Origin of the sequence: Kribbella voronezhensis (genome assembly GCF_004365175.1) — a bacterium.
Taxonomy (GTDB): Bacteria; Actinomycetota; Actinomycetes; order Propionibacteriales; family Kribbellaceae; genus Kribbella; species Kribbella voronezhensis.
Map to the genome: position 1 here is coordinate 5,427,098 of NZ_SOCE01000001.1, position 55,566 is coordinate 5,482,663.

The following is a 55,566-nucleotide window of genomic DNA, read 5'->3' on the forward strand; positions in this document are numbered from 1 at the left end:
GGGCAGCTGGGTGGTGAGAACGGGCGGGGCGTTGCTGGAGATCAGCAGGTCGGCGAGCTCGGGCAAGGTGTTGCTGGGGACCAGCAGGGCGGTGAGGTCGGGGCGGCGGGTGAGCAGGCTCCCAGGGGGCGGCACAGTGCGGCTCCTGATGCGAACGCTTATCAGCGACCGAGCTGATGACTGACGGCGGGCCGTGTCACGCGGAAGCTTCGGTGGATCTGCCGCTGGAGCCGCAGGCGGCGTGGGACGTGGTGATGGACTGGGATCGCCAGTCGCGCTGGATGCTGTTCACCCGCGTCTGGGCGACCGGGAACGAGGGCCGCGGCGTCGGCGGCGGAGTCGCGGCGCGAACTTCTGTCGGTGGCCTGGGGTTCACTGACGACATGGTCATCACGCACTGGGATCCGCCGCGCGAATGCACGGTGAAACACCTCGGCACCATCGTCCGGGGCACCGGAACGTTCGAGGTCCGGCCCGCGCCGGGCGGTTCCACGTTCGTCTGGTCCGAAGACGTGATCCCGCCACTGGGCCGGCTGGGGCGACTCGCCTGGCCGCTGGTCCAGCCCGGCTTCGAGCTGATGATGCGGATCTCGTTCAAGCGCCTCACGAAGGACCTCGCCCGATGACGGTGATCGGCCCGGACGGGCAGCCCCGCTGCACCTGGGCGACGTCGGCCCCGGAGTACATCGAATATCACGACACCGAGTGGGGCCAGGAAATCCGCGACGATCGCGGGCTGTTCGAGCGGATGACCCTGGAGGGGTTCCAGTCCGGCTTGTCGTGGATCACGATCCTGCGCAAACGGGAGAACTTCCGCAAGGCGTTCGACCACTTCGACCCGCACCTGATCGCGGCGTACGGCGAAGACGACTTCGAGCGGCTGATGGCCGACACCGGCATCGTCCGCAACCGGTTGAAGATCAACGCGACGATCGCCAACGCCCGCGCCCTGCTGGAGTTGGAAGACGGCGAGCTGACCGAGCTGCTCTGGTCGTTCCAGCCCGAGAACCGCCCGGCCCCGAAGACGAACGACGACGTCCCGGCCACCACGCCTGAGTCGATCGCGATGTCCAAAGCCCTGAAGAAGAAGGGCTTCGTCTTCATCGGCCCCACCACGGCCTACGCGCTGATGCAGGCGACCGGCATAGTCAACGACCACCTCGCCGACTGCATCGCCCGCTGATCCACCCGATCCGCGAGGAATTCCCGGTAAGCACGCCTGCCATCAAGGCGCCCCGACAGTGCGGTGCTCTCTCGCGTCATCGATGGGGTGAGAGCCAGGAGCCGGTGGGATGGGCGAGCCGGTTGGGCAGACGAGCCGGCGGGTGGGCGAGTCAGTGCGGTGGGCGAGCTGATGGGGTCGGCGCGACAGGTCACCCGGTCAGCTTGCGCGACCGGGTGTGCTGCGATGCGTTGTCAGCCGCGACGGAGGAGCGGCGTTTTGGGTGGGTGGGAGCGGGCGACGTAGGAACTCGCGTGGGGGATTACTTGCCGTGGAAGGTTGGTTTTTGTTTGGCTACGAAGGAGGCTACGGCGTTCTTGTGGTCCTCGGTGTCGCCGGTGAGTTGCATCTTCGCCGCCTCGAAGGCGAGGGATTCGGCCAGCGTGTGCGTTGCTGCGTACCCCAGTGATCGGCGGACCGAGCCGTAGGCGACAGTCGGTCCGTTCGCGAGTTTGGCGGCGAGCTCATCGACGGTGGCGGCAAGATCGGCGGCCGGTACGACGGTGGTCGCCAGGCCGAGGTCGAGTGCCTCGGAGGCGGGAATGGTGCGGGGGAAGTAGAGGAGTTCGGTCGCGCGGGCGTGGCCGACGAGCCGGGGGAGCGTCCACGAGATGCCCGTGTCGCAGGACAGGGCGATCCCGGTGAAGGCCAGGTTGAAACCGGCTGTGTCGGCAACGATCCGGAAGTCGCACGCGAACGCCATCGACGCGCCGGCTCCGGCGGCGACACCGTTGAGGGCCGCGATCACCGGCTTCGGCATCTCCGCCAGCGCCAGCGCGATCGGCGCGTAGTGGTCCGGCACGGTGCTCCACAGAGCCTCCGTGTCGTTCGCCTCGAGCAGGCCGATATGCTCCTTCAGATCCTGCCCGACGCAGAAGGCACGCCCGGTCCCGGTCAGCACGACAACCCGTACGGCGCTGTCGTCGGCGGCCAGCTGGATGGTGTCCCGCAGCGCCACCTTGGTGGCCGTGTCGAGCGAGTTCATCGCTTCCGGCCGGTTCAGGGTGATCGTGGCGATGCCCTCGGACACGTCGTACAGGACGGAGTCACTCATCGTGCCTAGCTCCCAACAGTCGGTGAGATTTTCAGTGAACGGTCAGGCAGTTGTCCACGAAACGCCCGGCCGCGTGGCCCAGCCGATTCGCGTGGAAATCGAAGAATTCGGCCGCCCGGGTGCCGGCCCAGTCGGCCGGCAGCAACTCGGCCGGCAGCCCCGGATCGAGGAACAGGAACTTGCGCCATTCGTGCACCAGGTTGGACCGGACCGCGAAGGCCTGCTCGTCGGTCACGTCGGGCCCTGCGCTGTCGGCCAGCGCCTTCGCCTCGTTCAGCCAGCTGTCGTACGACGCGCCGAGTTCGTCCAGCTTCCAGACCCGCCGAGCGAACTCGACCGCGTCGTCCTCGATGGGGGCCCGGAACCGGTCGGCGGCGATGCCCTCGACGCCGAGGATCTGGTCGACCTCGGTGTCGTTGCGCAGCCCGACCCAGGCCGCGTCGGACAGCGGAGCCCAACCCAGGAAGGCGAATTGGCTCGCGAGCTGTTCGCGCCGGCGCGCGTTGGGGACCTCGCGGAGAATGCTCAGATGCCAGGTCCGGTCCCACTCGCCGCTGCCGTCGGAACCGGTCTCGGTGCGGTAGATCCGGGCGGCCGCGTCGTCGAGGCGGCGACGCGCCCGGGCGGTCAGCGCGTACCCCGGCAGGCCGTCGATCCGGATGGGCTCCAGCCAGCCTTGCCGGACCATCCGGGACACCGCGGTCCGGACGGCCGGCGGATGGACTCCCAGCGGCGCGAGCAGCCGGACCAGGGCGGCCACCGGGGCGCGCGCACCACGCGCGCGCAGGTGGTCGCCGTACAGGTCGAAGAGAGCTGAACGGGCGTGCACGAGACCTGAGTCTGCCGTATGGTGCACGGCCTTGGCCTGACATCGGGGATAATGGGTCGCGATACACACTGCGATACGCGCCGACGGCGCATCACCGCACGGCGCCGGCGACGGTCCACCGTGTGGTGTCGTCGCTCAAGACCGAAGAGGGCAAGATCCATGAGGGAAGGGGTGCGCGCATGGCGGCGATGAAGCCGCGGACGGGCGATGGTCCGCTCGAGGTCACCAAGGAGGGCCGCGGGATCGTGATGCGGGTCCCGCTCGAGGGCGGCGGTCGGCTGGTCGTCGAACTGAACGCCGACGAGGCGACCGAGCTCGGGAACGCGCTGAAGGCCGTTGTCGGCTGAGCCGACTCTCCGGGGTGCATCTGCACGAGCGCACCCGCACAACTCCAACGACCCCGGTGGGTGCTTTCCGGCACCGGCCGGGGTCGTTACGGTTGGGGCTTGCGTGAAGTCAGTCCGATTTTTGATCAAACTGTGAGGTCGACGAAGTGGCTCGCCGAAGTGCACGCACCGTGTTCCCCGTCCTGCCGGCCGTGGTCTGGCAGCCGGGGCTTCCTGTTCACGGTTCCCGGAGCTGGGTGATCGTGGTCGGCGAGGCGGGTCTGCCCGCCGCCGCGAAGGAGGCCGGGGAACGCCTCGGGGTCGACCTCGACCGGCTGCTGGAGGTGCAGGAGGCGGCCGGCTTCGGGCGCGCCGCGGGCAGCACGGCGGCGTACCCGTTGCTGACCGGCGAGGTCGCCGAGGTGCTGCTGGCCGGCGCCGGCGCGGGCACCCCGCGGGACCTGCGACACGCCGGTGCCGCGATCGCGCGGTTCGGCCGCGGCAAGGACGAGGTCACCGTGGTGGTTGCCGAGGGCATCGATGATGCCGGGCTGCAGGCGTTCGCCGAGGGCGTCGTGCTCGGCTCGTTCACGTTCCACCGCAAGACCGTCGACACCGGTAAGCCGGTGGTCGGCCGGATCGAGCTGACCGACGGCACCGACGAGGACCGCGACGACGCGATCGACCGCGGCCTGGTGGTCGGCCGGACCGGCTGGCTGGCGCGCGAGTTCGCCACCACGCCGTCGAACGAGAAGGACCCCGCCTGGATGGCCGCCCGCGCGACGGAGCTGGCCGGTGCCACCGGGCTGGACGTGACGGTGTGGGACGAGAAGCAACTGGCCGCCGACGGGTTCGGCGGAATCCTTGCCGTCGGCAAGGGATCCGCCCGGCCGCCGCGATTCATCCGCCTCGACTACACCCCGCCGGGCGCGACCGACGACACGCCGTACGTCGTGCTCGTCGGCAAAGGGATCACCTACGACACCGGCGGTCTGTCACTGAAGCCGCGCGAGGGCATGGTGTCGATGAAGCGGGACATGACCGGCGGCGGCTCGGTGATCGCGACCATGTCGGCGCTGCGCGACCTCGGCGCGAAGGTGAAGGTCACCGGCCTGATCTGCTCGGCCGAGAACATGCCGTCGGGTACGGCGTACCGGCCGGACGACGTCATCCGGCACTACGGCGGCCGCACCACCGAGGTGAAGAACACCGACGCCGAGGGCCGGCTGGTGCTGGCCGACGGACTCGCGTACGCCGTGAAGGAGCTCGAGCCGGACGTCATCGTCGACATCGCCACGCTGACCGGCGCGATCAAGGTGTCGCTCGGATCGATGCTGTACGGCGGGTTGTTCGCCACCGACGACGCGCTCGCGGACAACCTGGCCGATGCGGGCGAGGCCTCCGGCGAGCGGCTCTGGCGGATGCCGTTGCCCGACGAGTACACCGAGCTGATCTCGACGCCGATCGCGGACTCGGTGAACTCGTCGAAGGGGCCGGGGTCGATCACGGCCGCGTTGTTCCTCAAGGCTTTCGCAGGTGATGTGCCGTGGGCGCACCTCGACTTGTCCAGCATCGCCGAGTCGCCGGCCGACGCGCTCGAATACACCACCGGCGCCACCGGAGCCGGCGCCCGCCTCCTCACCACCTGGCTCACCGGCGACACCCCCACCGCCGGCATCGGCTGAGCGGTCCGGGGCTAGCCGGCGAAGGCTCGGACGATTTCGGGGTAGGCGGCGAGCGCAGTACCGGAGTGGTTGACCGGTCCCATCGAGCGGATGGTGACGTGCGCGCCGCGGGAGCGCAGGGCGGCAGCACAGGAGTCGGCGTTGGCCGGGACGACGTCTCGATCGAGAGTGCCGGTGTACATCGTCACCGGCACTCTTGGCGTCCAGTCGGTGCAGATCCGATCGCCCTCGCGCAGTGTCCGGGCGAAGATCCCGGTGGGGTGCTTCAGTTCAGCCAGGAACGCGGGCAGGAACAGCTTGTCGGGGCTGTCCGGCAGCTTCCCGGCAATCTCCTCGAAGGGATGGGTCCCATCGAGCAAACCCTCGACGATCTGCGCGTACTGCGGCTGGAACACCTTCTCCGGGTCGTCGTACAGCCCGATCGTGGACTTCCATGCGGTGACCAGATACGCGAGATACCCCGCCGCGGCGGCACCGTCGACCTGTCCGTTGAAGACGGCCGGGAACTCGGTCCCGAGGATGTCGTACGGCCCAGCCACCGGCGCCAGGGCGCCGAGCCGGAACGACCCGGCCGCACCGCTCTGCAAGGCTCGGCCGAAGGCAAGCGTGGCTCGACCGCCCTGGGAGAAGCCCGTCACCGCGACGTCCTTGCGGAACACCACTCCATGCCGCACAGCGAAGCCACTCGCGGCGCGAAGCAGATCGACCGAGGACGTCTTTTCGCTGGTCAGATCGAGGTACGGCGGACGTCCCGGGCCCAGCCCGAGTCCCAAGTAGTCCGGCGCGATCCCGGCCATGCCCGCGCCGGCGAACATCGCGATGGCGGCGCGGTCGGTGCTGTGCGGGTCGATCGTTGCCGCGTCGGCCTTGGTGGTCGAGGTGCCGTGCAGGTACGCCGCCACGCGCAATGCGCCACGCCTTCCCTCGGGGAGCACGACCAAGCCGCTGGCGGTGGTCGGACGGCCGAAGTGGTCGACGGTTCGGTAGACGAGGCGGTAGAGCGATACGGCGTACCGGGGGTTCGGGGGATCGACGAAGCCGCTGGTGATGGCGAGTTGGTGCAGTTGGGCCGGGGTGAGGCGGGCGACGCGGACCGCCGAGACGATCGAGCCCCGGGTCGATGCGACCCGGGTTGACGGCATCTGTTGGTCGGCGGGTGTCTGGTGGACTGGGGCAGCCACGGCCGCGGTCGGGACCACGACGGCGGTGGCGGCGAGGGAGAAGGCCAGAAGTTTTGTGAGTCGCTGCGTCATGCCCCGACTCAATCGCGCCCGGTCGGTCCGGACGAGGGGGCTACAACCTCAGTGAAGGGTGGAGTTTCATCCACCCAGCAACGACTGGTAGAGCTCGACCGTGCGGTTCGCGACGGCGTCCCAGCCGAAGTCGGAGACGGCTCGGGCGCGGCCGGCCTTGCCCATCGCCTCGGCCTTGGCGGGGTCGGCGACCAGTGCGTTGATGCCCTCGGCCAACTGCCGTTCGAAGGTGGCGATGTCGTTCTCGTCGTACGCGACCAGCGTGCCGGTCACGCCGTCGACGACGACGTCCGGGATGCCGCCGACCGCGCTGGCGACGACGGCTGTCTCGCAGGCCATCGCCTCCAGGTTGACGATGCCGAGTGGCTCGTAGACCGACGGGCAGCAGAACGCGAGCGCGTGCGTGAGCACCTGACGGACCTCTTCGCGCGGCAGCATCTCGGAGACGATGAAGACGCCGTCGCGGCTGGCTTTGAGCTCGTCGACCAGCGCGTCCGTTTCCGCCTTCAGCTCGGGAGTGTCGGCGGCGCCGGCGAGCAGCACGAGTTGCACGGACGGATCCAGTTGCAGCCCGGCGCGCAAGAGATGCGGGACGCCCTTCTGCCGGGTGATGCGGCCGACGAACGTCACGTACGGCCGGTTCAGGTCGACGCCGAGCCGTTCGAGCACGTTCGTCGAGTGGTCGGGGTGGTAGAAGTCCGAGTCGATGCCGTTGGTGATGATGTGGACCTTGGCCGGGTCGATCGCCGGGTAGCTCGCGAGGATGTCGTCGCGGGTGGCATTGCTGACCGCGACGACCGCATCGGCTGCCTCGTACGCCGTACGCTCGGCCCAGCTCGACAAGCGGTACCCACCGCCGAGCTGCTCAGCCTTCCACGGTCGCAGCGGCTCCAGCGAGTGCGCGGTCACCACGTGCGGGATGCCGTAGAGGAGCTTGGCCCAGTGGCCGGCCATGTTCGCGTACCAGGTGTGCGAGTGGACGAGCTCGGCTGAGGAGACACCGGCGGTCATCGTCAGATCGGTCGAGAGGATCCGCAGCGCCGCGTTCGCGTGCGGCATCCGCGGGTCGTCCTCGGAGTGCGCGACCGCGCCCAGCCGTGGTTCACCCATGCAGTGCACCTCGACGTCGAGCAGCCGACGCAACTCGCGCACCAGAAAGTCCACATGCACCCCCGCCCCGCCGTACACGTCCGGTGGGAACTCCCGCGTCAAGATCGCGACCTTCATGCCCCCGACAATAGCCGCGCGACCTTCTTCATGCGGGCGACTCGGGGCGGCCGATCGAGAGCAACCGGTTGCCGGGGTTCAGCTCACGTGGGTTGGTACCCAGAAGCGGAGTTTGCCGTGGCGTTCGTCTTCCAGTTCGCCGCCGGCGGACTCGATGACGCGGCGGGAGGCGATGTTGTCGACGTCGCAGGTGACCAGGGCGGTGTCGATGCCGAGGCGGGCGGCCCAGGGGAGTGACTCGGTCAGCATCCGGGTCGCGTGGCCCTGGCGTTGGGCTGACGGGCGGACGGTGTAGCCGATGTGGCCGCCGAGTTCGTGCAGGAGCGGGGTGAGGGTGTGCCGGATCGAGAGGCGGCCGAGCCATTGGTCACCTTCGACGTACCAGAGCATTGTCTGGTGCACCAGGTCCGGCGGCAGTTCGGTCTCCGGCAGCGCCTCGGCGCGGATCGCCTCGACCAGGGCAGCGAACTCGCTCGCGTCCTCCAGTTCCTCCCGGCTCCACGACTGCCAAGCCCCGTGAGCGCCCATCCACCGCTCCTGCTCCGGCTCCAGCTCGTCCCAGGCTTCGAGGAAGGATCGGTGAACGGCGGTAGTCGGTTCGACGAGTCTGGGCATGCTCACAGTGTCCGACACTCGCGTCCGCCTTATGCAAAGGCCTAACCGAAGCTAAGGTGCGGACATGGCGAAGGCACCGAAGATCCTGGGAATCGTGCTGGCCGGCGGCGAGGGGAAGCGGCTGATGCCGCTCACGGCGGACCGGGCCAAACCGGCTGTGCCGTTCGGCGGGAGTTATCGCCTGATCGACTTCGTGCTGTCCAACCTGGTCAACGCGGGCATCCGCAGCCTGTGCGTGCTGACGCAGTACAAGTCGCACTCGCTCGACCGGCACGTCACGATCACCTGGCGGATGTCGACCTTCCTCGGCAACTACGTCACCTGTGTGCCGGCCCAGCAGCGGCTCGGCCCGCAGTGGTACCAGGGCAGCGCGGATGCGATCTACCAGTCGATGAACCTGATCAACGACGCCAAGCCCGACATCATCGTCGTGTTCGGCGCGGACCACGTGTACCGGATGGACGCATCCCAGATGGTGCAGGCGCACATCGAGCGCGGCAACGGGGTGACCGTGGCCGGGATCCGGGTACCGCGCGCGGAGGCTTCGGAGTTCGGCGTGATCAAGACGGCCGACGACGGGCACGCGATCGCGGAGTTCCTGGAGAAGCCGGCCGACCCACCAGGGTTGCCGGACTCGCCGGACGAGACGTTCGCCTCGATGGGCAACTACGTGTTCAGCGCCGACGTACTGGTCGAGGCGCTCCGCAAGGACGCGGCCAACCCGGCGTCCCGGCACGACATGGGCGGCGACATCGTCCCGATGCTGGTGGCCGAGGGCAAGGCCGGCGTCTACGACTTCAAGGACAACGACGTACCGGGCGCGCTCGACCGGGACCGCTCGTACTGGCGCGACGTCGGTTCGCTGGATTCGTACCACGAGGCGCACATGGACCTGGTCTCGATCCAGCCGGTGTTCAACCTGTACAACTCCGACTGGCCGATCTTCACCTCGCACCCGCAGTTGCCCGGCGCCAAGTTCACCGACAACGCGACCGTCGGCGAGTCGATCGTCTGCGCGGGCTCGATCATCTCCGGGGCGACCGTGGACCACTCGGTGATCGGTGCGAACGTGATCGTGCTGGCGGGGGCGAAGATCGAGCGCGCGGTGATCATGGACAACTGCAAGATCGGCGCGAACGTCGTACTGAAGAACGTCATCCTGGACAAGAACATCGAGATCCCGGACGGTATCGAGATCGGTGTCGATCCGGACCTCGACCGCGAACGCGGCTTCACCGTGTCCAAGGGCGGTGTCACGGTGCTCGGCAAGGGCCAGGTCGTCAAACCGTGACGCAACCATCGCCGGAGGAGCCGGGGTCGGAGGCCGAGTCGTTCGCGCGGGACAAGGCCGACCCCGGACACCGGGAGCTGTTCGACGTACCGCCGTCCGAAGACGGCTACTACCCGGACGTCGCGTACTTCGCAGGCAACTCCCTGGGACTCCGGCCGAAGGCGACCCGCACCGAGCTGCTCGAGGATCTCGACTCCTGGGCCGCCCTGGGCGTCGAGGGACACCTCGAAGCGACCCGCCCCTGGCTCCCGTACCACGAACTGCTCACCGGTCCCGCGGCCCGACTCGTCGGCGCACTTCCCGGTGAGACGGTGGTGATGAACTCCCTGACCGTCAACCTGCACCTGCTGATGGTGTCGTTCTACCGGCCGACCGCGGACCGCTTCCGCATCGTCATCGAGGACTCGGCCTTCCCCTCGGACAGCTACGCGGTGCGCAGCCAGGCCCGCTTCCACGGCCTGGATCCCGACGACGCCGTAGTACGGCTGAAACCTCGCGACGGCGAAGACTGCCTCCGTACGACGGATGTTCTGGCGCGCCTGACTCCCGACGTTGCGCTGGTCCTGCTCGGTGGGGTCAACTACCTGACTGGCCAGCTGATGGACATCCCCACGATCACCGCCGCGGGTCACGAGGCCGGAGCCGTCGTCGGCTGGGACCTCGCCCACGCCGCCGGGAACGTCCCGTTGTCGCTGCACGACTGGGACGTGGACTTCGCGGCCTGGTGTTCGTACAAGTACCTCAACTCCGGCCCGGGCGCGCTCGCGGGCGCGTTCGTGCACGAGCGCCACCTCGGGGATCCTTCGATCCAGCGCTTCGAAGGCTGGTGGAGCACCGAGGCATCGACCAGGTTCCAGATGGCGCCCGAGTCGCGCCCGCCCGCGTCGGCGGATGCCTGGCAGGTGTCGAACCCGCCGATCTTCTCGATGAGCCCGGTCCGGACGTCGCTCGAGCTGTTCGACAAGGTCGGCATCGGCGTACTCCGCGAGCGCAGCATCCGGCTCACGGCGTACCTGGAAGCCCTGCTCGCCGAAGTCACACCCGGCCGGCCTCTGCAGGTGATCACGCCGACCGACCCGCTGCAGCGTGGAGCCCAGCTGTCGCTGCGGATCGGCGGAGACCGTACTGCGGGGGAGCTCGCCAAGGTACTCCGGTCCTCCTACGGCGTCATCGCCGACGCCCGCGAGCCCGACGTACTGCGGCTTGCGCCCGTCCCGCTCTATTCGCTGTACCACGACTGCTGGCGCGCCGCTCGAGCGCTGGCCGAGGTAGTCCCAGTCACCACATGACGGAGTGTGAATGAAAGAGCGTGTCGCCATCGTCGGTGCCGGCCTGACCGGGTCCTTGCTGGCCTGCTTCCTGGCGCGGCGGGGCCTGCCGGTGACGCTGTACGAACGGCGGCCGGACCCGCGGGTCGCGCAGGTCGAACGCGGCCGGTCGATCAACCTGGCGATCTCCGAACGCGGGCTGGACGCGTTGCGCCGGATCGGCCTGGTCGACGAGGTGATGCGCGACGCGCTGCCGATGAAGGGCCGGATGATCCACCCCGTCGAGGGTCCGCTCGACTTCCAGCAGTACAGCGCGACCCAGGACCGGGCGATCAACTCGATCAGCCGCGGCGCGCTCAACAACGCGCTGCTGGACGCGGCCGCTGCCGCGCCGGGAGTGGAGATCCGCTTCGAGCATCGGCTGGTGGAGCTCGACTCCCAGGCCGGGTCGATGATCTTCGAGACGCCCGCGGGCAAGGTGGAGGCGACCGCGGACGTCGTACTGGGCGCCGATGGTGCTGGGTCCGCAGTACGCGGGCAGTTGCTGGCCGAGGGTGCGGTGAGTGAGGACGTCGACTTCCTGGACTACGGCTACAAGGAGTTGAGCATTCCGGCCGTCGACGGGGAGTTCGCGCTCGATCCTGGTGCGCTGCACATCTGGCCGCGCGGTACGTCGATGATGATCGCGTTGCCGAATCCGGATCGATCGTTCACCTGCACGCTGTTCTGGCCGACGGGGTCCTTCGACGCGCTGGCCGATGCCGGCGCGATCGAGGCGCACTTCCGTTCGCAGTACCCGGATTTGTTGCCGTTGGCCCCTTCTCTGGTCGCCGACTACCAGTACAACCCGGTCGGGGTGCTCGGGACCGTGCACACGTCGCCGTGGCAGGCACACGGCCGTACCGCGTTGATCGGTGACGCGGCGCACGCGATCGTGCCGTTCTACGGGCAGGGCGCGAACTGCGCGTTCGAGGACGTGGTCGAGCTGGATCGCTGCCTGGACGACACGGCCGGGACGTGGGCGCGCGCGTTGCCGCTGTTCGAGCACCGGCGCCGGGAGAACACCGAGGCGATCGCGGAGATGGCGCTCGCGAACTTCGTCGAGATGCGCGACAAGGTCGCCTCACCGGTCTTCCGGCTCGGCAAACGCATCGAGCACGCCTTGGAACGAGCGCTGCCGGGCCGGTACGTCTCCCGCTACGAACTGGTCTCCTTCTCCACCACGCCGTACGCCGAAGTCCGCGCCCGGGTCCACCGCCAGCATCAGGCGCTGGCGGCCTCCCTGCTTCTTTCTGCTGGTGTCCTGGGTGCTGCTCTGCGAGTCTTGCGGAGGCGGAGATGACCTCGCTCTGGCGTCCTGAGTTGCTCACCGGGCAACCGGGTGAGCCGGGGCTGTTGCGGAACTTCGTGGGCGGGGAGTTCGTCGCGGGCGGCTCGACCTTCGCCAAGCTGAGTCCGGTGACGGGGGAGAAGATCTTCGACGTCTCCGAGGCTGACGAGGCGACCGTGGACGCGGCCGTTGGTGCTGCCCGGGCAGCCTTGAGCGGTCCGTGGGGCCGGATGAGCGAGCAGGAACGGGCGGTCGTACTCCGGCGGGTGGCCGATGAGCTCGAGCGGCGTTTCGACGACCTGATCGCGGCCGAGGTCGGCGACACCGGCAAGTCGATCAGCCAGGCCCGGACGCTGGACATCCCGCGCGGCGCGGCCAACTTCCGCGCCTTCGCCGACTTCGCCACCACGACGCCGACCGAGTCGTACACGACGGTCCTTGCCGATGGGCGGCGGGCGCTCAACTACGCCGTACGCAAGCCCGCGGGTGTGGTGGCGATCATCGTCCCCTGGAATCTCCCGCTGCTGCTGCTCACCTGGAAGGTGGCGCCGGCCCTTGCCTGTGGCAACGCGGTCGTCGTGAAGCCGTCCGAGGAGACGCCGGCGTCGGCGACCGTTCTCGCCGAGGTGATGGCCGCGGCCGGCGTACCGGAGGGTGTCTTCAACCTGGTGCACGGCTTCGGGCCGTCGTCGGCGGGGGAGTTCCTCACCAAGCATCCGGGGGTCGACGCGATCACCTTCACCGGCGAATCGTCCACCGGCAGCGCGATCGCGAAGGCCGCGGCCGACGGCGTCAAGGCCGTCTCCTTCGAACTCGGCGGCAAGAACGCAGGGCTGATCTTCGCCGACGCCGACCTGGACGCGGCCGTCGAGGGCTCCGTGCGCTCGGTCTTCACCAATGGCGGTCAGGTCTGTCTGTGCACCGAACGGCTCTACGTCGAGCGGCCGATCTTCGAGGAGTTCTGCTCGCGGCTGGCCCAGCGCGCCGACGAGTTGACCTTCGGCTGGCCCGCCGACGAAGCCACCATGAACATGCCGCTGATCTCGAAACAGCACCGCGACAAGGTGCTCGGGTACTACGACCTCGCGCGCTCCGAAGGCGCCACGGTCCTCGCGGGCGGCGGCGTACCGGCGTTCGGCGACGCGCGCGACGGTGGTTGCTATGTGCAACCGACGGTGATCACCGGGTTGCCTGCGGATGCACGCACCAACACCGAGGAGATCTTCGGCCCGATCTGCCACATCGCCCCCTTCGACACCGAGGAGGAGGCGTTCGCCCTGGCCAACAACAGCCGCTACGGCCTGGCCGCCACCGTGTGGACGCGCGACGTCGGCCGCGCTCACCGCGCCGGACCGGCCCTCGACGTCGGCATCGTCTGGGTCAACACCTGGTTCCTCCGCGATCTCCGCACGCCCTTCGGCGGCACGAAACTCTCCGGCCTGGGCCGCGAGGGCGGCACCCATTCCCTGGACTTCTACTCCGAACTCACCAACGTCTGCGTGGAGCTCTCATGAGTGACGGCAAGGTGGTCGCGGGGAAGGCTCAGCCACGGGGGAAGTTCCCGCACGTGAAGGTTGCGAACGGGTTCGCCTATGTGTCGGGGACGTCGAGCCGGCGACCGGACAACTCGATCGCGGGTGCTTCCGTGGACGAGTTCGGGACGGTTGAGCTGGACATCCGGGTGCAGACCCGGGCGGTGATCGAGAACATCCAGGACATCCTGGCGGCGGTCGGAGCCGGCCTGGAGGACGTGGTCAGCCTGACGTCGTACCTGGTCAGCATGAACGACTTCGGCGGCTACAACGAGGTGTATGCGGAGTACTTCGACGAGACCGGGCCGGCCCGTACGACGGTGGCCGTGCACCAGTTGCCGCATCCGCACCTGCTGCTTGAGATCCAGGCGGTCGCAGTACTGCCGCACACTTCAACGGAGAGGTGAGCATCATGGTCAACCTGGAATCGACGAACTTTCCCGAGTGGATCGAGCAGAACAAGCACCTGCTGAAGCCGCCGGTCGGCAACAAGCAGATGTTCCCGACCGGGGACGACTTCATCACGATGGTGGTCGGCGGCCCGAACTCGCGCACCGACTTCCACGTCGACCCGTACGAGGAATTCTTCTACCAGATCAAGGGGACGATGCACGTCGACGTGATGACCGACGACGGGCCGGCCCGGGTGGACATCAACGAGGGCGAGATGTGGGTGCTGCCGCGCAACATGCCGCACTCGCCGCAGCGCGACGCGGACTCGATCGGTCTGGTGATCGAGCGGGTCCGCGAACAGGGCACGCTGGAGAAGTTCCGCTGGTACTGCACGAACTGCAACGGCATCGTGCACGAGGTCGAACTGCAGGTGAACGACATCGTCGAGGACCTGCCGCCGGTCTTCAAGGCGTTCTACGACAGCGAGGACGCCCGCACCTGCCCGAACTGCGGCACTGTGCATCCAGGCAAGGCCTGATGAGCTGGTACTGCGGGAGTCGCGCGTGACGAACCCCGTCGTCGACGTCCACACCCACCTGGTTCCGAAAGGCTGGCCGGACCTCGCGGCAGCCTGTGGTGGGGACGGCTGGCCCTGGCTGCGGATCGACTCCGAGCGGGCCGCGATGATCATGGTCGGCGAGACCGAGTTCCGCCCGATCGGCCCGCAGACATGGGATCCGGCGGTCCGACGTACCGATATGGATGCCGACGGCATCGATCTCCAGGTGGTCTCGCCGACGCCGGTCTTCTTCGCCTACGACCGGCCGGCGGACCAGGCCGTCAAGGTGGCGCGGATCTTCAACGACCTGACGTTGGAGACGCTTGCCGGTGACAACAGGTTGATCCCGTTCTGCCAGGTGCCGTTGCAGGACCCGGACGCGGCGTGCGCCGAGCTCGACCGGTGTCTCGCCGCCGGCCACGCAGGGGTCGAGATCGGCAACCATGTCGGCGATCGCGACCTCGACGACGCCGGGATCGTTGCCTTCCTCAAGCATTGCGCCGAGGTGGGTGCACCCGTTCTCGTGCACCCGTGGGACATGCCGGGCGGCCCCCGACTCGATCGCTGGATGGCGCGCTGGCTGACGGGGATGCCCGGCGAGACCCATTTGTCGTTGCTCGCGATGATCCTCGGTGGTGCGTTCGACCAGTTGCCCGAGTCGCTGCGGATCTGTTTCGCCCACGGTGGTGGGAGTTTCGCGTTCTGGCTGGGCCGGGTCGAGAACGCCTGGCAGCGCCGCGGCGACGTCGTACGGGGCCGGTCGGAGCACCCGCCGAGCCATTACGTCGGCCGGTTCTTCGTCGACACGGTGGTGTTCGAGCAGCCCGCGTTGCGGTTGCTGGTCGATACTCTGGGCGAGGACCAACTGATTCTCGGCAGCGATTACCCTTATCCGCTAGGCGAACGGCCGGTCGGCGAGGTGGTTCGGAAGGCCGGCTTCCTGTCCGACGGGCAGCAACACAAACTGCTGTCCGCGAACGCGTTGCGTTACCTCGGGAGGTCCTGACCTCCCCGATGGGAGGTCTCAATGAGTGAGGACCGTTCCGTTCTGACCCGTGATGCGCGGGAGCCCGACCAACTGCTCCGGTACGGCGACCACGCGGACCAGGTGATCGAGGTCTGGCAGGCCAAGTCGTACCGGCCGGTGGTGGTGTTCATCCATGGTGGGTTCTGGCGGCCGGAGTACGACCGGATCCATGCTCGGCCGCTCGGTGAGGCGCTCGCGGACGAAGGGTGGCCGGTGGCGTCGCTGGAGTACCGGCGGGAGCCCGGGCAGCCGGATCTGACGACCGGCGACGTACGGACTGCGCTCGATCGCCTGCCGGAGTTGATGGACGTGCATGCCGGGTTCGTGCTGACCGGACATTCAGCGGGTGGGCATCTGGCGTTGTGGGCCGCGGCGACGCTCAACCCCGTGCTGTTGCGGGGGACGGTCGCGCTCGCTCCGGTGGCCGATCTGCTGCTCGCGGATCGGCTGGGCCTGGACGACGGCGCCGTACAGGACTTCATCGGCAGCGGTGTGCGCAACGACCTCGATCCCGTGTATCTGCCGCCGCCGATCGCACCGGTGGCGATCGTGCACGGCACGGCGGATGCGCGAGTGCCGATCACGGTCGCGGAGTCCTATGTGACGGCGCATCCGACCGCGCGGCTGATGCGAGTGGACGGGGCCGGGCATTTCGAGGTGATCGACCCCCTCACCGAAGCCTGGCACCAGGTGACCGCCGAACTGACAAGATTCTCCGGATGATCGCCAAGCTGGGGAGGCTTGCCGGATGACGGCCGAGCTGAGGATTTGCGCCGGATGACGGCCGAGTTGAGGAGGCGCGCCGGATGACCGCTGACCCGTACGCCGTGATGTCGGCGGACCCGTGGTCGCCCGACAACCCCGACGGCTACATCGACCTGAGCGTCGCGGAGAACCGGCTCGTCTTCGACCTCCTCGCGCCGAAACTCACCGCGCCCCGGTCGCTGACGGCCGAGGACACGCACTACCAGGACCTGGCGGGATCGCCGTCGCTTCGGCGGGAGCTCGCCCGGTTCCTCACGGAGTTGCAGGGCCCTGAGGTCGACCCGGCCGACCTCGTGGTGCTGGGAGGAGCCGGAGCGGCCCTCGAGATCCTCGCCTTCGCTCTCTGCGACCCCGGCGACGGGATCGTCGTACCGGCTCCGTACTTCGCCGGTGTGGACTTCGCCTTCTCCGCAAGGGCCGGAGTGGAGGTCGTCCCGGCTTGGCCCGAGACCGGGCTCCAGTTGACCGCGGAGGCGGTCGACCGGGCAATCCGCGAGGCGCCGGTTCCTGTGCGTGCTGTCGCCTTGCTGTCCCCGAACAACCCGCTAGGCGTCACCTATGACGAGCCAACCCTGCGAGCTGTAGCCGAGGTGGCCGCGTCGCACGACCTCCATCTGATCGCCGACGAGATCTACGCCGGCTCCGTACACGGCTCCGCATCCTTCGTCAGCACAGCAAGCCTGGTGCCGTCCGCGCTACCCGCAGAGCGACTCCACGTCGTCTGGGGCTTCGCGAAGGACTTCGGCCTGAGCGGCTTCAAGGTCGGCGTCCTGCATACCCGCAACCCCGAGGTCCGCACGATCGCCCAACGCCTGGGCCGCCTCGCGACCGCGTCGAGCGACACGCAGGCCGTACTCCGTGACCTCCTCGCCGACCGCGAGTGGACCAAGAGCTTCCTGACCGAATCCCGCACCCGCCTGGCGACGTCGTACCAGCTCACAACAGAAGCCCTAGACGCGGCCGGCATCCCCTACCTCCCGGCAACCGCGGGCCTCTTCCTCTACCTAGACCTCAGCCAGTTCCTCCCCGAACCAACCTTCGAGTCCGAGCGCGCCTTGGCCGACCGCATCTTCACCGAAGCCCGCGTGCACCTCACCCCCGGCGCCGCCTTCCACACACCACTCCCCGGCCACTACCGCCTCTGCTTCGCCACAACCCCACAAGCAGTCACCACAGCCATCGCCCGGTTGGCCGGCCTACTCACGGCCTGATCCTCACCACGCAGCCTTCGAGGGTGGGACTGTTTGCTAATCCTGGGGAATGCGACGCCAGCGGGCCGCTCTACCGGTGCCCTCGGGCGCCACCTTCCCCTCCGACTTCAGCTGATCGAGAACAAGCCGGATCGTCTGATCGCTGATCCCTGGCAAGGCCGTCCGGACATCGGCCAGCTTGAACACCGCCGCTGCGTGCTTGAGGACGAAGGTGCGAACTCTTTCCTGCTTGTTGTTGCCGGACCGATCAGCGGCCGCCTTTCGGGCGAAGGTGTCGTAGGCAGAGGCGAGGGTGCCGACGAAGTAGCCGAGCCATGGCCACGGGTCGGCGGAGTCCTGGTGCCAGTCATGGGTAGAGCGCAGCAGCGTCTCGTAGTACTGATCTGCGGTGTCTGCGATCAACTGCTCGAGTGACACCCATCTGCAGACTTCGTAACCGGCATCAATGAGCAGGGCATTCGTCAGCGCGCGGGCTACCCGGCCGTTTCCGTCGGCAAAGGGATGGATGACGAGGAGATCCAGAACAGCCAACCCCACCAGGAGCACCGGATGATGTCTGGCGGAAGCCTGCGCTGTTCGGTATCGGTCGAGAAGATCAGCGAGATACGCCTCCGTCTTCGACGCCGGAACCGGCTTGAATCTCACCGTGACGGTGCCGTCCGGCGAACGGTCCACCACGAGGTTGTCGTCCACCTTGAGGTGGCCGCCCTCCAAGGCCGTTTCGGACCACAGCAATCGGTGGAGGTGCAGGACGAGACCGACGTTCAGCGGGTGCCAGTCCTCCTGGAACAGGTAGTCGAGCGCCTTGCGGTAGCCGGCCAACTCCTGCTCGCTCCGGGTCCGTAGTACCCCGGCTTCCCCGTTGATGATCCGCCGCGCCCGCTGCGGATCGGGAACGATGACGCCCTCGATGGCCGACGACGCCGTGATGCTCTCGACCCTCGCCCGTGCGGCGAGTTCGGTCAGTAAGGCGGGCAACTGGTGTCGGTAGAGCGCCTCGCTGCCCCGGCCGGTGTCGATATCCCGGAGCCTGATGACGATGTGGGCCGGAACCTGGCCGATCAAGCGATCGAGGTCGGCGAAGGACCGCATCTCTCAAACCCCCTAAAAGAACCTCCAATCATGCTAATCGCTGGCTCGATTAGCGCCATTGTCGGTTTTGTTAGGTAGTTTTACCACATCGTTCGCAACACCGTGTAGTGGTTGTTTGCGATGAGTGATGGGCGCGCCTGGGCTCAGGGGAAGCGTTTGGCGGCGGTTAGGAGGCCGTCGGAGACGGGGAGGAGGGCGGAGACGAGGTTGTCGTCGTCGCGGATGGCCCGGATGACGTCGCGGATCGCGGTGGTGTCGGGGTCTCGGTGGGCCGGGTCGGCGACGCGGCCGTGGGAGAGGGTGCTGGCGAAGGCGACGACGCCGCCGGGGCGCAGGAGGCGCAGGGCCTCGTGCAGGTACGCCGTGTACTCGCGCTTGTCGGCGTCGCAGAAGACCAGGTCGTAGTGACCGTCGGTCAGCCGGGTGACGACGTCGAGCGCGGAGCCCGCGATCAGGCGGAACCGGTTGGACGGTACGCCGGCGTCGAGGAAGGTCTTGCGGGCCAGGCGCTGGTTCTCGGCGTCGATGTCGACGGTCGTCAAGGTGCCGTCGGTCCGCATCCCGCGCAGCAGGGCCAGACCGGAGACGCCGGTGCCGGTGCCGATCTCGACGACCGCCTTGGCGCCGACCGCGGCCGCCAGCAGGCTCAGCGCGGAGGCCGCGCCGGGACCGATCGGGGACACGCCGCTGTCTTCGGCGCTCGCCCGTGCACCGGTGACGACTTCGTTCTCACCGGTGTAGTCCTCGGCGTATGCCCAGGACGCGGGGTCGATGCCCGTGGCGATGATGCCCTCCCTGATCGGTGTAGCTGCTGACGAGAAGCCTAGCGTCCCCGGGTCCCGATTCAGCGTCTCCCGCGCTCACACTGCGCACTCTTGCTCGTAACTTGTGGGGTTGAGCAGATATGATCTAGTTGAGTGGGCAAAAACCAACCGCCGGGCAGCCTGGAGAGGCCACCCGGCGGATCAGCGAGCGAGAGGGAGGTGCGGGATGTCAGGAGCGGATTACGTCGATCCCGGCTTCCTTGAAGACGGCCAGCTGGGACTCGTCGGCCTGCGCGTCGGTGACGAGGGTGTCGATCTCGCTCAGCTCACAGATCCGGGCGAAGGCCCGCTGGCCGAGCTTGGACGAGTCGGCCACCACGACCACCTTGGCGGCCCGGCTGACGATCAGCTGGTTGATGTTCGCCTCGCCCTCGTGGTGGGCGGTGGCGCCGGTCTCGTCGATCCCGTCGACGCCGATGAAGGCGATGTCGAGCGACAGGTCGGCCAGGATCCGGTGCGACAGCGGGCCGATCATCTCGTACGACTGCGGCCGGGCCACGCCGCCGGTCAGCACCATCTTGACGTGCGGCCGGACGATCAGCTCGTTGGCGATGTTCAGCGCGTTCGTGACCAGGGTGAAGGCCGGCTCGCCGTGTTCGGCGGACAGCTCCGGCCGGGTCGCCAGCGTCCGCGCCACCTCCGAGATCGTCGTACCGCCGTTCATGCCGATCACCATGCCGCGGCGGACCAGCGTCGCCGCGGCCTGTGCGATCCGCTGCTTCTCCGAGGCGAAACGCGCAGTCTTGTAGCGCAGCGGGAGGTCGTAGGAGACCGCGTTGGCGACGGCACCGCCGCGGGTCCGGGTGAGGAGCTGCTGCTTGCCCAGATGGTCCAGATCCCGCCGGATCGTCGCCGCGGACACGTGCAACTGCTCGGCGAGCTCGTCGACATCGATGGCGCCCTTTTCCGCGAGCGACTCGAGCAACGTGTTCAGCCGTTCATAACGCTTCACCCGGGGCTCCTCCTAAAGGAGATGGCACAGCACACAATCGGTCAGCCAGACGGCTGCCGGTTGGCACCATTCGATCACGTTCGAGCAGTTTCGACCATTACAAGTCCGGAGACAACATGACCGACACGTCATTTGTGCGCGATACGCCCTTCGTCAGCGCCGAAATCGCCACCCAGCCGGCTCTCTGGCGGCAGGTCGCGGACGGTTTCGCGCAATATGGTGGCGCACTGCCCAAGCCTGGACAACGCGTTGCAGCCGTCGGCTGCGGCACCTCGTGGTTCATGGCGATGGCGTACGCCGCCCTGCGCGAGGACCTGGGCCAAGGCGAGACCGATGCCTTCGCCGGGTCGGAGTTCCCCGCCGGGCGCCAGTACGACGCGGTGGTGGTCATCAGCCGGTCCGGCACGACCACCGAGATTCTCGACCTGGTGCGCAACACCAAGCTGCCGACGGTGGCGATCACCGCGACCGCGGGCAGCCCGATCGTCGAGCTGGCCGACCAGACGATCCTGCTGGACTTCGCCGACGAGCAGTCCGTAGTACAGACGCGGTTCGCGACCACGACGCTGGGACTGCTCCGGGCGTCGCTCGGACAGGACCTGAGTCAGGCGGCGGCCGATGCCGAGGCGGCGCTGACGTACGACGTGGACGAGCTCGCCAAGCTGGAGCAGGTGACGTACGTCGGGACCAGGTGGACCGTGGGACTCGCGCACGAGGCCGGTCTCAAGCAGCGGGAAGCAGCGTCGGCGTGGACCGAGGCGTACCCGGCGATGGACTACCGGCACGGCCCGATCGCGATCGCCCAGCCGGGGCGCGGCGTGTGGATCTTCGGCGAGGCCCCGGCCGGCCTGCTCGACGACGTCCGCGCGACCGGCGCCACTGTCGTGCACCACCCGGAACTCGACCCGATGGCGTCGCTCGTCGTCGCCCAGCGAGTCGCGGTCGCCAAGTCGCTGGCCCTCGGCCTGAACCCCGACCAGCCGCGCAGCCTCACCCGCTCGGTCATCCTCGACTGATCGTCTCGTCGACAGGAGTGCCCTCGGTGGTCCGGCTCAGGCCGGCCAGGTAGCCGAGGGCGGCAGCTGCCAGTACGCCGAGCGCGACGGTCAGCAGTGCGGCGCTGGTGCCGATTACTGGTACGAGTAGGCCGCCGGCAGCCTGGCCGAGCGCGCCGGCTCCTACTCGGAGGCTGGCGGCCGTAGTGCTCACTCGCCCCTGCAGCTCGGCCGGGCTGTACTGCTGACGCGCGGCGAACATCGCCGGCAGCATCGGTCCCTCGAAGAGGCCTGCGGCTGCCGCGAGTACCAGGAGGACCGCAAGGCTTCCGGCGAGTGTCCAGGACGCCATGGCGAGGCCATAGGCGGCTACAGCGACAAGCACGACCAGCTCCGGACGCCAGCGGCTCTGCAGACGGCCGAGCAGTACTGCGGTTGTGACGCTGCCGATCTCGAGCGCGGTCCACAGATATCCCGCAGCCGCTCGCGGTGCTCCGAGTGAGGGCATGTGCAGCGGCAGGGTGATCAGCAGGAATCCAGTTGCGCCCATGACTGCGGTGGTGGCCACAGTCGACATACGGAGTCGGGGAGTGCGCGCCAGATGCGCCAGACCGCCGACGACCGAGGCGAGGAACGGCTCGCGGTCCTCCGGCGCGACAGCCGGTGGCAGACCGGGGAGGCGGGTGATGGCGAGGATGCTGACCGTTGCGGTGACTGTGATGACTGCCGCGGCCGCCTCTACGGAGACTGCCGCTGCGATCGTCGCCGCGGCTGCTGGGCCGGCGATCGTCGCGGCGCCGAAGCTGGCGGCTTCCAGTGAGTTCGCGCCTGCCAGCAGCCGTTGTGGCACCAGGCTCGGGAGCATGCTGGTGAAACCGCCGCTCACCATCGGCAGCGTCGTACCGGCCAGTGCGGCCAGGGTCGGGACGGTCCAGTCGGGTGCGTGGCCGGCGACAACAAGCAGGCTCAGCATCACTGCGGCGAGAGTCGCCTGGTTCAGGGCGAGGGCAGCCCGCCGGTAGTGGGTGCGATCGAGCCAGGCGCCCAGCAGGGGACCTGTGGCGATGGCAGGGAGCGCGTAGGCGGCGCCGGTGAGCCCCGCGAGTCCCGGGCTGTCTGTGCGTTCCAGTACGAGGAGCACGAGCGTGAAAGCGACCATCTCGTCGCCGACTCGGGCAAGCGTTGCCGCCACGTAGTACGCCGGCATGCCCCGGACACCGAGTAGCTCTCGCATCGGATCTCCTCTGTAACGCATAAAGATCAGTTACGCGTTACGTTAACAAAGGCGTTACGATCGGTCGAGTGGAAAGCCTGCAAACGCCGGATCGCTTGATCGGGCTGGCCGTCGACCTGGTGAACACCCGCACCCTGGAGCCGGAGAGACTGACCTCGGCCGCGGCGCTGAGCCGGTTCCTGCTGGATCACGGCGAGCCGGTCGCCGAGGTGCACGAGGACGACGTCGCCCAGGTCAGAGCGGTTCGCGAGCGGATCCGGCCGGTCTTCCACTCCGAGCCGCGCGAAGCCGCCCGGATCCTGAACGAACTGCTCGCGGAGTACGCCGTACGGCCGTATCTGTCGGACCACGACGGGGCGCCGTGGCATCTGCACGTGGCGAAGCCCGAGGCGACCTGGGCGGAGTGGCTGGCTGCGGCGACAGCACTCGGGCTGGCCGGGTTCGCCGCCGGGCACGGCTTCCAGGCGATCGGTGCCTGCGCCGCGGCGGACTGTGAGCGCGTCTTCGTCAACCCGGCCGAGCGACGACCCCGGAGGTTCTGTACGCCGACGTGCGCCGGCCGGACCCGGGTCGCGTCGTACCGGGCTAGGCAATCTCTCAGGAACGAGAACTAGGATCCCGAGCAGATCCCGGACCGTCCCGGGGCGGAGGAGGAGCGGCGCGTGAGTCACACCGTGGTGGCCGAGCTGGTGGCCAACGTCCAGAAGGTCACCGCCAAGGCCGGGGACACGGTGGGCCCCGAGGACACCCTCGTCATCCTGGAGTCGATGAAGATGGAGATCCCGGTGCTCGCCGAAGTGGCCGGCACCATCACCGAGATGAAGGTCTCCGAAGGCGAGGTCGTCCGCGACGGCGACCCCATCGCAGTGATCGAAGAGAAATAGCGTTCAACCGAAATGGCCGTTCAGACGTCTGGTACTACGAGAGTGATCGCGCGAGCGGGGAACTTCCCGGTCGCGGGGCCCGTTGACTCGGCGTACCGGCATCTCAGGGTTCGACCCGGGTGCTCCCGAAGTGCGAAGAGGACGGTGAACGCGACACTATGGTGGTCACGCTCGTTGCCCCGCAGAGTGCGGATCGCAGGACGGGTGCCCAGGGAGGCGTTGTCGTGAAGCCGGTCGACACCTCCGTGGCTCCTGCCTACACACCGCAGCCCCATGGCCAGGCACAGCCGGAGGCACTGCCGTCCTGGGACGAGATCGTCCGCACCCACTCCGCCCGGGTGTACCGGCTGGCCTACCGCCTGACCGGGAACAAGCATGACGCCGAGGACCTGACCCAGGAAGTGTTCGTCCGGGTCTTCCGCTCGCTGTCGTCGTACACGCCGGGCACCTTCGAAGGCTGGCTCTACCGGATCACCACCAACCTCTTCCTGGACGGCGCCCGCCGCCGGCAGCGGATCCGCTTCGACGGGCTGCCCGAGGACGCGCACGACCGGCTGCCCGCGAAGGGCTCGGGCCCGGCCGAGAAGCTGGACTCCGACCTGTTCGACCACGATGTGCAATACGCGCTGGACGCGCTGCCGGAGGACTTCCGCGCGGCCGTGGTGCTTTGCGACATCGAGGGCATGACGTACGACGAGATCGCCGATGTGCTGGACGTGAAGCTGGGGACCGTCCGGAGCCGGATCCACCGAGGGCGCTCGATGCTGCGCAAGCATCTCGAGCACCGCGCGCCACGGTCGGGTCAGACCCGTGTCAGTGGCCCGCCCGCGGACGGGCCGTTCGTCGCCGGAGGTGGCGAGCAGTGACGCTGCAACACCCCCTGGACAAGCTGAGCGCCGTCGTGGACGGCGAGCTGGACCACGACTCGCGGGACAAGGTGCTGAGTCACCTGGTCGGCTGTGAGACCTGCCGTGGCGAGGTGGACGCCCAGCGTCGGCTGAAGGCGCGACTGGCCGCAGCGGAGCCGATCGAGCCGTCCAGCGACCTGATGCAGCGCCTGCTGGGCGTGCCGTCGTTCTCGACCGAGCCGCGGGAAGAGGTGCGGCCGGTGGTGACTCCGGTCCCGCTGTTCCCGCAGCGCTCGGCGTTCCCGGCTGCGCGAACCGGTGCGACCCGGCCGGGGTCCCGTGTCAGCCGCGCCCGCCGGCGTACCGCCGTACTGGGTGCAGCGAGCTCTGCTGCCGCAGTCGCCTCACTGCTCGGTACTGCGTTCGTCCTGGGCGACCCGGCGCGCACAGAGCAGCCGCCGGTGCTGCAGCCGCCAGTCGCGAGCTTCTCCGCCGACCACGCCGCTGCGACGAACGGTGCGCCGTTCACCGACCCGGTGGCGATGCTGAACTCCTTCAACGGGACGGGGTACGCAGGGCTGAGCCCGACGCTCCAGCCGGTGGCCCTCGCGGGGCGCTGAGCAGTGAGCCTCTCCCGGCTCGCCGTCCTGGTCAGCACCGCACTGATCGGCTTCGGCCTGCCCATGCCCGCCGCGGCCGTCGCGCCCCGCGAAGACTCACCCACAGCGGTCAACTGGCTGGAGCGAGCCGCCGCGGCGCCCGACCGGGTTTCGTACCACGGCACGCAGATCATCACGTCCTGGGGACCGACCGGGGCCAGCTCGGCGATGCTCGACATCGTCCACGCGGCCTCGCAGGGCTCGGAGATCAGCGTGGTGGGCTCTGGCTCGTCACCGGGCGCCAAGGCGTTCGTGCAGCGCGCTGGTCACGAGGTAGGGCCCACTGTCGACGGCGGACCGCTGGCGCTGCTCAAGGCGACGTACGAGCTGGTCTACAAGTGCTGCACGGCCACGATCGGGCGCGCCGCCGTACTGGTTGAGGCACTGCGTGGGGACAAGACGCTGGCGGCGCGCTTCTGGATCGACAAGGCGACCGGCTTGCTGCTGCAGCGGCAGCTGTTCGGGCTGGACGGTACGACGCTGGTCCGGGCGACCGTCTTCACCGAACTGGAGATCGAGAACTCCGAGTTCCTCAGCCACCTGCCCCCGATGGTGCCGGGCGGAGTGGAGTCGGTCGGGATGAGCAAGGTCGACAGCCTGCGCTCCCAGGGCTGGACGTGCTCGGCTTCGCTTCCTTCCGACCTGCAGTTGTACGACGTTCATCAGGACACCGCGAGCAATTCCCTGCAGTTCTCGTACTCCGACGGGTTGTTCAACGTCTCGCTGTTCGAGCAGCGCGGCGAGCTGGATCCGTCGGCCGTCGCCGGGTACACGGCGATCACCACCGACGAGGGGGCGACGGTCTACCAGCGGTACGGGATGCCGTCGTACGCGATGTGGTCGTCCGGCGGCATCGTCTACACCCTCGTCGGCGATCTCCCGTACGACCAGCTCGGCAAGGTCGTCGCGGCCTTCCCACATCAGCCGTTGCCGCGCGTGACGGCGGTGGAACGGGTGGGCACCGGGCTGGCCAAAATGGCGAAGTGGCTCACGCCGATGAGTGCCCTCTCCTGGAAACTGGGATAATCAAGTCTGGGAGTACCTATCGGAAGCCCGGTGGGGACTGCACGACCGAACCAACGACGACGTGAGGCGGCCACCGTGAGCACCGATGACGCCGAGCCGACGGTCCCGACGCCGAGAGACCCGGCGGCCCCGGAACCCACTCGCGTACTGCCGCCGGAGCGACCGGTAGCAGGCCCCGTCGTACCCCCAGCCGAAGCCGGTACGGCGGCCGGCCCCACACCTGGTGCTCCTGGTGCCGTGGGTGCTCCGAGCGCTCCTGGTGTTGGCGGCGGGTCGGCGTCGATGCCCGCGCCCGGGAGCAACGCGCCGTACCGGCAGGCTCCGGCCCGATCGGTGACGCAGCGGAGCTTCGGGCGGCCCGAGCCGCTCGACGGCGGGTTCCGGCCGGCGTACCCGGGGCAGGCCTGGCCGACGCAGCGGCCGATGTACACGCCGCCCCCGCCGCTCGACTGGCACCAGCAGCAGGCCCGCGCGTACACGCCGGCGCCGCCGCCCAAGAGCAACCGCACGATCCTGATCGCCGCCATCGTCGCGCTGATCGTCGGCCTGATCGCGGGCACGGGCGCTGCGGTGAGCGTGGTCGCGCTGGACAACAACAGTGGTCCGGTCGACGACCCGAGCGGCCCCGCGATCGGTGTGGGCGCCGACCCCAAGATCCGCAGCGGCTCGGTGTCGGCCGTCGCGGCGACCCTGCTGCCGAGCGTCGTCCAGCTCAAGGTCGACGGCGCCGACAACTCCAGCGCGACCGGCTCCGGCTTCGCGATCGACGACGTCGGTCACATCCTGACCAACAACCATGTCGTCGCTGCCGCGGCCAAGGGCGGCTCGATCCAGGTGGTGACGCAGAAGGGCAAGACCTCGACCGCCCGGCTCGTCGGCCGCTCACCGGCGTACGACCTGGCCGTCGTCCAGGTGGCCGGGCTGGACGCGCCGTCGGTCAAGTTCGGCCAGTCGGAGCTCGCGGTCGTCGGCCAGGACGTGGTCGCGATCGGGTCGCCGCTCGGTCTGGCCGGCACGGTCACCTCCGGCATCGTCTCGGCGAAGAACCGGCCCGTCACGGCCGGCGGCGAAGGCGAGATCTCCTACATCAACGCGCTGCAGACCGACGCGGCGATCAACCCGGGCAACTCGGGCGGGCCGCTGGTCGACATGAACGCGCGGGTGATCGGGATCAACTCCGCGATCGCGACTGTGCGCGGGGCCGAGGAGGGCACCAGCGGCTCGATCGGGCTGGGGTTCGCGATCCCGATCGACCAGGCCCGGCGTACCGCGCAGCAGTTGATCGAGTCGGGCAAGGCGTCGTACCCGGTGATCGGCGCGAACGTGGACATGCAGTTCGAGGGCGGCGCCCGGGTGAGTGAGGTGAACGCCGGATCGCCGGCGGCGCGCGCCGGGCTGCGCACGGGCGACGTGATCACCAAGATCAACGGCCTGGTGGTGGAGAGTGCGGAGGCGCTGATCGTGGCGATCCGGACCCATCGGCCGGGCGAGAACGTCCGCCTCGAGTTCGAGCGGGGCGGCAAACCGCGCCAGGTCACCGTGGCCCTCGGCCAGCAAACCGGCTGACTCTGACCCGGCGGGCAACTCGACCGGGTGCGGGCTACGCTGTCCGCGGTGCTTCTGTCGTTGTGGGAGGGGTGAGGGAGATGCTGTTCGACATCGGGCCACTCGAGATCGTGGTGATCGCGATCGTGGCCATCCTCGTCTTCGGCCCCGACCGGCTGCCGGAGTTCATCCGGACGGCGGGCAACCTGCTGCGCCAGGTGCGCCGGATGGTCACCAACGCCCAGAACGACCTGCGCAACGAACTCGGCCCGGAGTTCGCCGACCTCGACGTCCGCGACCTCAACCCCCGCAGTTTCGTCCGCAAACACCTGCTCGAAGGCATCGACGACGACGACTTCGACAAGCCGGTCTCGTCGTCGATGGACCTGATGGACACCCCCCAACGCCTCCCAGCCGGCCAGCGCGCGCCGTACGACCCCGAGTCGACCTAGGTCCGTCGACGGATCAGGTACGGGATCGCGACTGCTCCGGCGATCGCGGGCAGCAGCGCGAGGAGCCCCCACAGCGGCGGGAAGATGCGTACGCCGTACTCGGACGACGCGAGTAGCAGTACGGCCAGCCCTGCGCTGATCAGGACCATGAGCGCTGCCAGGCCGGCAGCGATTTGTCGGCGTCTGCGCGCGACTCCGGCCACCAGCAACCACAGCGCCACGTCGACCACCACCACGCCGTACAGGAGGCCGTAGAGCGCTCCGGCCGACGGCTGCTTCCCGTACGACGTGTAGGCGGTCGTGGCGTGCTCGACGAGGCTCTGGCTGCCGGCTTGGTCGACGATCGCGGCTGCTCCGAGGACGAGGGAGAGACCGGCGGCGATCAGCGTCGTACTGCGTCCTGTTGTGCGGGTTTCAGAAAGTGACTGTCTCATGCGAGTGACTTTATCAGGCAGTGACTTGCTGAAGCATGTGACTTTCTCGTAGGTTGGCCGCATGGCTACCGGTCTGCGGGAACGTTGGCGCGTGAAGGCTCGGCGCACGATCCAGGAGTGCGCGCTCGATCTGTTCGACGAGCGTGGCTACGGGGCGGTGACGATCGAGGAGATCGCGGCCGCGGCGGAGGTCTCGCCGTCGTCGGTGTACCGGTACTTCGGGACCAAGGAGGGGATCCTGGTCGCGGACGAGTTCGACACGATGAGCGAAGAGGCGCTCGCGGAGATCCTCGACGTCGACGATCCGGTCGAGAGCATGCTGCAGATCGTGCTCAGGTATGAAGCGGTGGCCGGTGAGGATGCGACGCGTGGTGCCCAGGCGGTGGGCGGTGATGCCGCGACGCCTGCTGCCGGGAGGGCTTCGCAAGGGGAGCGGAGTCCTTGGCGCCGGGTTCGGTACTTCTTCCAGGAGCCGTCTGTGCGGATGGCCGCCTGTGCTGCTCTCGACCGCGCTGGTCAGCGCATCGCCCCGCTGTTGGTGGGCGGCGGTCGCGGGCTGACCGAGGCGCAGGCCCGGGTGGCGGCCAACGCCTTGGTGTTCGGCTACTTTGCCGCGCTCGAACAGTGGTACCTGGAGGGTGGCGACCAGCCGATCGCCGGTTACGTCGAAAAGGGAATGTCGCCACTTCGTGCGATCTGGTCGGACGCCAGTAGGTCGTAGGTGACGCGGTCGTCGGTGTGGGTGGCTAAGCGGAAGGCCTCGCGTTCGGTGCCGACGTGGTGGAAGGCGGCTGCCTCGGCGACTTTGCGGGCCGCCTGGTTCGACGCCGCCGTACGGATGACCAGGCGGGAGCCGCCGAAACCGCCGTCGGCCCGGGCTGCGAAGTACCAGGAAGTCAAGCAGCGCAGGGCTTCGGCCATCACACCGCGGCCCTGGGCGTCCGGGTGCATCCAGTAGCCGAGCTCGCCGTCGCCGTCCTTGCCCAGGTTGAACAGGGTGAGATTGCCGAGCCCGAGGTCGGTCGCGGCGTCCGCGATACACCAATTGAGCCGCCTGCCGGTCGCTGCCTGCTCGGCCAGATCCTTCAGCCACCAGCGCGCGTCCTCGGCGCTGAACGGCTGCGGGATGAACGGCAGGAAGTGCGCGGTCGCCTGGTTCGTCCGCGCGGAACTGATGCGGTCGATCTCGTCGTCGCGCCAAGGGCGCAGCCGGATCCGCGACGTCTCGAGCACCGGAACCTCCAACCACCGCTGCCTCGGCTCGCGCGGATCCCCGGGCAGGATCCACCCCGTCCAAGCATCCGTACGCCGGCCCGCCAACTCCACCAGCCCCGGGATCATCGGGCCCGCCCGGAACCCGGTCGCCCAGGCAACCCGGCGCGACGGCCAGTTCCCCACCGCGGCCCACCAGTGGATCACGTGGAACCCGCACACCTCGAACCCGAACCCCACCACCAACCGCACAGCCCGCGCCGCCACGCCCGCACCCCGGGCCCAGCGGCTCAACCCGAAATGAACACTCGCGTTGCCCATCGCATCAGGTCGCAGCCCGACAGACCCGGCGTACCGGCCTTCGTGCTCGACCACAAACACCAACTGAGTCCCCGCCGCCCAGGCCTCGGCGATCCCGTACCCGATCCAGTTCCGCGCATCCTGCACGCCGAACGTGCCGCCGTCTTCGACGTTCCGCTCAATCGCCCCGGGAAGATCGTCATCTCGCGGCCCCCGCAGAACCACCACACCATCAGTAAGCACAGGATGCTGAGAAAGAAACGCCACCCCAAAAATCAACACCACCCACCGGCTCACCCACTTACCGCGCGGACGGTTGGTGATCTCCACACAAGCGAACGGCATGCGAGACCTCGCGGCGCGGATTCGTCGGCAAGCGACGTCCCCGCGAACAACACCAGCCCAAACGGCCCCGCGTCAGCGGGCTCGCGTTGAGTACACCGAGGTAGCGCCAGCTCTCGCGCCAGCGGACAACCCCGCGTCAGCGGGAGTCGGCGCGATAGCGCCCGCGTCAGCGGAAGCTAGTGCGCGCCAGCGCCCGCCCGCGCAGCGTGTGAGGCGCGTCAGCGGTAGCTAGGCGCAAGCCGGGGTGGGTGGGAGCGCGCGACGAAGGAGCGCGCGTGGGCGATCGGCGTACGAGTTGATTAACGACCGACAGGGGACAGGCCGAGTTGGCGACCGAGGAGGCCTCGGGGTTTGCCGCCGAGGCGGTCGGCGATTTGTTCGAGGACCTGGGCTGCGGGGGTTTCGGGGTTCGCCATCGCGAGGGGCTGGCCGTTGTCGCCGCCGCTGCGGAGGCGTTCGTCCAGCGGTACTTCGCCGAGCAGCGGGATGTCGTAGCCGAGCCGCTTCGACAGTGTCTCGGCGACCCGCGCCCCACCGCCGGAGCCGAAGATCTCGATCCGGTGCTCGGGGCCGCAGTGCGGGCAGGGCAGGTACGACATGTTCTCGATGACGCCGGCGACCCGCTGGTGCACCATCTGCGCCATCGTCCCGGCCCGCTCGGCCACCTCGGCGGCGGCCTCCTGCGGGGTGGTGACCACGATGACCTCGGCCGACGTCAGCCGCTGGCCGACGGAGATCGCGATGTCACCGGTGCCGGGCGGCAGGTCGAGGAGCAGTACGTCGAGGTCGCCCCAGTAGACGTCGGCGAGCATCTGCACCAGCGCGCGGTCCAGGATCGGGCCGCGCCAGGCGACCACCTGGTCGCGCTTGGGCTTCAGCATGCCGATGGAGATCACCTTCACGCCGTGCGCGGGCACCGGCATGATCATGTCGTCCACCGCGGTCGGCCGCTCGTCCGCGACCCCGAACATCGCGGGGATCGAGTGCCCGTAGATGTCGGCATCCAGTACGCCGACCGACAACCCCTTGGCCGCCATCGCGACCGCGAGGTTCACCGTCACCGACGACTTGCCGACGCCGCCCTTGCCGGACGCGATCGCGAACACCTTGGTCAGCGAGTCGGCCCGCGCGAACGGGATCTCCTTCTCGGCCACGCCACCACGCAACTGGGTCTGCAAGGCGGCCCGCTGCTCGGGCGACATCACCCCGAGGTCGATCTCCACCCCGGTGACACCGTCGAGCGCGCTCACGGCGGCGGTGGTGTCACGACGCAGGGTGTCCTTCATCGGACAGCCGGCGACAGTCAACAGGATCCGTACTGCGACCACGCCGTCCTCGCGTACGACGACGGACTCGACCATCCCCAGTTCGGTGATCGGTTTCTTGATCTCCGGGTCCATCACGGAACCGAGCGCAACCGTCACCTGATCAGCAGTAAGACCCATACGTCCCAGGCTACGTGCTCCCCGTCTAGCCCCCGACTCCAGTCCATGTGAGCTACGCCCGGCAAGGCGACCCTAACCTGAGCAACCCCCTACAGCCCGGGTGCTCCGTAGACCGGGAACCAGCGGGCCAGGTCGGGTTCGAAGCGGAGATCGGCGCCGACGATCGACTTGATCTGGAGCTCGGTCGCGTTGTCGCGCCGGTCGGCGCCGACGGGGACGAACGGGTACCAGGAGCCGCGTTTGTAGAGATACACGAGCCCGAGCGACCGGGTGCCGTTGGTGAAGGAGACGAGCGTGCACAGCAGGGCGGCGCCGAAGCCGGCGTCGACGAGAGACGTGTTCACCGCGTGCAGGTCGGTGACGAGGCCTTCGAGGTCGTCGGGCGTGGTCTCGCGGACCAACCAGGTGAAGCCGAAGGAGTCCGTCGTACTGGTGAATTTGCCGTTGTCGAGGGCGAGCAGTTTGTCGACCTCGTCGCGGAGCGCCGAGAAACCGCCGCCTTCGGCTGCCTTGAAGCAGACCGATCCGCTGCCGGTCGGCCGGTACCCGGCCGCGGTCTCCAAGGTGATCGCGGCCGACGGAAGCGAGAACAACTGATCGAGGTTCGGGGGTACGGCTTTGCTCCTGCCGAGCAGGATGTCGAGAAGACCCATGCGGCTAAGCCTGCTCGCCCAGCTCGCGGGACAGCACACCGAGCCGGTCGAGTCGCGTCTCGAGCGGCGGGTGGGTCGCGAACAGCGTCGACAGGCTGACGCCCTTGCCGGAGATGGCCGGGGCGAAGAAGAACGCGTTGAACGCCTCCGCCTGGCGAAGGTCGCGCGACGGTATTCGGGCGATGTCCCCACTGATCTTGGTCAGCGCGGAGGCCAGCGCCGACGGTCGGCCGGTCAGTACGGCGCCGGCCCGGTCCGCGGCGAGTTCCCGGTACCGCGACAGGGCACGCGTCAGCAGGAACGAGAGCGCGTAGACCACGGCCGAGACCGCGACGACGGTCAGCACGATGACGGCCGTGTTCTGATCGCGCCGGCCGCCCAGGCCGCTGTAGAGCCCGAAGCGGGTGATCAGTCCGGCCAGTACGCCGAGGAACGACGCGATCGTCATCACGGCCACATCGCGGTGCGCCACGTGGGACAGCTCGTGGGCGAGGACACCTTCGAGCTCGTCGGCGTCCAGGCGCCGCATGATCCCGGTCGTCACGCAGACGACCGCCTTGGACGGATTGCGCCCGGTGGCGAACGCGTTCGGCAGATCGACGTCCGCGATCGCGACCCGCGGCTTCGGCATGTCGGCCAGCGCGCACAACCGGTCGATGGCGCCGTGCAACTGCGGCGCCTCCTCGGGACTGACGACGCGGCCGTGCATCGCGTAGAGCGCGATCCGGTCGGAGAACCAGTACTGCGCGAACAGCATCCCGCCCGCGATCACGATGGCCAGTACGGCGCTCTTCGTCACCGCGATCAGCACCGCGACGAAACCGACGTACAGCAGGCCCAGCAGGAAGCTGGTCACCAGCATCCGGTTGGTCAGCCCACGATCGGGCTTGAATCGACTCTTCATCCGAGGTCCTCCCAGCTCAAGGCGAGGGTAGCTCGCCCGCAAAGACTCAGACCCGGTCGTCCTCGCGGTCCTTGTGCTCGAGTTCGGCCAGCAGTGAGCGGAGTTCGGAGCGGAGGAAGTCGCGGGTGGCCACCTCGCCGACCGACATCCGCAGGGCCGCCATCTCGCGGGCCAGGAACTCCATGTCGGCGCGGCTGCGGGCGTCGACGTCGCGGTCGCGCTCGTACTGGACCCGGTCGCGGGCCTCCTGCCGGTTCTGGGCGAGCAGGATCAGCGGCGCGGCGTACGACGCCTGCAGGCTGAGCGCCAGGGTCAGGAAGATGAACGGGTACTGGTCCCAGCGCAGGTGCTCCGGCGCGAAGATGTTCCAGCCGACCCAGAACAGGATCGTCGCCGTCATGTAGACCAGGAACTGGCCGGTGCCGAGGAAGCGGGCGATCCGCTCCGACATCCGCCCGAACGCGTCCGCGTCGTACGCGCGCCGGCGCACGATCGTGCGCCGGAGTTCGCGCGGGATGTCGAGCCGGTCCGCGGCCCGCATCAGCCGGCGGTCGTCGGAACTGCGGTCGTCACGGGGCATTGCGATCCACCTCCGGCTGCTGTTGGGACTCGCGCCAGTCGGACGGGAGCAGATGGTCGAGTACGTCGTCCACGGTGACCGCGCCGAGCAGCCGGCCCTCGTCGTCCAGCACCGGCGCCGCCACCAGGTTGTAGGTCGCGAGGTACTTGCTGACGGTGTGCAGGCTGTCGTCCGCGCGCAACCCGTCGAGATCGGTGTCGAGGGCAACGGATACCAGCGCCGACGGCGGTTCGCGCAGCAGCCGCTGGATGTGTCCGATCCCGATGAAGCGACCGGTCGGTGTCTCCAGCGGCGGCCTGCAGACGTACACCATCGCGGCCAGCGCGGGGCTCAGCTCGGCATTGCGGACGTGCGCGAGCGCATCGGCGATCGTGGCGTCGGCCGGCAGGATCACCGGCTCCGACGTCATCAGACCGCCGGCTGTGCGCTCCTCGTACGTGAGCAGTCGCCGGACGTCCTCGGCCTCGTCCGGCTCCATCAGCGTCAGCAGCCGCTCGGCGGTCTCGGTCGGCAGATCAGCGATCAGGTCGGCGGCGTCGTCAGGCGACATCTCCTCCAGGACGTCGGCCGCTCGCTCGGTGTCCAGACCGGCCAGGATCTCCACCTGGTCGTCCTCCGGCAGCTCCTCCAGGACGTCGGCCAGCCGCTCGTCGTCCAGCGCGGCCGCGATCTCCTTGCGCCGCTTGGGCGACAACTCGTGCAGTACGCCGGCCAGGTCCGCCGGCTTCATCGACTCGAAGGCAGCCAGGATGTGGGTCGCGCCCTGGCCTTCCTCGGCCTGCCCGAGATCGCTGACGTCTGCCCAGTCCAGGACGTGCGACTGCCCACGCCGCCGGAACCGCTTGGCTCCCTCGGTCACCGCGACCTTCGACAGCACCCAGTCGCGGGTCCGCCACTGCTCCATCGCCAGGTCGAACACGACCGCGGTGGCGCCGGTCTCGCGGATGGTCACCTTGCGATCCAGCAGTTCGGCGAGCACCAGTACTTCGGTCGCCCGCTGCTCGAAGCGCCGCATGTTCACCAGGCCGGTGGTGATCACGTGGCCGGCGTCGACCGAGGTGACCCGGGTCATCGGCAGGAAGATCCGCCGCCGGGTGAACACCTCGACCACCAGCCCGAGCACCCGCGGCGGCTGGTGACCCTGTCTGAGCATCACGACGACATCGCGAACCTTGCCGACCTGGTCCCCGTTCGGGTCGTACACCGGGAGACCGGCCAGCCGGGCGATGTAAACGCGCGACGGTGAGCCACTCATGCTCGAAGGCTAACCGCCCGTACGCCGCCCGCTCGCCACCCGACCCGCTGACCAGCGCGTTTGGCGCCCCCGGTCAGCTCAGTTTGGGGCGGCGCTTGCTGCGGCGGTGGAAGGTGATGGGGCGTTTGCCGCGGGTCGTAGCCGGGCTGCCCGCGGGCGTCTCCAGGCGCGACCGGTCGTCCCACTGGCCTGCTGACTCGCTGATCACACCGGTGGGCTCCAGGACGAGCAGATCGGCTTCGGTCTTCCAGCGTTCGAGTTGAGTGTCCAGACCCTCCGCATTGAGCCGCTCGGTCCGCAGCACCTGTGCAGCAGCCGTCCACTCGTCGCTACCGGGTTCCAACCGCCGTACGGTTGCCTTCCAGCCGGCCAGCCGGTTCGTAGCGGGCTTCGCCGGTACTACGACGTCGGCCGTCCCCGCTGCGGCCAGCCCAGGCAAGGGCTGCTCCGCGCTGCCTGAGCGATCCGCGAGCACGACGTACGAGCCGTCGACAGTGGCGAACCAGGCCGGCAACGGGCGGCCGCCGCCCCAGGCCAGCCAGACGAGCCCGGCCTTCTTCATCACCCCAGCGATCTCCGCCACAGCCTCGTCACTCGTCACCCGCCCAAGGGTGTCACAGATAGCCCGTCAGACAGCGGCGGTCAGCAGACTCTCGGCGACCGGCGTCCGGGCGTAATAGACGAACCGGCCCATCCGATGCGCACTGACCAGTCCAGCAGCCAGCAAGGCAGTGAGGTGTTGTGAGGTTCCACCGGCAGTCAGGCCGGTCCGGCTCGCCAGTTCCTGCGTCGACGCGGGTGCGTCGAGTTCCGCCAGCAGGAGCGCCCGTGATCGTCCGATCACCCCGGCGAGCGCTGCGGACGGCTCGGCGTGCCGTGGCTCCCAGACGGTTCCGATTCCTCGCGGTGAGTACCGCAGCGTCGGTTGCCACGGCGGCGTACTGACGGAGAAGACCTGCGGCCAAATGAACACGGACGGGACGAGCAGCAGTCCGCGACCCCCGACCGTGCGGGTCCCGCGGACCTGTCGGTGCTCGATCCGCAGGCTGTCACCGGACCAGCGGACGGTGTCGTCGAGGTCTTCGAACAACGCCTGGGCGCCGCCCTGGGCCAGCCGGCGGGCGCGATAGAGGATGTCGCCTTGGTGCAGCGACAGGATGCGCGACCAGAACGGTTCGAGCGCGATCGACCAGAACAACTCGATCTTCGCGACCAGGTCCGGAAGCACTTGCTCGGGGGAATCCCACAGAGCCTGTACGACGGGGCTAAGCGGTGCCTTCATGCTGTCTAGTCCTCGCCGCACCCGGTCGGCGGGCGTGGCCGCGAGCGTCGCGAGCTCGAGTTCGAGGCTCGGCAGCGGAGTGTTCGGTGGCGGGCAGACGAAGGCGGGGATGACCTGGGTCGGCACCGGCACCAGTTCGGTGAGCATGCGCAGGTCGTGGCCGGCCAGCGGTCGTGCCACCCGGTCGATCCAGCGGCGGTGCAGGGGATGCGCCGCCGGGCTCTTCACCGCGCGGACGGCGGCGACCACCTCCCACAGCGGCGAGATGGCGAACCGGATCTGCGCGACATCCGACGGGGTGAACCTCAGTTCGAGTATGTCGTCCTCCCCTTCGATTCAGGCACAGCTTAATTCATCGCTCATCAGCACAGGTTGGCCGCACGGTTTCCTCATGACCCGGACCCACACCCCCGCTGCACCGAGCGTCTTCGGATCGCGATCGTTCCGCTCCGTGTTCACCGCCGCGGCCGTCAGCCAGCTCGGCACGCAGGTGGGCTACCTGGCCGTGCCGCTGATCGGCGTACAGGCACTTGCCTTCGATGCCGGCCAACTCGGCCTGCTCGCCACTCTCGGGACGGCCGCCTTCCTCCTGATCGGGCTCCCGGCCGGCGCCTGGATCGACGTACTTGGCCGTCGGCCGGTGATGGTCGTTGCCGACCTGAGCCGCGCGCTCCTGGTCGGATCGATCCCGGTGGCGACCGCCTTCGGCGTGCTGTCGGCCACGCAGCTCTACCTGGTGGTGTTCCTCACCGGGGTCGGCACGGTGTTCTTCGACGTGTCGGCGCAGAGTCTGTTGCCAGGGCTGGTCGGAAGGCAGTTGCTGACCGAGGCCAATACTCACCTGGTCGGCATGAACGCCGTCGCGGACGTGTCCGGGCGCAGCGCCGGCGGCTGGCTCGTTCAGTTGCTGACGGCACCTTTCGCCGTCGTCGCGGATGCCGTCAGTTATCTGGCCTCCGCATGGTTCCTGCTCCGGATCGACACAGACCTGTCCCAGCGGCCGACCGTACGGCGTGCTTCGGTGCGGAGCCAGATCGCGGAAGGACTGGTTTTCGTGGCGGGCGAGCCGTTGCTGCGGGCGATCGCGGTCAAGGGGATGATCAACAACCTGTCGATCCAGCTTGCGGTCACCGTGCTGCCGCTGCTGTTCGTCCGCGACCTGCACCTGTCTGCCGGCGTCCTCGGCGGCTATCTCGCGCTCGGCGGGGTGGGCGTGTTCATCGGCTCCCGGCTCGCCCGGCCGCTGGGACGCCGGCTCGGCCAGGGGCGCGCGTCGTGGGTCGCCGGAGCAGCCACCGCGCCGGTCGCGTTCCTGGTGCCGCTGATCGACCGCGACTGGCGACTTGTCACCGCCGGCGCGGCGTGGATCGTGATCACGGCCAAGGTCGGTGTCGACAACGTCCTGCTGACCACCTTCCGCCAGCAGGTGACGCCCGACCGACTGCTGGGCCGGGTGAACGCGACGATGCGGTTCCTGCTGACCGGCTCACTGGCGATCGGCTCGGCGGTGGCGGGTGTTGTCGGTCAACTGGTCTCCGTCCGTGCCGTCCTCTGCCTGGCCGCTGTGGGGCTGGCGTTCTCCTGGATTCCCTTGTTCCTGTCGCCGCTGCGACGGTTGCGGGTACTGCCCACGAAGCCGGACGGTGAGGCGGGCCACAAACCGGGCGACGCGTGAGGGAGGTCACCGCCCGCGAGGGCCGATTCGCCGTACGCTGCGGGTGACCGACGGGTAACCGAGCCAAGAGGATGCGGGCGATGGCTGACGAGACGAGCACCGGCAAGGCCTTCCGGAGCAGGCGTTCCTGCCTGGCGACCCCGGGATCGAACCCGCGGTTCCTGGAGAAGGCGAAGGGACTGGACGCCGACCAGGTGTTCCTCGACCTGGAGGACTCGGTCGCGCCGATCGCCAAGGTGGATGCCCGCAAGAACATCGTCGCCGCGCTGAACGAGGGCGGCTGGGGTTCGAAGACCCGGGTGGTCCGGGTGAACGACTGGACCACCGAGTGGACCTACGCCGATGTCATCGAGGTGGTTTCGGGCGCCGGGGCGAACCTCGACTGCATCATGCTGCCGAAGGTGCAGACCGCCGAGCAGGTGGTCGCGCTCGACCTGCTGCTGACCCAGTTGGAGAAGGTGCACGGCCTCGAGGTGGGCCGGCTCGGGATCGAGGCGCAGATCGAGAACGCGCTCGGGCTGACGAACGTGAACGCGATCGCCGCCGCCTCACCGCGGGTCGAGACGATCATCTTCGGCCCGGCCGACTTCATGGCGTCGATCAACATGAAGTCGCTGGTGGTGGGGGAGCAGCCGCCGGGGTACGACGTGGGCGATGCGTACCACTACATCCTGATGCAGATCCTGATGGCGGCGCGGGCGTACGGCAAGCAGGCCATCGACGGGCCTTATCTGCAGATCAAGGAGCTGGACGGGTTCCGGCGCGTCGCGGGGCGGTCGGCGGCGCTCGGGTTCGACGGCAAGTGGGTGCTGCACCCGGACCAGATCGCGGCGGCGAACGAGGTGTACTCGCCGCGGCAGGAGGACTACGACCACTCCGAGAACATCCTCGACGCCTACGACCACTACACCTCCGCCGCCGGCGGCGCCCGCGGCGCGGTCATGCTCGGCGACGAGATGATCGACGAGGCCTCCCGCAAGATGGCCCTCGTCATCTCCGCCAAGGGCCGGGCAGCCGGCATGACCCGCACCGACGTCTGGCAACCCCCGACCGACTGATCGTCAGCTGGGTGGCACCTGGGACATGACGGCGAGGAGGTGGCCGTCGGGGTCGGGGAAGAAGGCCATCCATTCCTCGACGCCGGATTCGTGTTTGTGGATCAGGTGGGGAGCGTTCTCGAACCTGACGCCCCGGGCGGTGAGATCGTCGTACGCCGTCTGGATGTCGTTGACGCGGAAGTACAGGATCGACGGTTCGCCGACGTGGTCGGGGTTCTCCGCCGCGTTGAGGAACAGGCGCGTTCCGGCGCAGTCGAAGAAGGCCAGGTCGCCGAAGGTGTAGAGGTGCGGCAGCCCGAGCACGTCGCGGTACCACTCGACGGCTGCCGTGATGTCGCTGACCGGCCGGGATACCTGGCCGATCGATCCGAGGTGGACGCTCATCGCTTCGACTCCTTGTCTGGTTCCGCCGGTACGCAGAGCGCTGTCCGCGGGCACACCTCGCCAGGTGCGCAGCTCGGCCCGGCGCTCCAGGCCGAGTTTCAGCAACGCGTTGGCGACATGGAACTTGACCGCGTCGACACTGATTCCGCGCCGCCCGGCGATCTCCCGGTTCGACATCCCGTGCCGGACCGCGTCGACGACCCGCCACTCGGCGGGAGTCAGTACGTCGGGATGCCGCGGCCGGCCGCGTCTGCTCACACCGATCACGCTAGCGCCGGGACCGGCGAATTACCCTCCCCCGAGCCATCCGTGCGCGGGGGAGGATCGACGGAGAGCTCAGCCGAGGGTGAAGACCTTCAGCAGGCGGATCGGGCGGACCGGCGGGCCGTCCTGGTCGGGGTCGGCGATACCGGCCTTGACCATCCGGTCGAAGGCGGACATTCCGTAGATCACGTGCCCGAGGACCGTGTAGTTCGGCGGGATGTTCGCGAACGAGTGCACGACGAAGAACTCGCTCCCGTTCGTCCCCGGCCCTTGGTTGCCCATGGCAACGGTGCCGCGCGGGTAGGTCTCCTGGCCGGTCACCTCGTCCGGGAACTTGTACCCCGGTCCGCCCTCCTCCTGGCGGTAGATGTCACCGCACTGCAGCACCCCGAGCCGCGCGGAGTTGGTCAGCCGGAAGCACTGGGTCCGGTCGTAGAAGTCGCTCTTGGTCAGGTGCACGAAGTTCGACACGCCACACGGCGCGTTCGCCCGGTCCATCCGGACCACGAACGGCCCGTAGTTGGTCAGGAAGTACACGTCGACGGTGCCCTTCGCGAGGGCCGTCGACCGCGGCAGGGTGACCGGCTTGGCGGCCGGATTCTCCGGAGTCGGCGTGAACTGACACTGCACGGTCGGTGGTCGATGACCACCCCGTACTGCGGGCGCGGCCGCCGCGGTGGTGGTGGTCAGCGTGGCGGCGACCAGCGTCGTCACGATCAGGGCAGGGATTCTTGATCGCTTCATGCGACCAACCTAATACGCACCGTCGACAACTTCCGCTGGATTGGCTGAAGAGATTCACCGTCCACTCGCACACCCAGCGGCAGCCGCCTAAGGTGAGTCGGTCCGTCGGCTGAGGTGTTGTGGGGTGTTGGTGTGAACGGCGAGGTACTCGCAGGGCGCTACCGATTGCTGACCTTGCTGGGGCATGGTGGCGCAGGCGAGGTCTGGCGGGCCGAGGACGAGGCCCTCGCCCGGCCCGTCGCGGTGAAGCTGCTGCGCCGGCTGGACGGCGATCTGATGGACGCCACCGACCGGTTCCGCACCGAGGCCCAGTCGGCCGCGCGCCTGCTACACCCGAACGTGGTCGCTACCTACGACGTCGGTACTGCGGACGGCCAGGTGTTCCTGGTGATGGAACTGGTGAACGGACCCGACCTGGCCAAGCTGCTGCGCAGTGGCGGGCTCCCGTCGGTCGACCTGGTCGCCGACATCGCAGTACAGGGAGCGCGGGCACTGGACGCAGCACATGCTGCCGGGATCGTGCACCGGGATGTGAAGCCGGGCAACCTTCTGCTGGCACCCGACGGCACACTCAAGATCACTGACTTCGGTATCGCGCAGGCAGTAGGTCTGGATGGCGCCACTGGACCGGTGTTGCTCGGCACAGCGGCGTACGTGTCGCCGGAGCAGGTCCGTGGCGAACGGGCGACGCCGGCCAGTGACTGGTACTCCCTGGGCTGCGTGCTCTACGAACTGCTCGCCGGAGTACCGCCCTTCGTAGGCGAGAACTTCGAAGCCGTACTCCGCCAGCACCTCGAAGCCGTACCGGTGCCGATCGTCGTACGCCGTCCAGAGGTGACCGCTGGTCTCGGAGAGCTTGTGACACGCCTGCTGGCCAAGGCACCGGGAGCTCGGCCGGCCTCTGCCGCCGAGGTGATCCGCTACCTCGAGCAAGCCCCTGCGGACCAGGGCACCCGGGTCATGGCCGTGCTGCCGACCACCGAAGCCCACGCCGCAGTACAGGCGGCGCCTTCTGACATCGTGCCGGGGCTTCAGCCTGAGGAGGACCCAGAGCCGCAACAGCCTCGCCGCAAGGGCGGATTCCCCTTCGCGAAGGCCATCCTGGCGTTGGCGGTGGTCCTGGCCGGCGTGCTCGTCGCGGCACTGCTCAAGGAGGGCGTGTCCAACCCGACCGCCGAAGCACGCGACGTACCGACTCAACCGGTGGTGACCAAGGCGACCGCCACCGCGAAGCCGAAGCCCACCCCGACGCCGACCCCGACACCCACGCCTACTCCGAAGCCCACCAAGAAGCCGAAGGTCACCCCGAACCCGACGCGGATCAGTCAGCTGCGCACGCTCGCCGCTCTGCTCCGGGCCCAGGAGGGTCGCGGTGCGAAGACGGCCCGGGCGGCGGCGAAAGATGTCGACGACGCGGCTGTGGCGCTGGACGAGGGTGACGACAAGCAGGCGGCCACCAAGTTCGCCGACGCCCGGCGGCGGCTGATCGACGCTCAGCGCGAGCACCGCTGGCAGGCCACGCCACAGATCGTCATCCTGTTCAACGTGCTCGGCCGGACGATGCCGTCCGGTGGCAACGACAACGAGTAGCAGGCGGCCGGATCCCAGCGTGAGCCACCTGACGGCTTTCGGGTGGCCGGTGTCACAGCGGGTGTCGGGTGGGTACGGCGATGCTGTGTACCGCGATACTCGCGAGTAAGCGCGACAGGTTGGAGACCTACCGATGAGCAGGTTGCAGCAGACCGAGGGACTGACCGACATCCAGGAGGAGATCCTGAAGACGGTCCGGGCCTTCGTCGAGTCCGAGATCCTCCCGGTCGCCACCGAACTGGAGCACAAGGACGAGTACCCGACCAAGATCGTCGAGGGTCTCAAGGAGCTCGGCCTGTTCGGGCTGATGATCCCCGAGGAGTACGGCGGTCTCGGCGAGTCGTTGCTCACCTACGCGCTCTGCGTCGAGGAGATCGCCCGCGGCTGGATGAGTGTCTCCGGCATCATCAACACCCACTTCATCGTGGCGTACATGCTGTTGCAGCACGGCACCGACGAGCAGAAGCAGAAGTACCTGCCGCGGATGGCGACCGGCGACGTCCGAGGCGCTTTCTCGATGTCCGAGCCGGGCTGCGGCTCCGACGTCGCGGCCATCAAGACCAAAGCCACCAAGAACGGCGAGAGCTACACGATCAACGGCCAGAAGATGTGGCTGACCAACGGCGGCTCGGCCAACCTGGTCGCCGTACTGGTGAAGACCGACGAGGGCCAGGACTCGGTCTACAAGAACATGACCACCTTCCTGGTCGAGAAGGAACCCGGATTCGGTGAGGTCGACAAGGGTCTGACCGTGCCGGGCAAGATCGAGAAGATGGGCTACAAGGGCGTCGACACGACCGAGCTGATCTTCGACGGGTACGAGATCGACGCCGGCCAGGTCCTCGGCGGCGTACCGGGCAAGGGCTTCTACCAGATGATGGACGGCGTCGAGGTCGGCCGGGTGAACGTGGCGGCCCGGGGCTGTGGGGTGGCCCGGCGGGCGTTCGAGCTCGGCATCTCCTATGCCCAGCAGCGGGAGACCTTCGGCAAGAAGATCGCCGAGCACCAGGCCGTGCTGTTCCGGCTGGCCGACATGGCGGTCAAGGTCGAGGCGGCGCACGAGCTGATGGTGAAGGCGGCCCGGAAGAAGGACGCGGGCTCCCGCAACGACTTCGAGGCCGGCGTCGCGAAGTACCTTGCCAGCGAGTACTGCTCGCAGGTCGTCGAGGACTCGTTCCGCATCCACGGCGGCTACGGATTCTCCAAGGAGTACGAGATCGAACGCCTCTACCGCGAGGCCCCGATGCTGCTGATCGGCGAAGGGACGGCCGACATCCAACGCATGATCATCGGCCGCCGCCTGCTCGAGGACTACAAACTCTGACCCTCGCCAGGTCCCGCGACCAGAACAGGGCAACTGGCGCCGAAGAGGTCAGGTCAGCTGGCGATCGTGCTCTGGCGGAGGTTGCCGGAGCCGTGCCCGGACAGTAGCCAGATGCCTAGCTGGGTGACCTCGTGCCGGACCGAGGCGCCTGCTCGGCGGGTGGTGATGAGGCCGGCTTCGCGCAGTACGGTCGCCTGGTGGCTTGCTGCGGCAGGGGAGATGTTGCAGCGCTTGGCCAACTCGGTCGTCGTACAGCCGCTCACTGCGGCTTCCAGAGCAGCAGCGCGTGTCGAGCCGAGCAGGGAGCCGAGGGCGTCGCTGGGCGGTTCGGTGTCCAGCGCGGACTGCCGCAGGATGCCGGGGGCGTGCTGGATCGGGTAGACCAGGATCGGCTTGAGCTCCGGGTCGCGCAGCTTGGTCGGCACCTGCCAGCAGAAGGCGGACGGCTGCAGCTCGATACCGCGGCCGTCCAGGTAGAGGTCGCGGTCGTTCATGTCGAGCACCTGCAGCACCGGCGCCACCCAGCGGACCCGCGGGTGCAGTGACGACAGCAGCCGGTCGACACCGTGCCGGGCCAGCGCGTCACCGCGATGCGTGTGGTCGGCGGTGACGTGGGTGCCGATCGACTTCCAGTACGGCGCGATGGCGGCGTCGTGGTACGTCTTGATCGCCCGGCCGAGCTTGCGCAGCGAGTGGCGGTCGCCCTCGGCCAGCTCGCGGGTCCACGGTGAGACCGGGCGGTACTTGCTCAGCAGGTCGAGCTGGCTGCGGATCTGCTGCCGGGGCGTGGACAGCGTCATCTCCAGCGCGGTGTCGAAGTCGGGCGCGGACTCGGCCGGGGTGAGGAAGTCGGGCGAATAGCCCTTCACCGGGGTCAGCTCGAGCAGCAGCCGCATCTGGTCCGGCGCGACCTTGGTGCGGACGTGCCGGCGCCAGTCCTCGAAGACCAGCCGGCCGTCGGAGTGCTGCAGCATGTGCAGGCTGAGGAGGATCTCCCACAGCGGTGCGGGTCGCGTCGAGACGGTCGTCCGCGCCAGGTCACGCGGCGTGAAGTGAATGCGTAGCACGGAGCCCTCCCAGGTACGGATCGTCTCGACATCCCCCGATGCCGTCGGTTGCAGACCGTGGTGGACCACTGACCGAACGCGATGTCGGCATTGAATCAGGTGCTTGAGACCATCCACAACCGTTCTCCGGCCGCCCGGCGCCGGTATTGGCGGCCATGGCACGAGGTTGCCAACTCACCGTCCGCGGAGTATTAGAGGCAGAAGTTGACGAGCAGTTGTCAGAGCCACCGATTGCGCTTGAACAACCAGTAGAGGCCTGTACACGCGGCCGCCATCGCCGCCAGGCAGACGAAGTAGCCGTACTTCGACGTCAGGCCGGGGATGTAGTCGAAGTTCATCCCGTAGATGCCCGCAATCATCGTGGGCACCGCGAGCACGGCCACCCAGGCCGAGATGCGCCGCATGTCTTCGTTCTCCGCCACCTGGACCTGGGCCAGACCCGCCTGCAGAATCGAGCTGAGCAGTTCGTCGAAGGAGATCACCTGCTCCTTCACTCGCAGCAGGTGGTCGTCGACGTCGCGGAAGTAGTTCCTGGTCTCGTCGGCGATCAACGGGTGCCGTCCGGTCGACAGTGCCCGCATCGGCCCGGTCAGTGGCGCCACCGCACGCTTCAGCTCGAGCACCTCGCGCTTGAGCTGGTACACCCGCTCGATGTTGCGCCACCCGCGCGGGCTGAACATCTCCGTCTCGATCAGGTCGATGTCCGCCTGTACTGCGTCAGCGACCTCCAGGTAGCTGTCCACCACATGGTCCGCGATCGCGTGCAGTACGCCGCCAGGCCCGGCCGCCAACCGCTTGGGCTCCTGCTCCAGGTGTTGCCGGAGACCGGCCAGCTCACCGTGGTCGCCGTGCCGCACAGTGATCACGAACCCGGGTCCGCAGAAGATCATCACCTCACCGGACTCGACCACCTCACTGGTCGCGGTCAGCGTCCCGTGCGGCACGTAGCGAACGGTCTTCAGTACTGCGAACAGCGTGTCGTCGTACCGCTCCAGCTTCGGCCGCTGGTGCGCCTCGGTCGCGTCCTCCAGTGCGAGCGGGTGCAGCCCGAACTCCGAGCCGATCACTGCCAGTTGGTGCTCGTTCGGCTGGAAGAGGCCGATCCAGACGAAGCCGTCACCACGCCGCGCCCGCGTCAGCGCGTCGACGTACGAGCCGCTGCGGGTGTCGCGATGGCCGTCGCGGTAGAACGCCCAGTCGACCAGAGCGCCCTCCAGCTTGCCGCTGCCGACCAGGTCGAGCGGGGGACCAGCGGGGCCGCCGCGGCGTGCGAACACACGTCCCATCCGGCGTGTCGCGCCCATGTCCCACCTCCACCCGGTCATCGACGCGAGGCTATCAATGTGCCGTCACCAGCCGTCGGCCATGATGGACATGCACGCAAGAGGAGAGGAACGACGATGAGCACCCAGGGCATGCCCTCGCTGGACCCCCGGCCGACCGGCCTGACGATCGGGACCTACGACACGTACCGGGAGGCACAGCGAGCGGTCGACTACCTCTCGGACGAGAAGTTCCCGGTCGAGCACACGACCATCGTCGGCAACAACCTGCGGCAGGTGGAGAAGATCACCGGCCGGCTCACCTGGGGCCGTGCGCTCACCGCCGGCCTGGCCAGCGGTGCCTGGTTCGGTCTGTTCGTCGGCGTCCTGCTCGGCCTGTTCACCACCAACGGCGGCTGGCTGGCCGCGCTGCTCACCGGTGTGGTGCTGGGCGCGATCTTCGGGATGGCGTTCGGTGCGATCGGCTATGCCCAGCTGGGTGGCCGCCGCGACTTCACCTCGCGCACAGCGGTGGTGGCGACGACGTACGACGTACTATGCGATCACAAGTTCGCCGAGGAAGCGCGCAACCACCTGGCGAAGCTGGCGCTCAAGGGCGAGGTCGCACCGCGGCTGCCTGAGCAGTCCAGCTGAGTCACCAGGGCGACCAAGCGGCTTCGACAGCAGCGTCGTGATCACCGAGCAGGGCCAGCGCGAGCAGCCTGTTGTTGCCCCGGAGGTGATCGGCGTACGCAGCGATCTGCTCGCCCGGCCTCAGTGCCAGGTGACCAGCGGCGATGCGTAGGGCGAGCGGTAGGTACCCGCAGAGGGCGGCAAGGTCTGCTGTCGCCTTCGGCTCCCGGTCTGCCCGCTCTGCGCCGAGCACTGCTCGCAGGAGCTCGATTGCCTCCGCAGGTTCAAGTACTGCGAGCGTCGTACCGTATGCGCCTTGCACAGCCAAGTCGTTCCGGCTCGTGACCAGGACTGCGCTGTTGCCGGGCGGGATCAGCGCACGTACCTGCTCCAGATCCTCGGCGTCGTCCAGCAGGATCAGCACCCGCTTGTCGGGCGGTGGCGGCGTCGTGTGGGAATCCCGGAGGAACCACTGGCCGTCCGGGTAGCTGTCCTTCACCAGGTGCGCCACCCGTACGGCAAGGGCCGTCTTGCCCACGCCTGGCGGTCCGCTGATGGTGACGACTGGTACGGCGGCATCGGTCAGGTGGGCCACGACGGCCTTCACCTCGTCCTGCCTGCCGACGAAGTCCCCGATGTCAGCCGGCAGTTGGCGATGCACCTGCCAGGTAGCGTCCGGCCCGTTCAGTACTTCGAGGTGCAGCTGGCGGACGTCCTCGCCCGGGTCGATGCCGAGCTCGTCGCGCAAGAGCGAAGCCAGCTCCTCGTACGCCGCCAGGGCCTCTGCCTGGCGAGACGAGTTGTGCAGTGCGAGCATCAGTTGCGCCCAGAAGCGCTCCCGCAGCGGGAAGCGCTTGGTGAGCGAGGTCAGCTCGGGAACGAGCTCGGCGTACTCGCGCAGGGCCAGCCTGGCGTCGACGAGCTGCTCGGCCGCGCGCAGCCATTCCTCTTGCAGCACGGCTCGCTTGTCCCTGACCACGGCGTAGTCGTGCGCACCTGTCAGCGGTTCGCCCTGCCAGAGTCGCAGTGCCTCGGCCAGTGCGTCAGCGGTTCCGGCCGCGGTGAGCAGGCGGAACCGGCACAGGTCCAGGCTGCCGGCGGGGACCTCGAGCCGATAACCGCCCGCGTGGTGCCGGAGACCGAGTCCGGGACCTATGACGCCACGCAACCGCGACACGGCGGTCTGCAGGGCCCGTTGGGGTTGCGCGGGCGGCTCACCATCCCACAGCCACTGGATTAGCTCCGCGGCGCTGACCGTCTGGTTCGCGTTCACCAGCAGGGCGGCCAGCAGGGTCCGCAGCCGGGGCGCACCGATCGGGATCTCCCGTCCCTCTTCAAGGACCGTGATCGGGCCCAGGATGCGGAAGACGGGACTCATGCATCACAGTGTCCCCTGGTCCCGCGGGCGACCCTTCCAGCAGTGCGCGTCCCAGCCTGGTCGCCAGATGCACCACGGACTTGCCGCGCCGGTGCGACTCGATCAGCCCGGCTTCGCGCAGTACTGCGGTCTGGTGGCTCGCCGTCGCCAAGGTGATGCCGCAGGCCTCGGCCAGCTGGGTCGTGGTGGTGCCGTTGACCGTCAGGGCGAGCACTGTCGCTCTGGTGCGGCCGACCAACGCGGCGAGCTGCTCCTGGTTGGCACAGGTCGCCCCGTCCGAGTGCACCAGGCCGGTGGCGTTCCGGATGGGGAAGACGAGTACCGGTGGCAGCTCCTGGTCGGCCAGCTTGGTCGGCTGCCGCCAGCAGAAGTACGACGGTTGCAGGCGCAGACCGCGGCCGTTCAGGCGTAGATCGCTGTCCTGGAAGGCCGCGATCTCCAGCACCTGGTCACGCCACCGTGCCTGGGGGTGGACGCCCTCCAGTACTGCGGCGATGCCACCGCTGGTCAGCTGGTCGAGCCGGTGCCGCTGGTCGGCCTGGACGGCTGCCTTCAGGGACGGCCAGTACGGCACCAGTGCCGACTGGTGGTAGACCCGGATGGCGTGGCGGAGCCGGTGCAGCGATTCCGGCCGCGCTTCGGAGAGCTGCCGGACCCAGCCGACCGAACTGCGCCGCGGTGTGAGCTGGGCGAGGTCGGTCCGGAACCGCTCACGCGGTACGGCCAGCAGCCGGTCCACCGCGTCGTCGAACTCGCCGACACCGGTCGCGGGCGCCGTCACTGCCCCGACGGTCTCGCGCGGTAGCCGGCGCCGCATGCGTTGCCGCCAGGCGCCGTAGGCGATCGGACCGTCCTCCACCTGCAGCATGTGCAGGCTGTGCAGGATCTCCCACATCGGGTCCGGCCCCGGTGCCAGTGTGGTCCGGGCGAAATCTTCCGCGGTGAAGTGAATACGCAGCATCTGTCATGTCCCCTGTCCCCAGAGGCACCAGCCAAACAGGCGTCGCTTACCGATCGCTCACCGTTCGGCATCCTCCGCCTCGCGCGGGCTGCGTGACGCATCTCTCGGGCCCTGTCACCGGTTTGAGAGGTAGGCCACGCGCCGGGGTACTGCCGGGACCGCGACGGATTGGGCAGCATGGGCGGGACAGGCGATCAGGAGGAGAACCATGCAGTTCGGGCGGAGCTACGAGGAGTTCGAGGTCGGTGCCGTCTACAAGCACTGGCCCGGCAAGACGGTGACCGAGTACGACGACCACCTGTTCTGCCTGCTCACCATGAACCACCACCCGCTGCACCTGGACGCCAACTACGCCGGGGAGACCACCCAGTTCGGCAAGAACGTTGTAGTTGGCAACTACATCTACTCGATCCTGCTCGGCATGTCGGTCCCCGACGTCAGCGGCAAGGCGATCGCCAACCTGGAGATCGAGTCGCTGCGGCACATCGCGCCGACCTTCCACGGCGACACCATCTACGGCGAGACCACCGTGCTGGACAAGTGGGAGTCCAAGTCCAAGGACGACCGGGGCGTCGTCTACGTGGAGACGAAGGGCTACAAGCAGGACGGCACGGTCGTCTGCCTGTTCAAGCGCAAGGTGATGGTCCCGAAGAACTCCTACCTCGAAGCCCGCGGCGGCGAGCAGCCCGGCCGCCCGACGCCGATCGAGCCGCCCGCCAAACCGTAGTACGGGTCAGGTCGGCTGGATCTCCAGCAGGATCGCGGAGGGCATCGGCAAGGTCAGCTCGAGGGTCGAGTCTCGCCACTCCAAGGAACTGCGGACGAGTTGGCTTCGCTCGGCCAGCTCGCGCCACTGGTCGTCGGTCGGCCAGTCGCCGACACCCAGCTCCTGGGCCGCTGCAACGAGATCACCTGTGCCGTTCGCCAGCTGAGTAGCGGTGACTCGCCAGTGAGGGTCTACTCCTGGCAGCGACAGCTTGACCGTCCTGGTGAGATCCGCGGAGCCGTCTGCCTTGGTCTGGTCGAGGGTGAGATTCCACAGCAGTACCGCGATGCGGTCGCGATCGCGGGTCGCCCAGGCCTCGACGAGGCTGCCGGCGCCGTCGCCGGTCAGGGTGACCGGCAGCTCGACCGGGCCGAGGCGGTTCAGCAGCGCGAGGGCGTGGTACCGCGGTTTGGACAGTCCGCCGACGGTCTGCAGGCCGAATCCGCCGTGCAGGAAGCTCGGTGGCCGGCCGAGCTCCTCGAAGTGATCGGAGGCGACCCAATAGGACAATGCGTCGACCCGACCTGCTGCGGACCGCATGCCACGCAGTACGAACACCCCCGCGAAGACCGAGTCGTTGATCGGGTTGAAGTGCCGTGGTGTGACACCCCACTCGGTCCAGAGGATCCGGGCCGCGCCGAAGCCGTGCCGCTCCAGCGAGGCCCGTACGTCGAGTGGCGCGCTGCCGTAGAGGTGTGTGGACACGAAGTCCACCGGTGAGCCTGTCGAGGCCGCGTGCGCGAGCAGGTCGTCGACCCATCCCGCCGCGGCCGACGAGGGGCCACCGACGGCCAGTCGGGGATCGACCGCCTTCACCGCGGCCGCGGTCACGTCGTACAGACGCAGCCACTCGGACTTGGTGCCGGACCAGAAGACCGAGAGGTTGGCCTCGTTCCACACTTCGAAGTCCCAGCCCAGCACTTCGTCCGGTCCGTAGCGGTCCACCAGGTGCTGCACCAGAGCTTGGACGAGTGTGCCCCACTGTTCGTAGGACTTCGGTGGCGAGATGATCGCGCCGTACGCGAAGACCGTCTTCGTCGGGTCGGCGGCGAGCTCGCGCGGCATGAAACCGAGTTCGACCACCGGTCGCAGCCCGATCTCCAGCACCTTGTCGTAGATCTGGTCGACCACGCTGAAGTCGTAGCCGGTGTCGGTGATCACGTGGGTGTCGTCATGGAAGATCGCATGTGCCCGGACCGTCCGGACGCCGAGCTCGTCGTGCATCCGGCGCAGCGCCTGCTCCAGCTCGGCGCCGATCTCGCGCCCGCCGGTGAGGTCCTTGCAGAGCAACTGACTCAGCCGCTCGCTCCCGACCATCGGCACCCACGGTCTCTGCAGTTCGGTGCCCTCAGCAACGGCGTCCACCGTCACCGTGACGACAGGATCGATGCCGTCGGCAACCAGTGGTATCGCACCGACGACCTCACTCGCGCGTCCGCTCGCCGTCACCTCGGGCACACTGGCGACGGCATACCGGTACGGCGTGCCGGGTGTGCAGGTGGTGTCGACGTACGGCGGACCCGCTACCGCCAGGATGTCACCACTGTGATGGTCGACCGGCTCCAGCGGGCCGTCCTCGGTTGCTCGCAGGATCAGGTAACCGACCGCCCCGTCGACCGGCGACCAGTCGATGGTCACCTGGCCGACCCCACCCACCGCGTGGACGTCCTTGGGTGGATCGAGATCCGGGAAGTCGAACTCGCGCGTCTCGTCACTGCGGATCGTGATCCGCGCGTCCCAATCTGCTCTTGCGTCTGGCACTGGAGAAACCAATCAGTCGAGGCCGGCGGAGAACTGCTCCTGGGCGATCAGCGGCCGGATCCGCCGGGTGACGTCGCCGGCGCTGAAGTTGCGCCGGATCACGTCGCCGCCGAACACGTTGCCGATGGCACCCATCACCATCGCCTGGTCGAGCGACAGGTACCGCTTGGCGATCAGCCCGGACTTCACCGCGACGGAGTCGTAGAACCCGCCACCGCCGTACGCGTGCAGGGTCTTCTCGATCCGGCTGAGGTTGTCGATCGCCTGCCGGGGCGCGTAGGACATCGCGAGGAACGCCGCGTGCGGGGTGACCACACCGTCGCCGTACGTCGGGTTCGGGTTGGTGCCTTCGCGGCAGCCTTCGAAGCCGGCGTCGAAGTTGGTCGCCTCCAGGTCGGACGGGTAGCCGCCCGGGTCCATCCCGATCGCGTCGACGCCGTAGACGGAGTACCCGCCCTTGGGATTCGAGGCGGGCGAGAACCCCCAATAGCCGTACTTCGCGTCCTCGAGGCCGTGCTCGATGTGCGCGCGGACGGTGAGGGGGTGGTTGAGGCCCCAACTGCGCGGCGCCCAGGTCGCCTCCGGGACGAACAGGTCGGGCATCAGTGACTCGAACATGTCACCGCCCCAGGAGGGGACCAGGCGCATCCCGCGGTACGAGTAGCTGCCCTCGAAGACGTCGAGTCCGAGGTAGGTCCGGTGCACGCCTTTGGGCTTCTGCTCGACCCAGGACCAGTCACAGCTGTCGGGGAAGGTCCGGTAGGTGGCGAAGTACTGCGTGTGCGGGACCTGCCCGAGTGCGAAACCGACGTACCCAGCGATCCGGGCCTCGGTGTTGCAGGTGTCGTAGTGGAACTTGCGGTAGTACACGTCCGGACCGGTTCCGGCGTGGTTGCCCTTGTCGGTCTCTTCGTCCGGCGGCGGAGTCTCGAAGAAGCCGCCGCGCATCAGGCCACCGGGCCGGGCCGCCGGATTGTAGTAGTAGGCGAAGTTCATCTTGCTGAGCAGCGAATCGGCCAGCGCCCGGGCCCGCGGCTCGGCGTTGCGGACCACCATCAGCGCGCAGGCGAACCAGGCGTTGTCGACACTGGAGACGAACGGTGTGATCGGTTTCGTCCCGTCCGGGTCGACGTACCGGACCTCGCCGGTGGCTTCGTCGTACCAGTTGAAGTACATGCCGCTCGGCTCGTGGTGGTCCACGTTCTTCATGGTGGTGAGCGTCTGGGTGATCCGGCGGTACGACTCCTGCGGCGAGATGATGCCGAGGTGCTTCGCGACGACCGTGCTCCAGAGGTAGCCGCCGATGTTGGTGGGAGACGTGTAGCTGCTGCGCACCGGACTCGTGACCGACTCGCCGATGTTGTCGGCGGGTAGTCCGGTGTGCTCGTCGGTCATGGCGACCAGGCTGCGCCACGTGTCGCGCGCCCAGCGGCCGACCAGAGCGCGGTCCTGGCGACTCGGTCGCCAGTCGCCCTTGAGGAGTTGGCCGGGGTCGCGCGGCGTACCGGCGTACGAAGTACTGGCTGTTCCTATCAGTGCGGCGGAGCCGGTAGCGGCGAGTAACGTGCGTCGGCTGATGTTGGCGGTCATCTGAGCCTCCAGAGGTCTATTTGATTCCGGTGATGGCGATGCCCTTGGTGACGTGGCGCTGGAAGGCCAGGAAGATCACCAGGACCGGTACTACGACGACGACCGCGCCGGCCATCAACAGGCCGTAGTGCTGCGCGTTCTGACCGGTCGAGTACAGGGCGAGGGCGACGGGCAGGGTGTACTTGTCCTCGGTCTGGGCGATCACCAAGGGCCAGAGGAAGTTGTTCCAGGAGCCGAGGAAGGTGAGGATCCCGAGCGTGGCCAGGGCCGGCCTGGTCAGCGGGAGCATGATCCGGCCGAAGATGCCGAGTTCGCTGGTGCCGTCCACCCGGGCGGCGTCCATCAGGTCGTCCGGCAGGCCGGCGAAGAACTGGCGCATCAGGAAGACCCCGAACGGCGAGACCAGGAACGGCAGGATCAGGCCGGGATAGCTGTTCGCCAGCCCGGCGTTGGTGACGAGCACGAACAGCGGCACGAAGGTGACCATGCCCGGCACCATCAAGGTGCCCATCACCAGCACGAACAACGGCGTCCGGCCCTTGAAGTTCAGCTTCGCCAGGGCGTAGCCGAGCATCGAGCAGAAGATCAGGTTGCCCGCCGTGACGACGAGCGCGACCAGCGTGGAGTTGAGGAAGTAGCGCGGGAAGTTCGCCTTGCCGAACAGCTCGCTGTAGTTGCCGTTGGTCGGTGCCTCGGGCAACCAGGTCGGCGGCACCCGGAGCAGCTCGCCGTCGGTCTTGAAGGAGCCGAGCAGCATCCAGGCGAACGGGGCCGCGACCGCTATCAGGCCGAGCACGGCGACGAGGTAGATCCACCAGCGTCTCATCACTTCTCCCTGAGCAGCCGGAACTGGAGGAACGTCAGGACGGCGATGACGACGAACAGGAGGTAGCTCATCGACGCGGCCAGCGAGTAGTTGCCGAAGCCGAACTGCTGGTAGGTGTACATGGACACCGAGAGCGTGCTGTTCAGCGGACCACCCTGGGTCATCACGAACGGCTCCTCGAAGAACTGCAGGTAGCCGATCCCGGTCACCACGCTGGTGAACAGGATGGTCGGTCGCAACAGCGGCACGATCAGGTAGCGGAACCGCTTCCAGGCGCCGGCACCGTCGAGTTGACCGGCCTCCTCGACGGTGTGCGGGATGCCCTGCAGGCCGGCCAGGAAGATGATCATCGCCGAACCGAAGTTCCGCCAGACCGCCATCATGATCAGCGACGGCATCGCCCAGGTCTTCGACGCCAGCCAGTTCGGCCCGTCGATACCGATCCAGCCGAGCACTGTGTTCAGCAGGCCGGAGTCCGGCGCGAGCACGAACCGCCAGATCACCGCGACCGCGACGATCGAGGTCACCACCGGCAGGTAGTAGCCGACCCGGAACAGGCTCTGGAACTTCTTCACGCCCTTGTCCAGCAGGACCGCCGCCGCCAGCGCCACGACGAGTGTCAGCGGTACGCCGATCACGACGAAGTACGCCGTGTTGAACGCGGCCTTGCGGAAGGTCTCGTCCGACAAGGCCTTCACGTAGTTGTCGAAGCCGACCCCGTTCACGGCGAACGGCGTACGGAGGTCGCGCTGCTTCATGTCGGTGAAGCTCATCCCGAGTGACCCGAGCACCGGCCCGGCGGTGAAGGCCAGGAACAGTACTGCGAACGGGAGCGTGAGGATCCAGGCCGCGGCGGTCTGCCGGCCGACCGCGCCGGAACGCCTCGGCTTCGAGCTGGGCTGCGGGGTGGGGCCGACCGCTTGCGCGGCCGGTCCCTTCAGCGTCGCTGAACTCATCGCCGATCAGCTACCAGTGCCGATCGACGACGCCTTGGTCTGGATCGCCTTCGCGGTGTCGGCGGGGGACTGGCCCGACTTGGCCATCTTCTCCACCTCGGTGTCGAAGGCGGTCGCGACCTGCTCCCAGTTCACGATCGCCGGCGGCGCCTTCGCATCGTCGAGTTGCTTGCCGAACACCGGCAGCAGCGGGTCGTTCGCGATGCTCGGGTCGTCCCAGGCGGCCTTGACGGCAGGCAGGTCCGTGGACAGCTTGAACCAGGAGGCCTGCGTCTTGGCGTCGGACAGCCACTTCACCAGCTTCCAGGCGCTGTCCTTGTTCTTGCTGTTCTTGAAGACGACGAAGTTGCTGCCACCCACGAACGAGGTCGCGGACTTGTTCTTCGGCAGCTGGAAGACGCCGATGTTCGGCTTGATCTTGTCGCCGCCCAGCTTGGCGATCGAGCCGGCCATCCACGGACCGGAGATGAACATCGGCACCTGGCCGCTGACGAACTGCGCCTCGGTCTGGTTCGGCGGCAGATCGGTCCCGGCCAGCTTCTCGGTGAAGAAGCTCTGGTAGTACTTCAGCCCTTCCTGCACCTCGGGGGTGTCGAACGTGAACTGCTTGTCGTCGTCGCTGGTGATCTTCGCACCGGCCGACCAGGCGAATGGCATCACCGTCTGCCACGACCCGGTCCCGCCCGGCAGCAGGTTGATCCCGTACTTCGCGCCGGCCTTCTCCTGCATCGCCTTGGCCATCGCCTTCAGGCCGTCCCAGTCGGTCGGGGGAGTGGTGATGCCGGCCTTCGCGGCCAGATCCTTGCGATAGAAGACGAC

The 55,566-nt window shown here is 68.3% G+C and carries 56 protein-coding genes and 1 pseudogene (1 of these 57 running past the window's edge); 28 read left to right on the forward strand and 29 right to left on the reverse strand.

The window, feature by feature from the left end:
• The first annotated feature begins 176 nt into the window (after positions 1-176).
• Both EV138_RS25380 and EV138_RS25385 read left to right on the forward strand, forming a co-directional pair.
• Positions 177-626 (forward strand): SRPBCC family protein, encoded by a 450-nt coding sequence (locus EV138_RS25380; RefSeq protein WP_133981264.1) that lies wholly within the window; start codon positions 177-179, stop codon positions 624-626.
• Positions 623-1,183: a DNA-3-methyladenine glycosylase I gene (locus EV138_RS25385; RefSeq protein WP_133981265.1), complete on the forward strand. Its 561-nt coding sequence runs from the start codon at positions 623-625 to the stop codon at positions 1,181-1,183. Before EV138_RS25380 ends, EV138_RS25385 begins: the two co-directional genes overlap by 4 nt.
• A gap of 301 nt (positions 1,184-1,484) precedes the next feature.
• Here EV138_RS25385 and EV138_RS25390 read toward each other — a convergent pair whose 3' ends face one another.
• The gene (locus EV138_RS25390) at positions 1,485-2,276 is read right to left on the reverse strand and encodes an enoyl-CoA hydratase/isomerase family protein (protein WP_133981266.1); all 792 of its coding nucleotides are present in this window, start codon (positions 2,274-2,276) and stop codon (positions 1,485-1,487) included.
• 31 nt (positions 2,277-2,307) lie between these two features.
• Complete coding sequence (locus EV138_RS25395; protein ID WP_133981267.1) at positions 2,308-3,105, reverse strand: PaaX family transcriptional regulator; 798 nt, start codon at positions 3,103-3,105, stop codon at positions 2,308-2,310.
• 179 nt (positions 3,106-3,284) lie between these two features.
• Here EV138_RS25395 and EV138_RS25400 point away from each other — a divergent pair, with 179 nt between their 5' ends.
• Both EV138_RS25400 and EV138_RS25405 read left to right on the forward strand, forming a co-directional pair.
• Positions 3,285-3,452 (forward strand): DUF3117 domain-containing protein, encoded by a 168-nt coding sequence (locus EV138_RS25400; protein WP_012923066.1) that lies wholly within the window; start codon positions 3,285-3,287, stop codon positions 3,450-3,452.
• Between the two features lie 146 nt (positions 3,453-3,598).
• Positions 3,599-5,116, forward strand: coding sequence for a leucyl aminopeptidase family protein (locus EV138_RS25405; protein WP_133981268.1), 1,518 nt, complete (start codon positions 3,599-3,601; stop codon positions 5,114-5,116).
• An 11-nt stretch (positions 5,117-5,127) separates the two neighbouring features.
• Here EV138_RS25405 and EV138_RS25410 read toward each other — a convergent pair whose 3' ends face one another.
• From EV138_RS25410 to EV138_RS25420, 3 genes are all read right to left on the reverse strand, one after another.
• On the reverse strand, positions 5,128-6,369 hold the full coding sequence (locus EV138_RS25410; RefSeq protein ID WP_133981269.1) for an alpha/beta hydrolase family protein: 1,242 nt from the start codon (positions 6,367-6,369) through the stop codon (positions 5,128-5,130).
• 66 nt (positions 6,370-6,435) lie between these two features.
• Positions 6,436-7,596, reverse strand: a complete 1,161-nt coding sequence (glgA, locus tag EV138_RS25415; protein ID WP_133981270.1) for a glycogen synthase — start codon at positions 7,594-7,596, stop codon at positions 6,436-6,438.
• A 78-nt stretch (positions 7,597-7,674) separates the two neighbouring features.
• Positions 7,675-8,211, reverse strand: a complete 537-nt coding sequence (locus EV138_RS25420; RefSeq protein WP_133981271.1) for a GNAT family N-acetyltransferase — start codon at positions 8,209-8,211, stop codon at positions 7,675-7,677.
• A gap of 64 nt (positions 8,212-8,275) precedes the next feature.
• Between EV138_RS25420 and glgC the strand changes: the two genes are divergently transcribed.
• The 9 genes from glgC (at position 8,276) to EV138_RS25465 (ending at position 17,587) form a co-directional block, all read left to right on the forward strand.
• A complete protein-coding gene (glgC, locus tag EV138_RS25425; RefSeq protein ID WP_133981272.1) occupies positions 8,276-9,502 on the forward strand; it encodes a glucose-1-phosphate adenylyltransferase in 1,227 nt (408 codons plus the stop codon).
• Positions 9,499-10,791 (forward strand): kynureninase, encoded by a 1,293-nt coding sequence (gene kynU, locus EV138_RS25430; protein ID WP_133981273.1) that lies wholly within the window; start codon positions 9,499-9,501, stop codon positions 10,789-10,791. The genes glgC and kynU overlap by 4 nt, the downstream gene beginning before the upstream one ends.
• 10 nt (positions 10,792-10,801) lie before the next feature.
• Positions 10,802-12,112 carry an FAD-dependent oxidoreductase gene (locus tag EV138_RS25435; RefSeq protein WP_133981274.1) on the forward strand — a complete coding sequence of 437 codons (1,311 nt, stop codon included), beginning with the start codon at positions 10,802-10,804 and terminating at the stop codon, positions 12,110-12,112.
• Positions 12,109-13,614, forward strand: a complete 1,506-nt coding sequence (locus tag EV138_RS25440; RefSeq protein ID WP_133981275.1) for a 2-hydroxymuconic semialdehyde dehydrogenase — start codon at positions 12,109-12,111, stop codon at positions 13,612-13,614. Before EV138_RS25435 ends, EV138_RS25440 begins: the two co-directional genes overlap by 4 nt.
• The gene (locus EV138_RS25445; RefSeq protein ID WP_133981276.1) at positions 13,611-14,039 is read left to right on the forward strand and encodes a RidA family protein; all 429 of its coding nucleotides are present in this window, start codon (positions 13,611-13,613) and stop codon (positions 14,037-14,039) included. Before EV138_RS25440 ends, EV138_RS25445 begins: the two co-directional genes overlap by 4 nt.
• Positions 14,040-14,044: 5 nt before the next feature.
• Positions 14,045-14,563 (forward strand): 3-hydroxyanthranilate 3,4-dioxygenase, encoded by a 519-nt coding sequence (locus EV138_RS25450; protein WP_133981277.1) that lies wholly within the window; start codon positions 14,045-14,047, stop codon positions 14,561-14,563.
• A 25-nt stretch (positions 14,564-14,588) separates the two neighbouring features.
• Entirely contained in the window at positions 14,589-15,590 is a 1,002-nt protein-coding gene (locus tag EV138_RS25455) for an amidohydrolase family protein (RefSeq protein ID WP_133981278.1), read from the forward strand.
• Positions 15,591-15,611: 21 nt separating this feature from the next.
• On the forward strand, positions 15,612-16,334 hold the full coding sequence (locus EV138_RS25460) for an alpha/beta hydrolase family protein (RefSeq protein ID WP_133981279.1): 723 nt from the start codon (positions 15,612-15,614) through the stop codon (positions 16,332-16,334).
• An 83-nt stretch (positions 16,335-16,417) separates the two neighbouring features.
• Positions 16,418-17,587 (forward strand): aminotransferase class I/II-fold pyridoxal phosphate-dependent enzyme, encoded by a 1,170-nt coding sequence (locus EV138_RS25465; RefSeq protein ID WP_133981280.1) that lies wholly within the window; start codon positions 16,418-16,420, stop codon positions 17,585-17,587.
• 36 nt (positions 17,588-17,623) lie between these two features.
• On the opposite strand, the gene EV138_RS25470 is transcribed toward EV138_RS25465, so the two are convergent.
• The 3 genes from EV138_RS25470 to EV138_RS25480 all read right to left on the reverse strand — a co-directional run bounded on the left by EV138_RS25470 (position 17,624) and on the right by EV138_RS25480 (position 20,455).
• A complete protein-coding gene (locus tag EV138_RS25470) occupies positions 17,624-18,679 on the reverse strand; it encodes a Fic family protein (protein ID WP_133981281.1) in 1,056 nt (351 codons plus the stop codon).
• Between the two features lie 143 nt (positions 18,680-18,822).
• On the reverse strand, positions 18,823-19,362 hold the full coding sequence (locus EV138_RS25475; protein ID WP_439649007.1) for an O-methyltransferase: 540 nt from the start codon (positions 19,360-19,362) through the stop codon (positions 18,823-18,825).
• A 310-nt stretch (positions 19,363-19,672) separates the two neighbouring features.
• Positions 19,673-20,455, reverse strand: a complete 783-nt coding sequence (locus EV138_RS25480) for a DeoR/GlpR family DNA-binding transcription regulator (protein WP_112244167.1) — start codon at positions 20,453-20,455, stop codon at positions 19,673-19,675.
• A gap of 116 nt (positions 20,456-20,571) precedes the next feature.
• Between EV138_RS25480 and EV138_RS25485 the strand changes: the two genes are divergently transcribed.
• Entirely contained in the window at positions 20,572-21,471 is a 900-nt protein-coding gene (locus EV138_RS25485) for an SIS domain-containing protein (RefSeq protein ID WP_133981283.1), read from the forward strand.
• Here the strand turns inward: EV138_RS25485 and EV138_RS25490 are convergent.
• On the reverse strand, positions 21,458-22,684 hold the full coding sequence (locus EV138_RS25490; protein ID WP_133981284.1) for an MFS transporter: 1,227 nt from the start codon (positions 22,682-22,684) through the stop codon (positions 21,458-21,460). The genes EV138_RS25485 and EV138_RS25490 overlap by 14 nt on opposite strands.
• A 68-nt stretch (positions 22,685-22,752) precedes the next feature.
• On the opposite strand from EV138_RS25490, the gene EV138_RS25495 reads away from it, so the two are divergent.
• The 7 genes from EV138_RS25495 (at position 22,753) to EV138_RS25525 (ending at position 28,098) form a co-directional block, all read left to right on the forward strand.
• Positions 22,753-23,298 (forward strand): CGNR zinc finger domain-containing protein, encoded by a 546-nt coding sequence (locus EV138_RS25495; protein ID WP_133981285.1) that lies wholly within the window; start codon positions 22,753-22,755, stop codon positions 23,296-23,298.
• 48 nt (positions 23,299-23,346) lie between these two features.
• Entirely contained in the window at positions 23,347-23,568 is a 222-nt protein-coding gene (locus EV138_RS25500) for a biotin/lipoyl-binding carrier protein (RefSeq protein ID WP_112244158.1), read from the forward strand.
• A gap of 158 nt (positions 23,569-23,726) precedes the next feature.
• Positions 23,727-24,434 (forward strand): RNA polymerase sigma factor SigE, encoded by a 708-nt coding sequence (sigE, locus tag EV138_RS25505; RefSeq protein WP_133981286.1) that lies wholly within the window; start codon positions 23,727-23,729, stop codon positions 24,432-24,434.
• A complete protein-coding gene (locus tag EV138_RS25510) occupies positions 24,431-25,036 on the forward strand; it encodes an anti-sigma factor family protein (protein WP_133981287.1) in 606 nt (201 codons plus the stop codon). The genes sigE and EV138_RS25510 overlap by 4 nt, the downstream gene beginning before the upstream one ends.
• Before the next feature lie 3 nt (positions 25,037-25,039).
• Complete coding sequence (locus EV138_RS25515) at positions 25,040-26,101, forward strand: LolA-like protein (RefSeq protein ID WP_133981288.1); 1,062 nt, start codon at positions 25,040-25,042, stop codon at positions 26,099-26,101.
• Between the two features lie 75 nt (positions 26,102-26,176).
• Positions 26,177-27,667, forward strand: a complete 1,491-nt coding sequence (locus EV138_RS25520; protein ID WP_133981289.1) for a S1C family serine protease — start codon at positions 26,177-26,179, stop codon at positions 27,665-27,667.
• 80 nt (positions 27,668-27,747) lie between these two features.
• Entirely contained in the window at positions 27,748-28,098 is a 351-nt protein-coding gene (locus tag EV138_RS25525; RefSeq protein ID WP_166678672.1) for a sec-independent translocase, read from the forward strand.
• Here EV138_RS25525 and EV138_RS25530 read toward each other — a convergent pair.
• Positions 28,095-28,532, reverse strand: coding sequence for a hypothetical protein (locus EV138_RS25530; protein ID WP_133981290.1), 438 nt, complete (start codon positions 28,530-28,532; stop codon positions 28,095-28,097). The two genes, EV138_RS25525 and EV138_RS25530, sit on opposite strands and share 4 nt — an antisense overlap.
• Positions 28,533-28,593: 61 nt before the next feature.
• Between EV138_RS25530 and EV138_RS25535 the strand changes: the two genes are divergently transcribed.
• On the forward strand, positions 28,594-29,253 hold the full coding sequence (locus EV138_RS25535) for a TetR/AcrR family transcriptional regulator (protein WP_133981291.1): 660 nt from the start codon (positions 28,594-28,596) through the stop codon (positions 29,251-29,253).
• Here the strand turns inward: EV138_RS25535 and EV138_RS25540 are convergent.
• From EV138_RS25540 to EV138_RS25575, 8 genes are all read right to left on the reverse strand, one after another.
• Positions 29,193-30,272 carry a GNAT family N-acetyltransferase gene (locus EV138_RS25540; RefSeq protein WP_238158349.1) on the reverse strand — a complete coding sequence of 360 codons (1,080 nt, stop codon included), beginning with the start codon at positions 30,270-30,272 and terminating at the stop codon, positions 29,193-29,195. The two genes, EV138_RS25535 and EV138_RS25540, sit on opposite strands and share 61 nt — an antisense overlap.
• Before the next feature lie 416 nt (positions 30,273-30,688).
• The gene (locus EV138_RS25545) at positions 30,689-31,834 is read right to left on the reverse strand and encodes an Mrp/NBP35 family ATP-binding protein (protein ID WP_133981293.1); all 1,146 of its coding nucleotides are present in this window, start codon (positions 31,832-31,834) and stop codon (positions 30,689-30,691) included.
• 89 nt (positions 31,835-31,923) lie between these two features.
• On the reverse strand, positions 31,924-32,487 hold the full coding sequence (gene pspAB / locus EV138_RS25550; protein ID WP_133981294.1) for a PspA-associated protein PspAB: 564 nt from the start codon (positions 32,485-32,487) through the stop codon (positions 31,924-31,926).
• 4 nt (positions 32,488-32,491) lie between these two features.
• Entirely contained in the window at positions 32,492-33,391 is a 900-nt protein-coding gene (gene htpX / locus EV138_RS25555; protein WP_133981295.1) for a zinc metalloprotease HtpX, read from the reverse strand.
• Between the two features lie 46 nt (positions 33,392-33,437).
• A complete protein-coding gene (locus EV138_RS25560) occupies positions 33,438-33,971 on the reverse strand; it encodes a DUF1003 domain-containing protein (RefSeq protein ID WP_133981296.1) in 534 nt (177 codons plus the stop codon).
• Positions 33,961-35,226 (reverse strand): magnesium transporter MgtE N-terminal domain-containing protein, encoded by a 1,266-nt coding sequence (locus tag EV138_RS25565; RefSeq protein ID WP_133981297.1) that lies wholly within the window; start codon positions 35,224-35,226, stop codon positions 33,961-33,963. The genes EV138_RS25560 and EV138_RS25565 overlap by 11 nt, the downstream gene beginning before the upstream one ends.
• Positions 35,227-35,299: 73 nt before the next feature.
• Entirely contained in the window at positions 35,300-35,827 is a 528-nt protein-coding gene (locus EV138_RS25570) for a hypothetical protein (protein WP_133981298.1), read from the reverse strand.
• A 27-nt stretch (positions 35,828-35,854) separates the two neighbouring features.
• Positions 35,855-36,757 carry an ArsR/SmtB family transcription factor gene (locus EV138_RS25575; protein ID WP_202866820.1) on the reverse strand — a complete coding sequence of 301 codons (903 nt, stop codon included), beginning with the start codon at positions 36,755-36,757 and terminating at the stop codon, positions 35,855-35,857.
• Positions 36,758-36,899: 142 nt separating this feature from the next.
• Here EV138_RS25575 and EV138_RS25580 point away from each other — a divergent pair, with 142 nt between their 5' ends.
• Positions 36,900-38,183: an MFS transporter gene (locus tag EV138_RS25580; protein WP_133981300.1), complete on the forward strand. Its 1,284-nt coding sequence runs from the start codon at positions 36,900-36,902 to the stop codon at positions 38,181-38,183.
• 80 nt (positions 38,184-38,263) lie between these two features.
• Positions 38,264-39,241: an HpcH/HpaI aldolase/citrate lyase family protein gene (locus EV138_RS25585; protein ID WP_133981301.1), complete on the forward strand. Its 978-nt coding sequence runs from the start codon at positions 38,264-38,266 to the stop codon at positions 39,239-39,241.
• A 3-nt stretch (positions 39,242-39,244) separates the two neighbouring features.
• Here EV138_RS25585 and EV138_RS25590 read toward each other — a convergent pair whose 3' ends face one another.
• Positions 39,245-39,883: a VOC family protein gene (locus EV138_RS25590; protein ID WP_166678673.1), complete on the reverse strand. Its 639-nt coding sequence runs from the start codon at positions 39,881-39,883 to the stop codon at positions 39,245-39,247.
• A gap of 78 nt (positions 39,884-39,961) precedes the next feature.
• Positions 39,962-40,633: a peptidylprolyl isomerase gene (locus tag EV138_RS25595; protein ID WP_133981303.1), complete on the reverse strand. Its 672-nt coding sequence runs from the start codon at positions 40,631-40,633 to the stop codon at positions 39,962-39,964.
• Positions 40,634-40,765: 132 nt separating this feature from the next.
• Here EV138_RS25595 and EV138_RS25600 point away from each other — a divergent pair, with 132 nt between their 5' ends.
• A complete protein-coding gene (locus EV138_RS25600) occupies positions 40,766-42,223 on the forward strand; it encodes a serine/threonine-protein kinase (RefSeq protein ID WP_238158350.1) in 1,458 nt (485 codons plus the stop codon).
• Positions 42,224-42,356: 133 nt separating this feature from the next.
• Positions 42,357-43,547: an acyl-CoA dehydrogenase family protein gene (locus EV138_RS25605; RefSeq protein ID WP_133981305.1), complete on the forward strand. Its 1,191-nt coding sequence runs from the start codon at positions 42,357-42,359 to the stop codon at positions 43,545-43,547.
• 53 nt (positions 43,548-43,600) lie between these two features.
• On the opposite strand, the gene EV138_RS25610 is transcribed toward EV138_RS25605, so the two are convergent.
• Positions 43,601-44,614 (reverse strand): ArsR/SmtB family transcription factor, encoded by a 1,014-nt coding sequence (locus EV138_RS25610; RefSeq protein ID WP_133981306.1) that lies wholly within the window; start codon positions 44,612-44,614, stop codon positions 43,601-43,603.
• A gap of 218 nt (positions 44,615-44,832) precedes the next feature.
• Positions 44,833-45,939 (reverse strand): magnesium and cobalt transport protein CorA, encoded by a 1,107-nt coding sequence (locus EV138_RS25615; RefSeq protein WP_238158351.1) that lies wholly within the window; start codon positions 45,937-45,939, stop codon positions 44,833-44,835.
• A gap of 75 nt (positions 45,940-46,014) precedes the next feature.
• On the opposite strand from EV138_RS25615, the gene EV138_RS25620 reads away from it, so the two are divergent.
• Entirely contained in the window at positions 46,015-46,530 is a 516-nt protein-coding gene (locus tag EV138_RS25620; RefSeq protein WP_112244118.1) for a YflT domain-containing protein, read from the forward strand.
• A gap of 1 nt (position 46,531) precedes the next feature.
• On the opposite strand, the gene EV138_RS25625 is transcribed toward EV138_RS25620, so the two are convergent.
• Both EV138_RS25625 and EV138_RS25630 read right to left on the reverse strand, forming a co-directional pair.
• Complete coding sequence (locus EV138_RS25625) at positions 46,532-47,887, reverse strand: AfsR/SARP family transcriptional regulator (RefSeq protein ID WP_133981307.1); 1,356 nt, start codon at positions 47,885-47,887, stop codon at positions 46,532-46,534.
• Positions 47,844-48,848, reverse strand: coding sequence for an ArsR/SmtB family transcription factor (locus tag EV138_RS25630; protein WP_133981308.1), 1,005 nt, complete (start codon positions 48,846-48,848; stop codon positions 47,844-47,846). The genes EV138_RS25625 and EV138_RS25630 overlap by 44 nt, the downstream gene beginning before the upstream one ends.
• A 187-nt stretch (positions 48,849-49,035) precedes the next feature.
• Here EV138_RS25630 and EV138_RS25635 point away from each other — a divergent pair.
• Positions 49,036-49,575 (forward strand): annotated as a pseudogene (locus EV138_RS25635) (MaoC family dehydratase); the annotation flags it as partial.
• A 6-nt stretch (positions 49,576-49,581) separates the two neighbouring features.
• On the opposite strand, the gene EV138_RS25640 reads toward EV138_RS25635, so the two are convergent.
• The 5 genes in view from EV138_RS25640 to EV138_RS25660 are tightly spaced (at most 16 nt apart) and all read right to left on the reverse strand, a layout consistent with a single transcriptional unit that may run on beyond the window.
• Positions 49,582-51,375, reverse strand: coding sequence for a GH39 family glycosyl hydrolase (locus tag EV138_RS25640; protein WP_133981310.1), 1,794 nt, complete (start codon positions 51,373-51,375; stop codon positions 49,582-49,584).
• Positions 51,376-51,387: 12 nt separating this feature from the next.
• Positions 51,388-52,965 carry a glucoamylase family protein gene (locus EV138_RS25645; RefSeq protein WP_133981311.1) on the reverse strand — a complete coding sequence of 526 codons (1,578 nt, stop codon included), beginning with the start codon at positions 52,963-52,965 and terminating at the stop codon, positions 51,388-51,390.
• Between the two features lie 16 nt (positions 52,966-52,981).
• Positions 52,982-53,791 (reverse strand): carbohydrate ABC transporter permease, encoded by an 810-nt coding sequence (locus tag EV138_RS25650; RefSeq protein ID WP_166678674.1) that lies wholly within the window; start codon positions 53,789-53,791, stop codon positions 52,982-52,984.
• Positions 53,791-54,747: a carbohydrate ABC transporter permease gene (locus tag EV138_RS25655; RefSeq protein ID WP_133981313.1), complete on the reverse strand. Its 957-nt coding sequence runs from the start codon at positions 54,745-54,747 to the stop codon at positions 53,791-53,793. The genes EV138_RS25650 and EV138_RS25655 overlap by 1 nt, the downstream gene beginning before the upstream one ends.
• Positions 54,748-54,753: 6 nt before the next feature.
• Positions 54,754-55,566, reverse strand: the 3' portion of a protein-coding gene (locus EV138_RS25660) for a sugar ABC transporter substrate-binding protein (RefSeq protein ID WP_133981314.1). The gene runs 480 nt beyond the window's last position; only the last 813 of its 1,293 coding nucleotides appear in the window; its start codon lies beyond the right edge, outside the window; its stop codon occupies positions 54,754-54,756.

Bases quoted from the DNA above. Each gene is read 5' to 3' on its own strand.
- EV138_RS25380 (WP_133981264.1), top strand. From the start codon at position 177: ATGACTGACGGCGGGCCGTGTCACGCGGAAGCTTCGGTGGATCTGCCG.
- EV138_RS25385 (WP_133981265.1), top strand. From the start codon at position 623: ATGACGGTGATCGGCCCGGACGGGCAGCCCCGCTGCACCTGGGCGACG.
- EV138_RS25390 (WP_133981266.1), bottom strand. From the start codon at position 2,276: ATGAGTGACTCCGTCCTGTACGACGTGTCCGAGGGCATCGCCACGATC.
- EV138_RS25400 (WP_012923066.1), top strand. From the start codon at position 3,285: ATGGCGGCGATGAAGCCGCGGACGGGCGATGGTCCGCTCGAGGTCACC.
- EV138_RS25410 (WP_133981269.1), bottom strand. From the start codon at position 6,369: ATGACGCAGCGACTCACAAAACTTCTGGCCTTCTCCCTCGCCGCCACC.
- glgA (WP_133981270.1), bottom strand. From the start codon at position 7,596: ATGAAGGTCGCGATCTTGACGCGGGAGTTCCCACCGGACGTGTACGGC.
- EV138_RS25420 (WP_133981271.1), bottom strand. From the start codon at position 8,211: ATGCCCAGACTCGTCGAACCGACTACCGCCGTTCACCGATCCTTCCTC.
- glgC (WP_133981272.1), top strand. From the start codon at position 8,276: ATGGCGAAGGCACCGAAGATCCTGGGAATCGTGCTGGCCGGCGGCGAG.
- EV138_RS25435 (WP_133981274.1), top strand. From the start codon at position 10,802: ATGAAAGAGCGTGTCGCCATCGTCGGTGCCGGCCTGACCGGGTCCTTG.
- EV138_RS25440 (WP_133981275.1), top strand. From the start codon at position 12,109: ATGACCTCGCTCTGGCGTCCTGAGTTGCTCACCGGGCAACCGGGTGAG.
- EV138_RS25445 (WP_133981276.1), top strand. From the start codon at position 13,611: ATGAGTGACGGCAAGGTGGTCGCGGGGAAGGCTCAGCCACGGGGGAAG.
- EV138_RS25450 (WP_133981277.1), top strand. From the start codon at position 14,045: ATGGTCAACCTGGAATCGACGAACTTTCCCGAGTGGATCGAGCAGAAC.
- EV138_RS25460 (WP_133981279.1), top strand. From the start codon at position 15,612: ATGAGTGAGGACCGTTCCGTTCTGACCCGTGATGCGCGGGAGCCCGAC.
- EV138_RS25465 (WP_133981280.1), top strand. From the start codon at position 16,418: ATGACCGCTGACCCGTACGCCGTGATGTCGGCGGACCCGTGGTCGCCC.
- EV138_RS25470 (WP_133981281.1), bottom strand. From the start codon at position 18,679: ATGCGGTCCTTCGCCGACCTCGATCGCTTGATCGGCCAGGTTCCGGCC.
- EV138_RS25485 (WP_133981283.1), top strand. From the start codon at position 20,572: ATGACCGACACGTCATTTGTGCGCGATACGCCCTTCGTCAGCGCCGAA.
- EV138_RS25490 (WP_133981284.1), bottom strand. From the start codon at position 22,684: ATGCGAGAGCTACTCGGTGTCCGGGGCATGCCGGCGTACTACGTGGCG.
- sigE (WP_133981286.1), top strand. From the start codon at position 23,727: ATGGTGGTCACGCTCGTTGCCCCGCAGAGTGCGGATCGCAGGACGGGT.
- EV138_RS25525 (WP_166678672.1), top strand. From the start codon at position 27,748: ATGCTGTTCGACATCGGGCCACTCGAGATCGTGGTGATCGCGATCGTG.
- EV138_RS25530 (WP_133981290.1), bottom strand. From the start codon at position 28,532: ATGAGACAGTCACTTTCTGAAACCCGCACAACAGGACGCAGTACGACG.
- EV138_RS25535 (WP_133981291.1), top strand. From the start codon at position 28,594: ATGGCTACCGGTCTGCGGGAACGTTGGCGCGTGAAGGCTCGGCGCACG.
- EV138_RS25545 (WP_133981293.1), bottom strand. From the start codon at position 31,834: ATGGGTCTTACTGCTGATCAGGTGACGGTTGCGCTCGGTTCCGTGATG.
- pspAB (WP_133981294.1), bottom strand. From the start codon at position 32,487: ATGGGTCTTCTCGACATCCTGCTCGGCAGGAGCAAAGCCGTACCCCCG.
- htpX (WP_133981295.1), bottom strand. From the start codon at position 33,391: ATGAAGAGTCGATTCAAGCCCGATCGTGGGCTGACCAACCGGATGCTG.
- EV138_RS25560 (WP_133981296.1), bottom strand. From the start codon at position 33,971: ATGCCCCGTGACGACCGCAGTTCCGACGACCGCCGGCTGATGCGGGCC.
- EV138_RS25565 (WP_133981297.1), bottom strand. From the start codon at position 35,226: ATGAGTGGCTCACCGTCGCGCGTTTACATCGCCCGGCTGGCCGGTCTC.
- EV138_RS25580 (WP_133981300.1), top strand. From the start codon at position 36,900: ATGACCCGGACCCACACCCCCGCTGCACCGAGCGTCTTCGGATCGCGA.
- EV138_RS25585 (WP_133981301.1), top strand. From the start codon at position 38,264: ATGGCTGACGAGACGAGCACCGGCAAGGCCTTCCGGAGCAGGCGTTCC.
- EV138_RS25595 (WP_133981303.1), bottom strand. From the start codon at position 40,633: ATGAAGCGATCAAGAATCCCTGCCCTGATCGTGACGACGCTGGTCGCC.
- EV138_RS25605 (WP_133981305.1), top strand. From the start codon at position 42,357: ATGAGCAGGTTGCAGCAGACCGAGGGACTGACCGACATCCAGGAGGAG.
- EV138_RS25615 (WP_238158351.1), bottom strand. From the start codon at position 45,939: ATGACCGGGTGGAGGTGGGACATGGGCGCGACACGCCGGATGGGACGT.
- EV138_RS25620 (WP_112244118.1), top strand. From the start codon at position 46,015: ATGAGCACCCAGGGCATGCCCTCGCTGGACCCCCGGCCGACCGGCCTG.
- EV138_RS25625 (WP_133981307.1), bottom strand. From the start codon at position 47,887: ATGAGTCCCGTCTTCCGCATCCTGGGCCCGATCACGGTCCTTGAAGAG.
- EV138_RS25630 (WP_133981308.1), bottom strand. From the start codon at position 48,848: ATGCTGCGTATTCACTTCACCGCGGAAGATTTCGCCCGGACCACACTG.
- EV138_RS25645 (WP_133981311.1), bottom strand. From the start codon at position 52,965: ATGACCGCCAACATCAGCCGACGCACGTTACTCGCCGCTACCGGCTCC.
- EV138_RS25650 (WP_166678674.1), bottom strand. From the start codon at position 53,791: ATGAGACGCTGGTGGATCTACCTCGTCGCCGTGCTCGGCCTGATAGCG.
- EV138_RS25655 (WP_133981313.1), bottom strand. From the start codon at position 54,747: ATGAGTTCAGCGACGCTGAAGGGACCGGCCGCGCAAGCGGTCGGCCCC.